The following is a 56,568-nucleotide window of genomic DNA, read 5'->3' as shown; positions in this document are numbered from 1 at the left end:
ACCGCGCCCGCGGTGACGCCGTCCTCGGTCAGATCGCCGCGACGGGGCGACGGGAAGTGCGCGACCGGATCCTTCAGCCACTCCAGGATGTCCAGCCGTCGCTCGCTGACGGGAGTCCTCAGCATTGTCGTCCCCCTCCGGTCGGCCTCCTCGTACCGCGTGTTCCCACTGTCCCGCAGTTGAGGCCGGCGTGTACGGACTTCGCATGGCTTGTCCGACACCGAACGGACCTGCGGGGAACGCCCGTGTGCTTCTGCAGGCGATCCCACATGACCGGCCGCACAGGGCCCGGCCGCACGATCGCGGCCGGGCCCCTCTCCCCGGACGGGACTACCGGTGGCTGAACCACGCCGTCGCCGGCAGCGCCCTGTCGTCGTAGCCGAACAGGGCCTGGTTCTCCCAGCCGTTGCCGGAGGAGGCGTCGGCCGGGTCCCAGCCGTTGCCGGTGACCGCGGTCCAGGTCGACTCCCAGTAGAAGACGCCGAGACCACGGCCGTTCGGCACGGCCTCCACGATGCTCGCGATGTCGTTCATCCACCGGGTCTGACCGGCCGTGGTGGCGGGATAGCCGGAGACCAGTTCGCTGGTGAGGTCGATGATGTTCTCGAACGAGTCGTCGCTGTCGAGACGGAAGGGGTACGCCGTCTCGGCGACGAACACCGGCTTGCCGTAGCGGGCGGCCGCGTCGTCCAGGGTCGTCTGGAAGTCGGCGAGCGAACCGTGCCAGTAGCCGTAGTAGGACAGGCCGATGACGTCGAACTTCACGCCGCCTGCCACCGCGTTGTCGAACCACCAGCGGGTGCCGGTCAGATCGCCGCCCTTGGCGAGGTGCAGCGCGACCCGGGTGGAGGAGCTGACCGCCTTGACCGCGTCGTATCCGGAGTTGAGCAGACCGGCGAGCTGCGGCCAGTTGTCGGTCGAGCCCGCCGGCCACAGCATGCCGCCGTTGATCTCGTTGCCCACCTGGACCATGTCGGCCGTGGTGCCCTGCGCCTTGAGGGCGTTGAGGACGTCGTAGGTGTGGTTGTAGACGTCCGTCTTCAACTGGCTGTAGCTGTGGCCCGACCACGCGGACGGCACGCTCTGCGCACCCGGGTCGGCCCAGGTGTCGGAGTAGTGGAAGTCGACCAGCAGCTTCATGCCCTGCGCCTTGATGCGCTTGGCCAGCGCCAGGACCTGGGTCTTGCCGTTGTAGCCGTCGGCCGCGTTGACCCAGACCTTCACACGCGCGTAGTTCTGCCCCGCGGACTTCAGGATCGCGAGCGCGTCACCGGTCGTGCCGGAACCGGTCTTGTAGACACCGCCCTTGGCCTCGCTCTTGGCGAGCGACGAGACGTCGGAGCCCTTGATGACCGTACCGCCGGTGCCGGAGGCGAAGGTCAGGTCGTCGACGTTGATCCAGTTGCCCGCGTTCGCATCGCTGTTGATGCTGATCGTGCACTGGTTGTTGGTGACGCTGACCGGTACGACGATACGGACCCACCCGCTCGCGGAGACCGGGATGCCGGTGCGCTGCTCGGTGCCGCCGCAGTTCTTCAGGGCTATGTAGGCGGAGTTCTGGCCGCCGCCGGAACGGACCCAGGCGGTGAGCTTGTAGTTGCCGTTGGTCAGCCCGGACAGGTACTGGTACGTCTCCACCTTGTAGGCGGAGGACGCGTAGTGGCTGAGGCGGTAACTGCCGCCGTGGCCACCGGACTCGGTGTACGAGGCGGCGGTCGTGCCGTACTCGGACCAGCCGGCGGGGGCGGCCACGCCCGCGCCGTCGGACTCGAAGCCGCCGTTGGTCAGTGTGCTCGCCGCCCGGGCGGTCTGCGCGGGCAGGGCGGTGAGGGCGAGCCCCGCGGTGAGCGGGAGGAGCAGGGCTCGCAGGGTGCGTCTGGGATGGAACATCGTCGTCCGTCGTCCCTTCGACAAATGGGGTCGGGGGTGCCCTCGCCGGTGACGGCGAAGGAGGCCCCTCCGCCCGCGGCTCGCGGCTCGCACGGGCGGAGGGGAGTCGTTGCGGCGGGTCGTCCGAGGCGGCCCCACCGGTCGGCCGTCCGGATCCGGCGACCCGAACGGCCCCTGCGCAGGCCTTTGTCCGGCCCGCCGGTTCAGCCGTCGAGTCGTACGACCCTGACGGCACCCGCCGGGACCTCCAGGCGGCCCGCGGCGCGTTCGCCGGTCAGCAGCTCGGTGCCCGCGGCCTCCAGCGGGACCTTCGCGTCGGACGCGGTGTGGTTGACGGCGAAGAGGTACGTGCCCGACTCGCCGGCGCGGCGCACCACCTCCACGTCGCGCGGCAGGTCGACACGCGCAGCGACCTGCGCGTCCTCGATCGCCCAGCCGAGCAGCGCGTCGAGGCCCTCGGCGCCGAGCCGGGTGGAGACGTACCAGGCGGTGCCCTCGCCGAGGCGGTGCCGGGTGACCGCCGGCTGCCCCGCGGTCAGCCCGTCGGCGTAGGTCCAGACGGTCTCGGCGCCGCGCGGGACGACGAACTCGGTCCACACGTCACCGCTGAGCTCGGAGCCGTCGGGGCCGGTGATGCGCACGCTCTCGCCCTGGAGCAGCGGGGAGAACTCCTCGACGGTCAGGCCGAGCACGTCCCGCAGCGCGCCCGGACAGGCGCCCTCGTGCACGGCGTCGTGCTCGTCGACGATCCCGGAGAAGAAGGAGACGACGAGAGTGCCGCCGTTCTCCACGTACTGCTCGAGGTTGTTCCCGGCCTTCTCGGTCATCAGGTACAGCGCGGGCACGACGACAAGGGGATACCTCGACAAGTCGCTTTCGGGGTGGGCGAAGTCGACCGTGAGGTGCCGGTCGTACAGCGCCTCGTAGAAGGCGTCGGCGCGCTCGCGCGGGTCGTGGTCCTCGCTGGGGCGCCAGGCGAGGTTCTGCGCCCACCAGGAGTGCCAGTCCCACAGGACGGCCACGTCGGCCTCGGTGCGGGTGCCGCGCAGGGCGCTCAACGAGTCGAGCGACGCGCCCAGTTCGACGACCTCGTGCCACACCCGCGTGTCCGTGCCGCCGTGCGGGACCATCGCCGAGTGGAACTTCTCGGCACCGCGCCGGGACTGCCGCCACTGGAAGAACATGGCGCCCTCCGAGCCGCGCGCCACATGGGAGAGGGAGTTCCGCGCCATCTGCCCGGGGGCCTTGGCGGGGTTGCGGGCCTGCCAGTTGACGCCCGAGGTGGAGTGCTCCAGGAGGATCCAGGGCGCTCCCCCGGCGACCGAGCGGGTGAGGTCGGCGGCCATCGCGAGGTTCACATGGGTGCGGCGGCCGTCGGTGATCAGGTAGTGGTCGTTGGTGACGATGTCGACCTCACGGCCCCAGGCCCAGTAGTCGACGGAGTCGCACTGACTGAGGGCGGTCATGAAGTTGGTCGTCACCGGAACGCCGGGCGCGAGGCGGTGCAGGATGTCCCGCTCCATACGGAAGTTCTCGCGCATGGTGGCGTCGGCGAACCGCTTGTAGTCCAGCGCCTGGGCCGGGTTGCCGACCGTCGGGGCCAGGCGCGGCGGGTTGATGTCCTCGAAGTCCGCGTACCGCTGGCCCCAGAAGGCCGTGCCCCAGGCCTCGTTGACGGCTTCGACCGTCTCGTACGCCGACTCCAGCCAGCGGCGGAAGTGGGCGGCGCAGCTGTCGCAGTAGCAGGCGGAGACGGGGACGCCGTACTCGTTGTGCACGTGCCACATCGCGAGCGCCGGGTGGTCGGCGTAGCGCTCGGCGAGCTTGGTGGTGATGTCGGCGGCGGCCGCGCGGTAGTCGGCGTTGCTGTGGCAGATCGCGCCGCGGGAGCCGAACTCGTAGCGCACGCCCTCCGCCGTCACCGGCAGGGCCTCGGGGTGGGCCCGGTAGAACCAGACCGGCGGCACCACGGTGGGGGTGCCGAGGTCGACGCGGATGCCGTTGTCGTGGAGCAGATCGAGCAGACGGTCCAGCCAGCCGAAGTCGTGGACCCCGCGTGCGGGCTCCAGGAGCGCCCAGGAGAAGATTCCGACACTCACCATGGTGACGCCGGCCTCGCGCATCAGCCGGACGTCTTCGTGCCAGACGCTTTCCGGCCACTGCTCGGGGTTGTAGTCCCCGCCGAAGGCGAGCCTGGTGAGGCCCCTGGGGGTGGCTTCCGGCATGGATTTCTCCCGTTGAGTCGATCATTTGGGAACGTTCACACACTCGATCAGCGGTGCGAGCCCAACATAACCGCACAGCCACAACCATTGACAAGTGTCCGTGATGTTTCTCTACTGTGAACGCTCACAGACGCATGGCAGGCCTTCCGCAGCAGGCGGGGGCCCAGGTCAGGGGAGAGATCCATGCCCATCACGAAGCGCAGCCGCCTCGTGGCTTCCACTATCGCCGTCGCCCTCGGCGCCACCGCCCTCGCCGCCTGCGGCTCGTCCGACAGCGACAGCGAGGCCGATTCCGGTCCCGTCTCGCTCACGTACTGGACCTGGACGCCGGGCATGGACAAGGTCGTCGACCTCTGGAACAAGGGCCAGGGCAAGAAGGACCGGATCACGGTCACGGTGAAGAAGCAGGCCTCCGGCGACACGCTGATCACCAAGATCCTCACCGCGCACAAGGCCGGCAAGGCGCCCGACCTGGTCCAGGCCGAGTACCAGGCGCTGCCGACGCTGGTCAGCAATGACGCCCTCGCCGACATCGCGGGCAGGGTCGGCGACGCGAAGAGCAGGTTCGCCGAGGGCGTCTGGCAGCAGACCACGCTCGGCACGGACGCCGTATACGCGGTGCCGCAGGACATCGGCCCGATGATGTTCTACTACCGCGAGGACCTCTTCAAGAAGTACGGCCTGACCGTCCCCACCACCTGGGACGAGTTCGCCGAGACGGCCCGCGCGCTGAAGAAGAAGTCCCCCGGCACGGACCTGACGACCTTCTCCGCCAACGACTCCGGCCTCTTCGCGGGCCTGGCCCAGCAGGCCGGCGCGAAGTGGTGGACCACCGAGGGCGACAAGTGGAAGGTCGGCATCGACGACGCGGCCACCAAGAAGGTCGCCGACTTCTGGGGCGGCCTCGTCAAGGAGGGCGCCGTCGACAACCAGCCGATGTACACCCCGGCCTGGAACAAGGCGCTGAACACCGGCAAGCAGATCGCCTGGGTCTCCGCCGTGTGGGCGCCGGGCACGCTGACCACCGCCGCACCCGACACCAAGGGCAAGTGGGCCATGGCTCCGCTCCCCCAGTGGACCGCGGGCGAGAACAGGACCGGCAGCTGGGGCGGCTCCTCCACCGCCGTCACCACGGACTCCGAGCACCAGGAGGCCGCCGCCAAGTTCGCCGCCTGGCTGAACACCGACGACGCCGCCCTGACGGCCCTCGCGAAGGAGAGCGGCATCTACCCGGCCGCCACCAACGCCCAGACGTCCGGCGCCTTCGCCCAGTCGCCGGAGTACTTCTCGAACCAGGCCGACTTCTACACCAAGGCCGCGGAGATCGCGAAGACCACGGCTCCCTCCGCCTGGGGCCCGAACGTGAACGTCGCCTACACCTCCTTCAAGGACGCGTTCGGGGCCGCCGCGAAGAGCAAGTCGGACTTCGGCGCCGCCCTGGACAAGATGCAGGACGACACCGTCGCCGACCTCAAGAAGCAGGGCTTCGGGGTCTCCGAGTGACGAGCGCACGCCGGAAGCCGTACGGGGTCAAGGGGGCCCCGTATGCCTTCCTCATCCCCGCCACGGCCCTCTTCGCGCTGTTCTTCGCGCTGCCCATCGGGTACGCGGTCTGGCTCAGCTTCCGCAAGGTGCACGTCTCCGGGCTCGGCCTGGGGAAGGGTGCTCGTGAGGAGGTCTGGGCGGGTCTTGAGAACTACACCGACGCCCTCACCGACAGCGAGCTGATCCACGGTGCGCTGCGTGTCCTCGGGTACGGCTGCATCGTCGTCCCGGTGATGCTGGGGCTCGCCCTGCTGTTCGCGCTGATGCTCGACTCGGACAAGGTGCGGTTCACCTCGTTCACCCGGCTCGCGATCTTCCTGCCGTACGCCATCCCCGGCGTCGTGGCGGCCATGCTGTGGGGCTTCCTGTACCTGCCGGACGTCAGCCCGTTCTACTTCGTGCTGGAGAAGCTGGGCCTGCCGCAGCCGGATCTGCTGGACGGCGGTCCGCTGTATCTCGCCCTGTCGAACATCGCGATCTGGGGCGGCACCGGCTTCAACATGATCGTCATCTATACCTCGCTGCAGGCCATCCCGGTCGAGGTGTACGAGGCGGCGAAGCTGGACGGCGCGACCCCGACGCAGATCGCACTGAGGATCAAGATCCCGATGGTGGGGCCCTCGCTGGTGCTGACCTTCTTCTTCTCGATCATCGCCACGCTCCAGGTGTACAACGAGCCGACCACCCTCAAGCCCCTCACCAACTCGGTGTCCACGACCTGGAGCCCGTTGATGAAGGTGTACCGGGACGCGTTCGGTACCAACGACATCTACGCGGCGGCCGCCCAGGCCGTGATCATCGCGCTCGCCACACTGCTGCTGTCCTTCGGGTTCCTGCGGGCCGCGAACCGTCGCCAGAAGCAGGAGGCAGCACGATGAGCGCTCTTGCCGTTCGCAAGACCGGCCCGTCCGCGGGCACCACGCCCGGCACGGCCCAGGGTCCGCCGCGGCGCCGCCGCTTCGGTCTCGTCCCGACGGTGACGCTGCTGATCGGCGCCCTGTACACGCTGCTGCCGGTGGCGTGGGTGGTGATCGCGTCCACCAAGTCCGGCACCGAACTGTTCTCCACCTTCACGTTCCTGCCGGGCACGGGTTTCACCGAGAACCTGGGGGACCTCAACGCCTACCGTGACGGCGTCTACTGGGAGTGGATGGGCAACTCGGCCTTCTACGCCGGTGTCGGCGCCCTGCTGTCGACGATCGTCTCGGCGTTCAGCGGATACGCGCTGGCGGTCTACCGCTTCCGCGGCCGCGAGACGATGTTCAACGTCCTGCTCGCGGGCGTGCTGATGCCGCCGGTCATCCTCGCCGTCCCGCAGTACCTGCTGCTGGCCCAGGCGGACCTCACCGACTCCTATCTGTCGGTGCTGCTGCCGCAGATCCTCTCGCCGTACGGTGTCTACCTCGCCCGTGTCTACGCCCAGGCCGCGGTGCCCGCCGACGTGGTCGAGGCCGGGCGGATGGACGGCGCGAGCGAGTGGCGGATCTTCAGCCGGGTCGCGCTGCCGATGATGATGCCCGGCATGGTGACGGTGTTCCTCTTCCAGTTCGTGGCGATCTGGAACAACTTCCTGTTGCCGTACATCATGTTGAGCGACGACGAGAAGTTCCCGATCACGCTCGGTCTGTACACGCTCCTCGAGCAGGGCGCCAACACCCCGGCCCTGTACACCCTGGTGATCACCGGCGCCTTCCTCGCGGTGTTTCCGCTGATCGCGCTCTTCCTGGTCATCCAGCGGTTCTGGAGCCTCGATCTGCTCTCCGGGGCCGTAAAGTCATGACCATGAGCAACACGGGGGCCCGGCGCAGACCGCCGACGATCCACGACGTGGCCCGCGAGGCCGGGGTCTCACGGGGGACGGTCTCGCGCGTCCTCAACGGCGGGCACTACGTCAGCCCGGCCGCCCAGGACGCGGTCAACGCCGCGATCAAGAAGACGGGTTACGTCGTCAACCGGCACGCCCGTTCGCTGATCACCGGGCGCTCGGACTCCATCGGCTTCCTGCTGACGGAGCCTCAGGAGCGGTTCTTCGAGGACCCCAACTTCAACGTCCTGCTGCGGGGCTGCACCCAGGCGCTGGCCGCGCACGACATCCCGCTGCTGCTGATGCTGGCGGGCACCAAGGACGAACGCCGGCGCATAACGCGGTACATCACCGCCGGTCATGTCGACGGGGTGCTGCTGGTCTCCAGCCACTCCGCCGACCCGGTCGCCAAGGAACTGCACGAGGCGGGCGTGCCGCTCGTCCAGTGCGGCAAGCCCATGGGGCCCGGCACCAAGGTGAGTTACGTGGCCGCGGACGACCGGGACGGCGCCCGTGACATGGTGCGCCATCTGCTGTCGCTGGGCCGTCGCCGGATCGGCGTCGTGACCGGTCCGCTGGACTCCCCGGGCGGCGTGGACCGTCTCGCCGGCTACAAGGAGGTGCTCACGGAGGCGGGCTTCGAGATCGACGAGCGGCTCATCGTCTCCGGCGACTACAGCCGGGCCAGTGGTCAGGCGGGCGCCGAGCAACTGCTCGCCCAGGCCCCGGACATGGACGCGGTGTTCGTCGCGTCCGACCTGATGGCGCAAGGTGTGCTGGCGGCGCTGGAGCAGGCCGGGCGGCGGGTGCCGCAGGACATCGCCGTCGGCGGCTTCGACGACTCGGCGGCCGCTCTCGCCGCCCGTCCCCAGCTGACCACCGTCCGGCAGCCCTACGACCGCATCAGCGCCGAGATGGTCCGCGTCCTCCTGGCCCAGATCGGGGGCGAGGACCCGGCCGCGGTGATCCTCCCGACGGAACTGGTCAAGCGCGACTCGACCTGACGGGGGCGGTCGGCGGCCCGGCAAGCGGTCAGGATCGGAGAAGCCGGGGCCCACTCCCCCGTCCTACGGTGAAACCACCGACACAGGAACTCATGGAGGAGACCGGAGATGACCGCCGGACTGAACACCATCATCTACCCCGTCAAGGACATCGCCCGGGCGAAGGTCCTGTTCAGCGCGCTGCTGGAGACCGAGCCCTACGCGGACGAGCCCTACTACGTCGGCTTCAAGGACGCCGGCCAGGACGTGGGCCTCGACCCCAACGGGCACTCCCGGGGCATGACCGGCCCGGTCCCCTACTGGCACGTCACCGACATCCGGGCCCGCCTCGCCGCGCTGCTCGACGCGGGTGCCGAGCTGCTCCAGGACGTCACGGACGTCGGCGGCGGCAAGCTGATCGCCTCCGTGAAGGACGCGGACGGCAATCTCGTCGGGATCACCCAGGACAGCTGAGCCTCACCGCCCGCCGACCGGTGTCGATGCACGCGCATTAACATTCAGGTATGGCAGTGAACGCGGCCGGCGCCCGGCTCGAAGAACAGTGGCGGGACATCCTGGCGGTGCATGCGCGCACGATGTGCGAGATCGACCGGGTGCTGCACCCGCACGGGCTCGGGGCGAGCGACTTCGAGGTGCTCGACATCCTCGCCGCCGAGGCGCCCGCGGAGGGCGATCTGTGCCGGGTGCAGAACCTGGTCGGCCGGGTCCATCTCAGTCAGAGCGCGCTGTCCCGGCTCATCGGCCGGCTGGAGAAGGACGGCCTGGTGGAGCGCTCGGTGTGCATGGAGGACCGGCGCGGGGTGTGGGTGGCGCTGACCCGCAAGGGGCGCGATCTGCACGCCGAGGTGCTGCCGATCCAGCGGGACGCGCTGGAGCGCATGCTCAACGGCTGAGTGCCGTCATCTCCCCCTGGGCTCCCGCTGCGCCCTCCCACCTCTTGCCTGGCGCCCTCAGTTCCTGGCGTGGATCCGGAAGACGGGATGGTCGGCGGGGTCCGGGAGTGCGGTGAACACCTCGGAGACCGTCGGCATCCCGCCGTGCTTCTCCCGGTAGGCCGCCATCAGCTCCGGACGCTCCTCCTCGGTCACCTCTTCGGCCGCGATCTCCTCGGTCCGGCCACGACGGTTCGCCGCCCCTCGGGGGCTGCGCGCAGATTGAGCGCCCGGTCGCTGAGGCCGCGGTAGGAGACGAGGTAGCGCTCCCCCTCGTGCTCCAGTACCGCGACGGGCACTGTCGGACGCGCGCAGAATGCGAACGTAGCCCCGGGAAGCCGGATCCGGGACCACCGCGTCACGGCCGCAGCAGCTCCCGTACGGCGCTGAAGGCGGCCTCCGCCGTCGCCGGGTCCGCGCCCGGGCGGGCCAGGGCGCTCATCGGGATCGGGGTGACCGAGGGCAGGTCCTCGTAGGGGGTCAGTCCGTCGGGGGCGGGGCCTACCGCGGCGAGGAGGGCGACGCCCTGGCCGGTGCGGGCGATGTCGAGGACGCCCGCGAGGTAGCCGGCGTCGCCGACGACCGTGGCGGGGACGCCGTGTTCGGCGAGCGTGGCGATGGCCCGGCGGCGTATCGCGCACGGGTCCTCGATGGCGACCAGCGGTACGGGAGAGGGCGCGACGGGCCGCTCCCAGCCGGGGACCGCGTGCCAGGTGAGCGGGAGTCCGCCGACGGGTGTGCCCTCGGTGGCGGCCGCCTCGGTGACGTACACCGCGACGTCGACGCTGCCGCGCTCGACGGCCTCGACGAGCCGGGCGGAGCGGTCGATGCGGAAGCGGACCCGGCAGCCGGGGCGCACGGCCTGGACGGCAGCGGTCAGCCGGGGCAGGAACTGGTCGGCGGCGTGCTCGGTGGAGCCCACGGTGACGGTGTCGCCGTCCGGGCCGAGCAGGGTGCGTACGGCCTCGTCGTGGACGGCCAGGACCCGCCGGGCCTGTTCCAGCAGCAGCCGTCCCTCGGGGGTGAACCGGGTGCCGCGTCCCTCCCGCTCGACCACCGGGCGTCCCAGCGTCTTCTCCAGCTTGCGGACGTGCTGGCTGACCGCGGACTGGCTGAGGGAGAGCGCCTGCGCGGCCCGGTGGAAGCCGCCGCAGTCGGCCACCGCGGTCAGACTGCGCAGGGCCACGATGTCGAGCACGGGTCGGGACATGCCGAGACAGTAACCGCTCGGCACGATCGATCGCGATCCCTGATCGGTTTCGATGCGGAATCATCGTTGGACGTGGTCGGTCACCGGCGGTCATGATGGGCGCATGTTGCACGCGACCGCTTCCGCTGCCCTTCTGACGCAGCGCCGAGTCATCGACTTCGGCGTGGCGTGCAGCGCGCGTTGTCGCTGATCCTCCCCGCGGTGCCAGGCCACTGTTCCGGCTGAGCACGCATTCCCCGGCTGACACGTGACAGCCCCGTCCCTGTGCCCTTTCGGGCTGCCTTTCCCCTGCCCTTTTCTCTGCCCTGATACGGGAGTTGCCCCCTCATGTCCTCTTCCTTCTCCTGGGACGAACCCGAAGGTCTCGCCGCGCGCGGCACGCTGATCGTGCTGGCCGGGCGGGGCGAACACGGGGGCGTGTACGAGCGGTTCGGCCGCCGGCTCGGCTTCGACGCCTACCGGGTGCGCGCCCTCGGCGACCCCACGGCCGATCCGGCCGTGCTCGACGAGGCGGCCAAGCTGCTCGCCGACGAGTCCCTGCCCGGCCCGAAGGTACTGATCGGCTCGGACACCGGCGCCCGCTACGCGGCCCACCTGGCCGAGGAAGCCGACGCGCTGATCCTCGTCGGTCTCCCCACTTCGCCCTGGGCGTCCGGGAGTTGGGAGGAGGAGATCGAGGCCCGCACCGCCTGCCCCACCCACCAGGGCCGCCTCGCCGCCGACCCGGACTTCCGGCGCGGCGCACTGGACTCGGCCCCGGCTCTGCCCGCCCTGCGCCTCGACCAGGTGAACGTCCCGGTGCTGGCCCTGCACGGCTCCGACGACACGGTGAGCCCGCTGGAGACGGTGCGCGAGGTCTACGCCGGCTCGGACGTACGGCTCGTGACCTTCGACGGCGGCCGCCACGACGTGCTCAACGACGCCCTGCACCGCACGGCCGCCGCCACGGTCGTGCTCTTCCTGGAGCGGCTGCGGCTGTCCCCGTCGCTGCCGGTGATCGCGGAGGAGTCGGCATGAGCGTCACGACCACGGTGAGCGAACTGCGCGACCTGCTGGACTCCGACGAACCCCCGGTCGTCCTCGACGTCCGCTGGGCGCTGGGCGATCCGCACGGCCACGAGCACTATGCCGAGGGGCACATCCCCGGCGCGGTCTACGTCGATCTGGACCGTGAGCTGGCGGCACCGCCGAGTGCGGCGGGCGGTCGGCATCCGCTGCCGTCGCTCGACGATGTGCAGGCCGCGGCCCGCAGGTGGGGTGTGCGTGCGGGCCGACCGGTCGTCGTCCACGACGACTTGGGCAACACCGCCGCCGCCCGGGCCTGGTGGCTGCTGCGCCGTGCCGGTGTCTCCGGGGTGACGCTGCTCGACGGGGCGCTCGGTGCCTGGCGTGCGGCCGGATTGCCGCTGGAGTCGGGGCTGCCTCCCGAGCCGGAGCCCGGGGACATCGTCCTGGCGGACGGCGGACTCGGGGTCACGGACGCCGACGGCGCCGCCGAACTGGCCGCCTCCGGACTGCTGCTGGACGCGCGGGCCGCCGAGCGGTACCGGGGCGAGGTGGAGCCCGTCGATCCCCGGGCGGGCCACATCCCGGGGGCGGTGTCCGCGCCGACCGGCGAGAACCTCGCGGCGGACGGGACGTTCCTTCCGGCCGATGCGCTGCGCAAACGGTTCGAGGAGAAGGGCGCCGGACCGGCCACGCGGATCGGCGTGTACTGCGGCTCCGGCGTCACCGCCGCCCATCAGATCGCCGCGCTGGAGATCGCCGGTTTTGACGCCGTTCTCTTCCCGGGCTCCTGGTCCGCCTGGTCCTCGGATCCGTCCCGCCCGGCCGCGAGGGGAGATCAGCCATGACGGCCTCGCCGGCCGCGGCGGTCCTGGCCGAACAGGCGCCCACCCGTGTCACCATCCGCGGCACCGCGGCCAGGAAGAGCCGTGGCTTCTCCGTCCCGCGTTCCGTACGCCGGGCCGCGGGCCCTGTGGGCCTTGTGCTCCTGTGGTTCCTGACCTCGGCCACCGGGCTCCTGCCCGAGTCCGTCCTGGCCTCCCCCGTCGACGTGCTCAAGCAGGCCGTCGAGCTCACCAAGAACGGTGAACTCCCCAGCGCCGTCGCCGCGTCGGGCCGCCGTGCCGCCACCGGGTTCCTGATCGGCGCGACCGTCGCCCTCACCCTGTCCCTGCTGGCCGGCCTCTTCCGGCTCGGCGAGGACGTCATCGACTCCTCGATGGGCATGTTCCGCGCGATCCCGTGGGTGGGTCTGATCCCGCTGTTCATCGTCTGGTTCGGCATCGAGGAGACGCCGAAGATCGCGCTGGTCGCGCTCGGTGTGACGTACCCGCTCTACTTCAACATCTACGGCGGTATCCGCTCGACGGACGCCCAACTCGTCGAGGCCGCACGGATGATGGGGCTGGGCCGGCTCGGACTCATCAAGTACGTGATCCTGCCGAGCGCGCTGCCCGGGGCACTCGTGGGGCTCCGGTACGCGCTGTCCACCGCCTGGCTCGCTCTGGTCTTCGCCGAGCAGATCAACGCGGACGCGGGGCTCGGCTATCTGATGAGCAACGCCCAGCAGTACTTCCGCACGGACGTCATCGTGCTCTGCCTCGTCGTGTACGCGCTCCTCGGCCTGGCCTGCGACTTCGCCGTACGGATCCTGTCACGCCGCCTGCTGACGTGGCGGGCCAACTTCGAGGGCGAGGCCTAGAGATGCCCAACAGTGTGGAGATACGGGGGCTTTCGCGGGCCTTCGACGGCAACACCGTCCTGCACGAGCTCGATCTCGACATCCGGGAGGGCGAGTTCGTGGCTCTGCTCGGGCACAGCGGCTGCGGCAAGTCGACACTGCTGCGCATCCTCGCCGGGCTCGACGAGGAGATCGGCGGCGAGGTGACCGTACCCGCCCGGCGCAGTGCCGCGTTCCAGTCGCCGCGGCTGCTGCCCTGGCTGAAGGTGTGGCGCAATGTCGTCCTCGGGCTGCCCGGCCGCCCCGACAGGGCGCTGGCGCTCAAGGCGCTCGACGAGGTCGGCATCCAGGACCGGGCGGCCGTCTGGCCCAAGACGCTCTCCGGGGGTCAGGCCCAGCGCGTCTCGCTCGCCCGCGCCCTGGTCCGCGAGCCCGAACTGCTGCTTCTGGACGAGCCGTTCGGCGCTCTCGACGCCCTGACCCGGGGCAGGGTGCAGCAGCTGGTCGCCGAGCTGTGGCGGCGGCACGGCTGCGCGATCCTCCTGGTCACCCATGACGTGGAGGAGGCACTGCTGCTCGCCGACCGGGTGCTGGTGATGGACGAGGGCCGTATCGCCCATGAGCTGACCGTCGAGCTGCCCCGCCCCCGCGATCTGACCGCCTCCGAGTTCGTGACCCTGCGCGCCCGCCTCCTGGACTGGCTCGGCGTGACCCACACCCACGCCCCCGCCGACACCCAGGCCCCCGCTCTGGAAGGAATCCCCTCGTGATCCGCAGAATCGCAGCCGCCGCACTGAGCCTGACCTCCCTGCTGGCGCTGACCGCCTGCGGCGCGGACTCCTCCGCGGAGAGCTCCTCCTCGGGGCAGGTCACGCTCACCGTCGGCGACCAGGCCAAGACCCTCCAGACGATCGTCGCCGCCTCGGACGCCCTGAAGGGCGCGAAGTACAAGGTGAAGTGGGCCGAGTTCGAGGGTGCGGCCCCGCTCTACCAGGCCGTCCAGGCGGGCGCCGCCGACACCGGCTACTCCGCCGATCTGCCGGCGCTCCAGGCGCTCAGCGGCGGCGTGAAGATCAAGAACGTGGCCGCGCTGAAGAACGACGGCACCCATGTGGGCATCGTCGTCCGCAAGGACTCCGGCATCGACGGCGTGCAGGACCTCAAGGGCCGGAAGGTCGTGGTGTCCTCGGCCAAGGGCAGTGTCTCGGAGTATCTGCTGGCCAACGCGCTGAAGCAGAACGGGCTCAGCTACAAGGACGTCCAGGTCCAGTACCTGCTGCCGACCGACGCCCAGGCCGCGTTCGCCTCCGGGAAGATCCAGGCCTGGGCGATCTTCGGGGTCTACCAGGCGGTGGCACTGGAGCAGGGCGGCAAGCTCCTCGTCGACGGTGCCGACGGCCGGGTCAGCGGCATCGGATTCATCAACGCCTCCGAGAAGGCCCTAGCCGACTCCGGGAAGAAGGCCGCGCTCTCGGACTTCCTCAAGCGTCTCGGCACGGCCCTGAAGTGGACCAGCACCCACCAGGACGCCTATGCCGACGCCATCCAGGAGCGCAGCGGCGCCGACGCCTCCGTGGCGAAGACGCTCGCCTCGGCGGCGTACAGCCAGGTCCTGCCCATCACCGACGACGTCAACACGACCGTCCAGGGCGTCGCCGACCTCATGAACGGCATCGGTGTCCTGGACCCGAACGTCGACGTGGCGAAGTCGGCCGACACGTCCCTGCTCAAGTGACCTTCTTTCAGAGGGAGTTGCTCATGCCCGTCGAATTCATCAGCGCCGTCCACACCGACGCCGGAGCCTCGGGGCCCGCCGCCGGCCGGACCGGCCTCGACACCGACCATCTGCGCAAATACGCCCGCGCTCTGGACGACGGCGGCTTCGACCACACGCTGGTCGCCTATCACTCGGCGTCCCCGGACGCCTTCCAGATCGCCCAGTTCGTCGCCACGCACACCGAGCGGATCCGCCCGATCCTCGCCCACCGGCCGGGAGTCATCTTCCCGACCCACGCGGCCCGCGCGCTGGCCACCCTCGACCAGATCAGCAAGGGCCGGCTGACCCTGCACATCATCTCCGGGGGCAGCGACGAGGAGCAGCGCCGGGAGGGCGACTACCTCGACAAGGCGGAGCGCTACGAGCGTTCGGACGAGTACATCCAGATCCTCAGGAAGGTGTGGCAGGCCGACGGGCCGGTCTCGCACGAGGGCACGTACTTCAGGTTCGAGGGCTATTACTCGGACGTGAAGCCCGTGAACGGGCTGGTGCCGATCTCCGTCGGCGGCTCCTCGCGGGACGCCTACCGGGTCGGCGGCCGGCAGGGCGACATCTTCGGTCTCTGGGGCGAGCCGCTGAAGGAGACCGCCGAGCAGATCGCCGCCGTGAACGCCGTCGCCGATGCCGCCGGGCGCCCCCGTCCCCGTATCTGGGTGTCGTTCCGGCCGATCATCGCGCCCACCGAGGAACTGGCCTGGGAGAAGGCGCACCGCACCCTGGGCGTCCTCAAGGACCAGGCGAGGAACACCGAGTTGCTCCGCCACTACCGCACCACCGGCCGGCCGGCCAACGTCGGCTCCCAGCGGCTCCTCGACATCGCCGAGCGCGGCGAGGTCCACGACCGCTGCCTGTGGACCGCGCCCGCGGTCGCCACCAACGCCGCCGGTGCCTCGACCGCGCTGGTCGGCACCCCCGAGACGGTCGCGAAGGCGCTGCTCGACTACGTCGACATCGGCTGTGACCTGCTGTCGATCCGCGGCTACGACCCGCTGAACGACGCGATCGACTACGCCCGTCACATCCTGCCCCTGGTCCGGCAGGAACTCGCCCACCGCGCCACCACCACCCACGCAGCCTGATGGAGTCCCCGTGTTGTTCCGCCGTACCCTGCGCTCGTCCGCCGCCCTGATCGCCCTGTTCCTGCCGTTCGCCACGGCCTGCGGGGGCGACGCCGAGGCCGACTCCCCTGCCGACGTCACCCTCAGGGTCGGTTCCACCGGCTGGAAGTCGGAGGAAGCCGTACTGAAGTACGCGGGCCTCGACGACACCCCCTACAAGGTGAAGTGGAGCCTCTTCCAGGGCGGTGACCAGCAGCTTCAGGCCATCCGCGCCGGGGCCCTGGACCTCGCGTCCTCCAGCGAGATCCCGCCGGTCTTCGCCGCCGCCGACGGCGCCCCGAACTTCAAGGTGGTCGCCGTGCAGCGCGGCGCCACGCTCAACCAGGAGGTCGTCGTCCCCAAGGGTTCGAAGGTGACCGACATCGCCGGGCTGAAGGGCAGGAAGGTCGGTTACGTCCAGAACACCACCGCCCACTACTTCCTCTACGAGCTGCTGAAGCGGGCGGGCCTGAAGTGGTCCGACATCGATGCCAAGCCGCTGCTCCCCAACGACGGTCTGGCCGCCCTCAACGGCGGCAGCATCGACGCCTTCGCCTCCTACGGCACCTCGATCATCACCGCCCACCAACAGGGAGCGACGACCATCGGCTCGGGCAAGGACATCCTGTCGGGCAACTTCCTCTGGTCGGCCCGCGACAGCGTGCTGGGGAGCCCCGAGGAGAAGGCGGCGGCAGCCGATCTGATCGCCCGGATCACCAAGGCGTACGCCTACGTCCGTGACGGGCACCTGGACGGCTTCGCCAAGGTCACCGCCGACGCCACCCACCAGCCGCTCGCCCAGGCGAAGAAGGACCTGGCAGCCGCCCAGGCCCAGCGCCCGACCCGGGCCAGGACCGTCGGCGACGACACCATCGCCTCCCAGCAGAAGGTGGCCGACGTGTTCACCGAACTCGGCGCGCTGAAGTCGGAGTTGGACGTGAAGTCGTTCTGGAGCACCGCACTCGACGCCGACCTGGAAAAGGCCCTGTGAGCCGCCCCGGAGAAGGTCCCGTGACCGACCGCATCGCCGAACTCGCCGCCCGCCACGACCGGTCGGGGACCTTCCCCGCCGAGTCCCTGCGGCTCGCACACGAGGCCGGACTGCTCACCGCGACCATCGGGGAGCGGTACGGCGGTCAGGGCGCCGGTGTCGAGGAGACCGCGCGCATCCTGCACCGGCTCGGACAGGGCGACCCCTCCGTCGCCCTGATCGCGGCGATGACGCTGACCAGCCACGCCCGGCAGGCGGCGCAACCGCACTGGCCCGAGGAGTTGTACGCGCGCGTGGTCAAGGAGTCCTTCGCACGCCCCGTACTCATCAACCACGCGCGCGTGGAGCCCGACCTCGGCTCCCCCGCGCGAGGGGGACTGCCCGCCACCCGGGCCCGGCGCACCGCCGACGGCTGGGCGGTCAGCGGCACCAAGCGGTTCGTGACCGGCGCGGAGGGGCTCGACTGGTTCCTGGTGTGGGCGACGACCGACGAACCGGAGCCACGCGTGGGCACGTTCCTCGTCCCCGGCGGCTCGCCCGGCATCGAGATCGCCGGCAACTGGGACCAGTTGGGACTGCGGGCGAGCGGCAGCCACGACGTGACCTTCGACGAGGTGCGGATCCCGTACGAGCAGGTCATCGGCCTCGGTCCGTACGGTCCTGCCTCCGAGCAGGACAACCGGGCGGGCGCGGCGCTCCATCTCCCGCTGGCCGCGCTCTACCTGGGGGTGGCACGGGCCGCGCAGTCCTCCTTCCACACCTTCGCCCACACGCGCGTGCCCGCCAATCTCGGGCATCCGGTGGCTCGTACGGAACGTTTCCGGCGGACCGCCGGGGAGATCGAGGTGCTGCTCGCCGCGGCCGAGCAGCTGGTGTTCGACGGGGCCGCCAGGCTCGACGCGGGCGACACGTCGTACCCGCCGGAGCAGGCGCTCGGCGCGCGGGTGCTGGCCGACCGGCACGGGGTACGGGCCGTCGAGCTGGCCGTGCGGCTGCTGGGGAACCCGGGGCTGGCCCGGGGCAATCCGCTGGAGCGGCACTTCCGGGACATCCAGTGCGCGCCCGTGCACGCGCCCCAGGAGGACATCTCGCTGCTCGCCATCGGCACGACAGCACTCGCCCGGTCCACCCCGTCCGACGCACCGAAGGCACTCGCCCCATGACCGCGGCCCCGGAGACCACCGTCTCCGCCCAGCTCCTCGGGCTCCTCGCCCGCGACCTCCCGCCGGACCGGCTCACCACCGACCCGGCCGTGCTCCTCGCCCATGCGACCGACCGCTCCGGTGCCGCACCCGACGGCGAGCCCCTCGTCGTCGTCCACGCCCGCCGGACGGAGGACGTGACCGTGACCCTCCGGCACGCGCATGCGCTCGGTGTCCCCGTGGTACCGCGCGGGGCGGGCACCGGGCTGTCCGGCGGGGCGACCGCGGGCGACGGCTCCCTCGTCCTGGACCTCTCCGGGATGAACCGCATCCTGGAACTCTCGGCCGACGACCAGCTCGCCGTCGTCGAACCCGGGGTGATCACCGCCGAGCTGGACCGTGCGGCCGGTGCGCACGGCCTGCGCTACGCGCCCGACCCCGCGAGTGCCGCCCTCTCCACGATCGGCGGGAACATCGCGACCAACGCGGGCGGGCTGCGGTGCGCCAAGTACGGGGTGACCCGGGACAGTGTGCTCGGGCTGGAGGCGGTGCTGGCCGACGGGACGGTGGTGCGCACGGGCCGCCGTACGGTCAAAGGCGTCACGGGATACGACCTCACGGCCCTGCTCACCGGTTCGGAGGGCACGCTCGCGGTCATCACCTCGGCCACACTGCGGCTGCGGCCCGTTCCGGTGGCGACCGCCACGCTCGCCGCGTACTTCGCCACGTTCGAGGCGGCGGCGGAGGCGTCGCAGGCCATCGGCCGGGCCGGTGTCGAGCCCGCGCTGGCGGAGCTGGTCGACGGGCCCGTGCTGCACGCCGTCGATCCGGCGCTGCGGGAGCGGGGCGCGGCGCTGCTGGTGGTGCAGTGCGACGGAGCGGGGGCGGCGGTCGAGGCGGAGGCGGTCGCGCGGCTCCTCGAACCCCTGGCCGTCACCGTCGAGACGACCCAGGACCCGGCCGAGGCCGAGGCCCTGCTGGCGGCCCGGCGTGGCGCCCTGCCCGCACTGGAGCGACTGGGCCGGCCGTTGATCGAGGACATCGCGGTCCCGCGCTCCCGGCTGGCCGAAGCCGTGCGGGAGATTCGCGGGATCTCCGCCCGCCATGACGTGCCGGTCTTCACCATCGCCCACGCGGCGGACGGCAATCTGCACCCGATCATCGTGGTGGACCCGTCCCTCGACCGGCTGCCGGACGCGGCCTGGGAGGCGGCCGGGGAGATCTTCGCACTGGCGCTGCGGCTGGGCGGGACGCTGACCGGCGAGCACGGGGTGGGGACGCTGAAGCGGCAGTGGGTGGCCGATGAACTCGGCCCCGCCGCGCACGGGTTGCAACGGCGGCTGAAGGACGTGTTCGATCCCCGCGGGATCCTCAATCCCGGGAAGAGCCTGTGAGAACCCGTCGGAGGGGGAGACGGGAGCGGTTTCGGGAGACTCCGTCGCAGACACTGCGGGCCGCGTGAGGGAATCCGCCACGACCCGCCGCGATCTGCCGTGAGCCGCCACGTTCCGCCGCGTTTTGCGGACAGACTCCGCGCATCCCGGAGCGACAGACCGGCCACGGGGCCCTATCTTCGGGGCACGGCGATCGTGGACGTCCGGGACGAGCGGAGTCGGCGCCGCTCGACCCGGACGTCGGCGTGAACCCTGGGTACGGGAGCGGCAGTCCGCCTGTGCCCTCGGGGCCCGGTCGCTCCCCCTCCGTGAGATCACGGTGACCGGGCCCCGACCCTGTTCAGCCGTGCGGCCGGCCCAGCAGCGTCCGCACCCCCTCCGAGGTGAGCGTCAGCGGATGCTCGGACGCGGCGTCTATCGTCAGCGCCAGTTCGTCCGTCGGCCACTCCGAGGCGAGCGCGCCCAGCGGCACCAGCCGGTAGCGGGAGACATAGGGCAGCAGTCCGGCCAGCTCGGACTCCGAGGTGAACACGGGCACCACCGGAGCGCCGCCGGGCTGCTCGATCACGGGCAGCGCGACCGCGGTGGGGTCGGCGGCGTCCGCGTCGCTGGCGTCGTCGGGCACGGGCACGAGCACGTCGCTGCTGGCGAGCGTGTCCAGCGCCGCCATGTCCTCGGTGTTCTCGGCGAGTGCGTCGAGCGCCCGCCTGGCCGGGGTGGCGGAGTTGTCGTTCGCGGGTGTCTGCATGGCAATCCCCTGATAGCGGCGGTCGTGCGGGGCTCGCTGGGCCCCGGTGCGGCCCTGAGCGCGTACCCGATCGGGACGGGAGCATTCCCGCGGGTGCTCAGGGAATGAGCGGGATGTGCTCCGAGGGCAGGCCCAGCCGGTCGCAGCCGACCCGCCGGAACAGCGGCTCGGCCATGCCGGGCCCGACGTGCGTCCAGTACGTGGCCGCGTCCCGGAAGTAGCGCTGCATCCGCTCGCCGTCGCGGGCGTGCCGGGAGCCGGCCGTTCGGAACAGGATGTTCTGGAAGGCGTCCCAGGCCATCCGCCCGGCGTTCAGGAACATCAGCGCCAGCCGGTTGTCCTCCGCGACGGTGAACGGCGCCTCCCCGGCGGCATTGCGCCGGCAGGTCTCCATCCAGTCGGCGGCGGTGTGCTGCAGGGCGGCCTCGGCGGTACGGATCAGGCCGAGCGCCTCGCCCAGGTGCCGTTGGTAGTCGTACAGGTCGGCACGGGTGCGGTCGGGCTCCAGGAGGAGGGGGCGGTTCGCCACGATGCGGGCGTACTCGTCGGCGGCGGCGTATCCGATGCCGACGATGACGGCCGCCAGTTCCGCGTGGTAGAAGCTCGGCGCGCGATGGGCGTACATCGGGTTGCCGTGCAGCTTGGAGCCGACGCTGCCGCCCTCGCAGGGCAGGTCGATGAGGCTGGCCTCGCAGGTGAGGTACGCCGGTATGCGGGCGTTGTCCATATGGACGCTGTTGGAGCCGCTGCCGCGCAGTCCGAGCACGCCGTGCCAGTCGTCGAGGACCGTCCACACCGGACGCGGGGCGACGAACAGCACCGGGGGCCCGGGCGGATCCCCGGCGGTCAGGGTCTGGCCGACGTAGTGCGTGGAGTAGGGGGCGCCCGAGGAGTACGGCCAGGTGCCGTCGAGGACGACATGGCCGTCGCCGTCGGGCTGCGCGACGCCCACGGGCGCGACGGTGGACGCCGCCCGGAAGTCGCCGTCGGCGCCGAAGATCTCGTCCTGGGCCTGTTCCCCGAAGTACCCCGCGACCTGCAGGACATGGGCCGAGGTCAGGGAGAGGGCCCAGCCCGTGGAGGGGCAGCCGCGGGCGATCTCGGTGACCACGCGACAGAAGACGGGCAGACCGAACTCGTAGCCGCCGTACCGGCGTGGCTGGAGCATCCGGTAGAAGCCGGCCCGCAGGAAGTCGTCGTGGGTGGACTTCGGATAATGCGTCAGTCGCTCGGTCTCCGCCTGGCGTTCGAGCAGGACGGGCCGCAGTCGCACGGCCCGTTCGATGACGTCTTCCTCGGTGAGCCCGAGTTCGGGAGCGGCGATCACGGTGCCTCCTGACGTGTGGGGAACGTCCGTACGTGTCACGTGTCGCGATACGAGTGATTGAACACGGCAACCGCCGCCCCTGTACCCACCGGATAGCGCCAACTACTTCAGACTCGGGGCCCTGTCTCACCTCACCGTGTCGAGGAGCTCCGCGACCGTGGTGACCCTGATCAGCGGCTGGTAGAGGTCCATGATGTGCAGCGCCTTGGCGTGGGAGTCGTCGTCCGCGCCCGCGCAGGCGTCGGCGACGACCAGCACCTCGACCCCGGCATCGGCTGCGGCGAGGGCCGTGGACAGGACGCAGCAGTCCGTGCTGACGCCGGCGAGGACCAGGCGGCCCTCCGGGCCTGCCAGGGAGGCGAGTTCGGGGGTCCACTTGCCGAAGGTCGGGGCGTCCAGGACGTGGTGCGCCGTGGTGGCGAAGTCGTCCGCCAGCTGCCACAGGGGTGCGTCCGGGGGCTGCAGGGCGAAGGGCCACTGCGCGTAGTACGCCGTCCAGGCGCCGGTGGGTTCGGCGGGGGCCAGGAAGCGGGTGAAGGTGACCCGGTCGTCGAAGGCCGGCAGCAGACGTCGTACGCCTGCCGCCGCCTCGGCGAACCGGGGTGTGGCCCAGGGGCTGTCCGGGTCGGCGAAGACGCGCTGCATGTCGATGACGGTCAGACGGCCGGTCGTCATACGGCGGGGACCTCCGTCGGGCTCGGGGCCTGCGACTCCTGTTCCCGGACCCGGCCGCGGCGCAGGAGCAGCGTGCCCAGGAAGCCGAGTGCCAGCGCCGCGAGCACGCCGAGGTTGGCGTAGGCCCAGGCGCCGGACTTGCCGCCGAGGCCCAGGGGGTCGAGGAGGTAGCCCTGCCACTCCAGCCAGCTCGCGGCCGAGTTGGTGACCAGGCCCCAGCCGAGCGCGGTGGCGGCGAGGGTGAGGAGGAGCGGGGTGAGGGGGACGTCGCCGTAGCGGCCGGCCGGGCGGTAGAGGTCGCCCTCGTCGTAGTCGCGGCGGCGCAGCAGGAGGTCGGCGAGCATGACGCCGCACCACGCGGCGATGGGGACGCCGAGGGTGGTGAGGAAGCCCATGAACTGGCCGAGGAAGTCGTCGGCGAAGAAGACGATGTAGACGGCGCCCGCGATCATCAGGACGCCGTCGACGAGGGCGGCCAGATAGCGCGGGATCCTGATACCCGCCGAGAGCAGCGCCAGGCCGGAGGAGTAGATGTCGAGCACCGCTCCCCCGACCAGGCCCAGCACCGCCACGACCGCGAAGGGGACCAGGAACCAGGTGGGGAGAATCGTGGTGAGTGCTCCGATGGGGTCGGCCGCGACCGCCTCGTTGAGGCTCTCGGAGGAGCCCGCGAGCAGCAGTCCGAAGACCAGCAGGAAGAGCGGGGCGAGGGAGGCGCCGAAGGCGGTCCAGCCGATCACGCCCCGGCTCGACGAGGTGCGCGGCAGATAGCGGGAGTAGTCCGCGGCGGCGTTGACCCAGCCGAGGCCGAAGCCGGTCATCATGAAGACGAGCGCGCCGATGAACTCCTGTGCGGAGCCCGCCGGGACGTCGCTGACGGTGCTCCAGTGGATGTGGTCGGCGACGAGCGCGATGTAGACGACGGTGAGCACGCCGGTGACCACGGTGATGACCGTCTGGAGCCGCATGATCAGGTCGAAGCCCATGACTCCGCCGACGACGGTGAGCCCGGCGACCACGATCAGGGCCACGACCTCCGTCCCGGTGCCGCCGCCCCAGCCGAGCCGGTCGAACACGGTCGCGGTGGCCATCGTGGCGAGGGCGCACAGCACGGTCTCCCAGCCGACGGTGAGCACCCAGGAGATCACCGAGGGGAGACGGTTGCCCCGTACGCCGTAGGCGGCCCGGCTGAGAACCATCGTCGGCGCCGAGCCGCGCTTGCCGGCCACGGACACGAAGCCGCACAGCAGGAAGGAGAACACGATCCCGACGACACCGGCGACCAGCGCCTGCCAGAAGGAGATCCCGAAGCCGAGCACGAAGGCGCCGTAACTCAGCCCCAGCACGGAGACGTTGGCGCCGAACCACGGCCAGAACAGGGTGCGTGGCGTGCCCTTGCGTTCGGCGTCGCCGATGACATCGAGGCCGTGCGTCTCCAGCTGGAGCTGCCCGGCTCTGTCGTCGAGGGAGTCCCTGGCGTCCGTCATCGTCGACCTCCCCGCGCGTACGTGTCGAGGTGACGCTAAGTGGGTCGCACCGGAGCGTCAAGCACCCCGGGGCGCGTCCGCGGCCTTCTTGATCGCCTCGCGGATTCGGGGGTACGTGCCGCACCGGCAGACGTTCTCGATGGCGTCGATGTCGGCGTCCGTGGGCTGCCGCGTCTTCTTCAGCAGCGCGGCCGCGGCCATGATCTGCCCCGGCTGGCAGAAGCCGCACTGGGCTACGTCGCACTCCAGCCAGGCCTGTTGCACAGGGTGCAGGGTGTCGCCGTCGGCGAGGCCCTCGATGGTGGTGACCTCCCGCCGGGCGCAGTCCGCGACGGGCACCACGCAGGGCTGTATCTCGTCGCCGTCGAGGTGGCTGGTGCAGGCGCGGCAGACACCGACGCCGCAGCCGTACTTGGGGCCGGTGACATGCAGCAGGTCGCGCAGCACCCACAGCAGCGGCATGTCGGCGGGGGCCTCGACGGTGACGGGCTTGCCGTTGAGGACGAAGGAGTAGGACGGCATCTGCACCTTCTCGGAGGTCTCAGTGGTTCGAGGGGGCCCAGGAGTTCCAGGGATTTTGGGGATCTCAGAAAGCGATCGGGAAGCGGCGGGGCCTGGTTCCGGTCGCGCGGGCGTAGGCGTTCGCCACGGCACCGGCCGCCGCCGGGACACCGAGTTCGCCCGCGCCGCCGGGTTCCCCTCCGGTCGGCAGGATGTGGGCCTCGAACCGGAGCGGGGCGTCGCGCTGTCGGGCGTACCGGAAGTCGGCGTAACTGCTTTCCCGTACGGCCCCCTTGTCGATGTGCAGCCCGGCCTGCAGGACCGTCGAGATGCCGTCGGTCGCCGCGCCCATCAACTGGGCCTCCAGGCCACGCGGGTTGACGGCCGTGCCGACGTCGGCCGCCATCACCACCTTCGTCACCCGCGGGTGCTTCGGATCGGCGGCGTCGATCTCCACCAGACAGGCCACGCACGACCCGTACTCCTCGTGCACGGCCACCCCTTGGCCCTGCCCGGCGGGCATGGCCCGGCCCCAGTGCCCGGCGGCGGCGACCTTGTCCAGTACGGCTCTGACGGGCTTGCTCCTGAGTGTCGTACGGCGGAACGCGACCGGGTCCCGGCCGAGGCTCCGCGCGATCTCGTCCACGACGATCTCCTCCGCGGTCCGCACGGTCCCGGAGTCCACGGACCGCCACGCCCCGAGGGGTATGGCCAGTTCGACGGAGCCCGAATCGCCGGACAGGCGGCCGAAGTTGTAGAGGCCGCTGTCGCTGGGCAGGGGCGAGGCCGCGCGGAAGGACGCGGTCCTGATCCCGCTGTACGACTCGCTCACCGAGGCCGTCGCGTGGGCGAAGGCCACGACCCTGCCCTGGGCGTGGCTGGCCCGTATGCGGTGGTGGGAGGCCGGTCGCATACGACCGTGGCGGATGTCGTCGGCGCGGCTCCACATCAACTTCACCGGGCGGCCCGCCTTCTTGGAGACGATCGCCGCCTCGACCGCCGCGTCATGATTCAGGCGGCGTCCGAACGAGCCGCCGCCACGCACCACATGGACCTTGACCGCGGAACCCGGCAGCCCGACCGCGGCGGCGATGCTCTCCCGGGCGTCCATGGGCGTCTGGGAGGAGAACCAGATCTCGGCACGGCGGTCCTGTACGTCCGCGACGGCCGTCAGCACCTCCATCGGGGCATGGCTGACGAAGGCGAACTCGAACCGGGCCTCGATCTGCGTCGAGCCGCGCGGCGGAGCCTCCAGCGCCGGGACGGCCGTCTTCAGCCGGGACCGGATCTCGGCGTCGGAGACCCCGGCGAGCGGTCCCGGCCTCCAGGTGATCTTCAGGGCGTCCCTGGCTTCGAAGGCGTGGTGGAAGGACTCGGCGACCACGGCGACTCCCCCGGGAATCCCGACCACTTCGAGGACTCCGGGCAGCGCGCGGGCCGCGCGGTCGTCGAGGGAGGCGACCTTGCCGCCGAGTGTGGGCGGCCGCGCCACCACGGTCGGCTTCGCTCCGGCCGAGCTGAGGTCACCGGCGTACTGCGCCCGTCCGGTGACGATGTCGCGGGCGTCGATCCGGGTGGTGGGCTTGCCTATCAGCCGGTGCCGGGACGCCGGTTTGGGCTTGCTGGACACGCGCGGCCGGCGGATGTGCGCGGCGGTCTCGGTGAGCGAGCCGAAGGTGGCCGTGCGTCCGTCCGGTGCGACGACCATGGTGTCCCGGGTGCGCAGGACCCGCGCGGGCAGGCGCCAGCGGTTGGCGGCCGCGGTGACCAGCCGGGCGCGTGCCGTGGCGGCCAGGTTGCGGGCCGGGTCGTAGAGCGAACTGACCGAGCTGGAGCCGCCGGTGAACTGGTTGCCCTCGGTGCGGGCGTCCGCGAGGGGGATGCGGACGTCGTCGAGACGGGCGTCGAGTTCCTCGGCGATCATCATGGCGACCGCGGTGGTGACCCCTTGACCGACCTCGACGCGGGGCAGCCGTACGACGACCTTGTTCTCCCGTGTGACCTCCAGGACCAGCATCTCCTCGTCGGTGCCGGTCACGACGGCGTCGGAGGACCTGCGCACGGCGCCTTCACCCGTGGCCCCTTCGGCGGTCGAGGAGTCGCAGCCGAGGGGCGCGGCGACGGTGAGGGTGGAGGCCGCCAGCGTGTAGACCATGAATCTGCGACGGGACAGCTCTGCCAACGCGCACTCCTCTGTGGGCGGACCGTGTCTGCCTGTTAGGAGTGCGGTGGGCGCTGTGGGGTTGCGTGCGCCCGGCGTTCGTTCCGTGGGCCGCCGCCTCTCACCGGCGGCGCCACGGCAGCACCGCCGCACCCGCCTCCTCCGCCTCCACCCGGTGCAGCGCGTCGCTCACCGCCTCCCCGATCTCCGCGAGCTGCCCCACCTGCTCCGGCGTGAGCGCGTCGAAGACGGCCCGCCGGACCGCCGCCACATGTCCGGGCGCGGCCGCCGAGAGGACCGCGACCCCTTCCTCCGTCAGCACCGCGAGCTGACCTCGCCCGTCCGCGGGGTCCTCGCGCCGGTCGACGAGTCCCGCCTCCCGGAGCCGGTTCACGGCATGGGTGAGTCGGCTGCGGGTGATCTTGAGGCGCTGGGCGAGCTCGGACATGCCGAGGGCGTGGTCGGGCGCCGAGGAGAGGTGCACCAGGAGGCTGTAGTCGGCGTGGGTCATCCCGGCGTCCCGCCGCAGCTGCCGGTTCAGATAGTCGCCGAGCAGGGTGGAGAAGTCGATGTAGGCGAGCCAGGCCCGTTGTTCCTCGTCGTTGAGCCAGCGCGGCGTCGTTTCCATGATCACATGCTATCCAGCGGTCGTTTGAGGCTTCAAACAGCGCAAGGCTCCCCCGCGAGGGGCCCACCCCGAGGTGTGGGCCCCTCGCGGGTCACCGAATCCGAGCCCTCACTCCGATGTCTCCGGCCGCCCGGGCGCCGCCCAGTGGGTGTGGAAGGCGCCGGGCCGGTCGGTCCGCCGGTAGGTGTGGGCGCCGAAGTAGTCGCGCTGGCCCTGCAGGAGCGCGGCGGGGAGGCGTTCGGCGCGCAGGGTGTCGTAGTGGGCGAGGGCGGCGGAGATGGCGGGCACCGGGATGCCGCGGCGGGCCGCCGAGGCGACCGTCTCCCGCCATGGCACCTGTGCGTCCGTGATCTCCATCGCGAACTCCATCTCGCCGAGCAGGCTCACCAGCTCCCGGTCGGTGGCGTACGCGGCGCGGATGCGGTCGAGGAAGGCGGCGCGGATGATGCACCCGCCGCGCCAGATCCGGGCGACCGAGCCGAGGTCGATCTTCCAGCCGTACTCGGCGGCCGCGTCCTGGATCATCGTCCAGCCCTGGTCGTAGGCGACGACCTTCGAGGCGTAGAGCGCGTGTTCCACCTGTGAGGTGAACCGCTCGGCCTCGGTGCGGCTGAGCGGGGGTGTGGTGCCGCCGGGCAGGCCGCGGTAGGCGGCGCGCAGTTCCGTCTGGCCGGAGGCGGCGCGGGCGAAGGTGGCCTGGGCGACGGCGGTGACGGGCGAGGCCAGGTCCAGCGCGGTCTGCACGGTCCAACGGCCGGTGCCCTTCTGCCCGGCGGCGTCCGCAACGATGTCGACGAAGGGCACGCCGGTGGCCCGGTCGGTGTGGGCGAGGACCTCGGCGGTGATCTCGACCAGGTAGGAGCCCAGCCGGCCCTCGTTCCAGCGGCGGAAGACACCCGCGATCTCGGCGGGCGAGTATCCGGCGACCTGGCGCAGCAGGTCGTACGCCTCCGCGATGAGCTGCATGTCGGCGTACTCGATGCCGTTGTGCACCATCTTCACGAAGTGCCCGGCGCCGTCGGTGCCGATGTGGGCGGCGCACGGCTCGCCGCCGACCTTGGCGCTGATGCGCTCGAACAGCGGGCCGAGCACGGCGTACGACTCCTCCGAGCCGCCCACCATGATGGACGGGCCGTGCAGCGCGCCCTCCTCGCCGCCGGAGATGCCGGTGCCGACGAAGTGGATGCCGCGGGCGCGCAGGCCGGCCTCGCGGCGGCGGGTGTCGGCGAAGTGGGCGTTGCCGCCGTCGACGATCATGTCGCCGGGTTCCAGGAGCGGGGCGAACTCCTCGACGACCGCGTCGGTGGCCGCGCCCGCCTGGACCATGACGATCAGCCGGCGGGGGCGTTCGAGCGCGGCCACGAACTCCTCGGGCGACTCGGCCGCGACGAACGTGCCCTCATGGCCGTACTCCTCCACGAGCGCGCGGGTGCGCAGGGCGGACCGGTTGTGCACGGCGACGGCGACCCCGTTGCGGGCGAGGTTCCGCGCCAGGTTGCGGCCCATCACGCCCAGTCCGGTGACGCCGATGGCTGCGCTTGCGTTCATGAGGTCCGTCCCTTGGATCGATGGCGTGGTCCCGGAGCGCGCGGCCCCGTGCCCGCTGATACGCGTGTGAGGCCCGGTCTTCTCGATGACGGCTTCCCGGACGTGCGCCGGTGAGGACCGAAACGTAAGTTCCTGCTCACTTTGGCGCGTGTTGCGATCACTTCGCATGAGGCGCCCGGCCAGGGCGAGATAGTGGCGACGTCCGTGGCCCGAGGTCCTGATGGGGAGCCGTACATGAACGCCCTCCGCACCGTGGGACGCCGACCGCCGTCCCGCCGCCTGCTGCTGTCCCCGTTGCCTCCCCTGGGCCTGTGTCTGCTGATCACGGCGCTGGACCTGCTCTTCGACATGCTCGGCCAGCTGGTCGCGCTGCTGCTCATCGGCCCGGTCCTGGCGGGCACCCGCCTGGGCGTCCGGTCCACCGCCGTGGTCTGCGGCGTCGCTCTGCTGCTCGGCCTGCTCCTCGGTGCGACGACGGGCAATCTCCTCGCGCCCGACTTCGCCGTACGGGGGTCAGGGCTGCTTCTGGGCTGTGTGCTCGCCGTCCAGGCCGCCCGGCGGCACACTCTGCTGCGCACGACCCTGAAGCGCTCCCGGCAGGTGACCCGGGCCACCCAGGAAGCCCTGTTGCGCCCCGTCTCCGCGACCCTCGACGGCACGCAGGTGTGCACTCGCTACCATTCCGCGACCCAGGAGTCCCACCTCAGCGGCGATGTGTACGACGTGGTCGTGACGCCGTACGGACTGCGGCTCCTGGTCGGCGATGTCCGCGGCCACGACCTGGACTCGCTGCGGCTCGCCGCGGCCACGCTCGCCGCCTTCCGTGACCTCGCCCCCGTCGCGCCGCATCTGCCCGCACTGGCCACGGATCTGGACGCCCGGCTCGCGCCCGAGTTCGGCCCCGAGGACTTCGTCACCGCCGTGCTGGCCGAGTTTGCGCCCGGCGAGGTCCGGCTCGTCAACTGCGGGCACCCGGCACCGCTGCGGGTGGGGGCCCGCCTCGACCTGCTGGAGCCCGGCGAGTCGGCGCCCCCGCTGGGCCTCGGACCTCAACCGTCGCAGTACCGGCACCGGTTGGACGGCAGCGACCGGGTCCTCTTCTACACCGACGGCCTCACCGAGGCCCGCGACCGCGACGGCACACCCTTCCCCCTCCTCGACGAGGCTGCCGCCACCCTGCGCGACCCGCTGCCCGAGCAGGCCGTCGACGCCCTGCATGCCCGGCTGACCGCCCACATCGGACGGCCGCCCACCGACGACCTGACGCTCGTCCTGTGCCAGCCGGAACTCACCGCGGCGCCCCTGGCGGTCTCCGACGGTGTGCTGCGCCGTTCATAGCGGCGGGGTGGGAGTCAGCCGGCCGTCGCCCGCCTGCGGAAGCTCCCACCCCGTTCGAAGGGCCGCATGAGCATGGGGTTAGCATATGAGCGCCACCCAGCTCGATCGAGAGATAGATCTGTGACTGTCAATGAGGACTCGTTCACCAATTGGAAGACCCGTGAGGAGATCGCGGAGTCGATGATCCCGATCATCGGGAAGCTGCACCGCGAGCGGGACGTGACCGTTCTGCTGCACAGCCGCTCCCTGGTGAACAAGTCGGTGGTCAGCATCCTCAAGACCCACCGCTTCGCCCGGCAGATCGCCGGCGAGGAGCTGTCGGTCGTCGAGACGCTGCCCTTCCTGCAGGCGCTCACCGACCTCGACCTGGGCCCGTCCCAGATCGACATCGGCATGCTCGCCGCGACCTACCGCGCCGACGACCGGGGCCTGTCCGTCGAGGCGTTCACCGCCGAGGCCGTCGCCGGCGCCACCGGCGCCAACAAGATCGAGCGTGGCGAGGGCCGTGACGTCGTCCTCTACGGCTTCGGCCGCATCGGCCGGCTCGTCGCCCGCCTGCTGATCGAGAAGTCCGGCTCCGGCAACGGGCTGCGCCTGCGCGCGATCGTCGTCCGTGGCGGCGGCCGTGCCGCCGAGGATCTCGTCAAGCGCGCCTCGCTGCTGCGCCGCGACTCGATCCACGGCCAGTTCCAGGGCACGATCACCGTCGACGAGGCGAGCGACACGATCATCGCCAACGGCAACGCCATCAAGGTGATCTACGCCAACGACCCGTCGGAGATCGACTACACGGCGTACGGCATCAAGAACGCCATCCTCATCGACAACACCGGCAAGTGGCGCGACCGCGAGGGCCTGTCCCAGCATCTGCGCCCCGGCGTCGACAAGGTCGTGCTGACCGCGCCCGGCAAGGGCGACGTCCCGAACATCGTGCACGGCGTCAACCACGACACCGTGAAGCCGGACGAGCAGATCCTGTCCTGCGCGTCCTGCACCACCAACGCGATCGTGCCGCCGCTGAAGGCGATGGACGACGAGTACGGCGTGCTGCGCGGCCATGTGGAGACGGTCCACTCGTTCACCAACGACCAGAACCTGCTGGACAACTACCACAAGGCCGACCGCCGTGGCCGTTCGGCGCCGCTCAACATGGTGATCACCGAGACGGGTGCCGCCTCGGCCGTCGCCAAGGCGCTGCCCGACCTCAAGGCGCCGATCACCGGCAGCTCGATCCGGGTGCCCGTGCCGGACGTCTCCATCGCGATCCTCAGCCTGCGCCTCGGCCGTGAGACGTCCCGCGAGGAGGTGCTCGACCACCTCCGCGAGGTGTCGCTGACCTCGCCGCTCAAGCGCCAGATCGACTTCACGACGGCGCCCGACGCGGTCTCCAGCGACTTCATCGGCTCCCGCCACGCGTCGATCGTCGACGCCGGCGCGACCAAGGTCGACGGCGACAACGCGATCCTCTACCTCTGGTACGACAACGAGTTCGGCTACTCGTGCCAGGTCATCCGGGTCGTGCAGCATGTCTCCGGGGTGGAGTACCCGACGTTCCCGGCGACGGCGGTCTGATCCCGGCGCACCCGTCGGCAGCGCCCTCGCGGTGCTCCCGGCGGGTGCGGGCGGCCCCCTCCGGCCACACCACGTCGACGGGGACACCCGCCGCCCGGGCCTCGAGGACCGTGTCGGCGGTTCCGCCACCCCTGCCGGTGGGCGGAGTGCCGTCCCATACGGCCACGAGCCGGTCGGCGCGTTCGACCAGGACACTGTTCGCCGCCTCGTACGCGTGCCGTCCCGCGGTCTCGATCGGCAGGACGACGACCTCGGCGGCCGCCTCGACGAGCCGGTCGAACAGGGCCGCGTGGTCCGGCCCCCGGGTGCGGCGGTAGTCCCGCGAGGGGACGACGACGGTCAGCCGTCCGCCCACGGCGAGCACGGACTCCGCGAACACGCAGTCGGCGCCCCTGGCGAGACAGGAGACACCGACGAGTTCGCCGTCGAGGGCATGGCGCCGCAGGAGTTCGTCCAGGGCGGCGCGCACCAGGACGGCGGTCTGCGCCGTGAGGTCGATGTGTCCGGTCACCGAGATGGTCGTCACGGAACACCCCTTTCAGTGGCCGGCGGGCTCCTGGAGCGTATAGCCGTGGCGGAGGATCGCGTAGACCGTCCCCATGGCGACCGCACGGTCCGTCTCCTGCTCTTCCCAGGTACCGATCGGCTTCACCGCGGGCTTCACCTTCGGCCTCGTCTTCGAGCGTCTCCGGTCGGGTGCGGCAGGCCCGCCGTCCGCCCCGCGGACAACGACGGCTCCCGAGGCTGACCTCCCAACTGCTCCACGTTCCCCAGCCGTTGACCCGGACCTGAGGCGACAGCAGAATGAGCGCGCACTCCTGAGAGCGCTCTCAAAGGCGCCCGCCCCCTTCGATTCGAGGAGACCCATGACCGGCAGCCCGGACCGACCCGCGTTCAACCGCCGCGCACTCATCGGGACCGGACTCGGTGCCGCGGTCGCCCTCGCGGCCGGTTCGGGCGCCGCCCGCGCGGCGGACGGTGCCGGCGGTTCCGCCGCCTCCGCCCCGGGCCGGGCGCGGGCCTTCCTCGCCGCCGCCATGGACGCCTACCCGGACCACGGCACGATCCGGCTCACCCAGAGCTACACCGACCAGGCGGGCCTGTTCAGCACGGCCTTCACCTACGACAACGCCCTCGCGATCCTCGCGCACTTGGCCTGCGGCTCGGCAGAAGGCAGAACCCGGGCGACGACCTTGGGGGACGCGCTGCTCTTCGCGCAGGCCAACGACCCCGAGCACGACGACGGCCGCGTCCGCCAGGCCTACAACGTCGGGCCGTACACGTTCTACGACGGCACCGTCCAGCCGGACGGGTTCGTGCGGGCGGACGGAAAGGCCAACGTCGGATGGCAGTTCGGCTTCACCGGTACGGCGGTCGGTGACATGGCCTGGGCCGGGATCGCACTCGCCGCCCTCGCCCGGCGGACCGGGCAGCGGCGGTTCCTTGCCGGTGCCGTACGGATCGGTGAGTGGATCGACCGGACCGGGCGGACCGACGAGCCGCTGGGCGGCTTCAAGTTCGGGGTGAACGGCGCGAACGAGAAGCTGCCGTTCACCTCCACCGAGCACAACACCGACCTGATCGGACTGTTCGGGCAGCTGGCGCGGCTCACCGGGGACCGGGTGTGGCGCGAACGGCGTTCTGTCGCCGCGGAGTTCGTCAGGAGGATGTGGGAGCCGGACGGGGGCTTCTTCTACACCGGCACCAACGACGGCGTGACGATCAACAGGTCCCCGGTCCCCGAGGACACCCAGACCTGGACACACCTGGCCCTCGGCTCCCCCGCTTACGAGCGCTCATTGGACTGGTGCGCGACCGAGCTCGCGGTGCTGGATGCGGCCGACCGCCCCAACAGCACGGTCCCCGCGGGCCAGTCGTACGCGGGCGTGACCTTCAGCTCGGCGAGCCTGCTGGCCGACGAGGACGCTCCCATCGCCGACGGCCAGCCCAAGCCGGACCGCAACGGCGTGTGGTTCGAGGGAACGGCCCACCTGGCGCTGGCCCTGCGTCACCGGCGGGCCTCCGGGGACGAGAAGCGGGCCCGGCGTCTGATCGCCTCCGTCGAGCGCGCGCAGGACCTGCTCGGCGCCGACCAGACCCTCGGCGGTGCGGCCGCGCCCGCCCGGTCCGGGGTGGTCTCGGCGAGCAGCCCGCTCGACACGGGCTTCGGATTCGGCTACTACCCCTACCGGCACACCGGCGCCACCGCCTGGTACCTGATGGCGGCGGCGCGCTTCAACCCGCTGCGGGCCTGAGCGCTCCGCCGGCTGTGTCGATGTGCGGCTCCGCCGCGGGGCGGCGAGGGGTTGTCGGTCGGCTGCGGCGCCGTCGTGGCTGGTCGCGCACCGCAGCGGAGCTGCTGACATATACAGCCCCGCGCCCCTTCAGGGCGCTGCCGAACCGCAGCCGACTTCACCAGGACCGCTCAGGGCCCTCGGCCGTCACGAGTCCGGCGATGTGCGAGGTGACGGTGTCGAGGATGTCGGTCCAGGCCTCCTCGTCGCCGAGCACCAGGTAGTTGAGGGTGAGCCCGTCCGTCATGGCCGCCAGATAGCGGGCCAACGACGAGACGGGCACCCGGAGTTCGAAGTCGATGTCCTGGCGCAGCTGCTCGATGAGCTCGGCGTACAGCGTGCCGTAGAGCTCGTACTGCCGCCGCGCCAGATGCTCGAACCCCGGCTCGCGCAGGGCGTACTGGGTGAGTTCGTAGGTGAGCATGTGCTCGTCGGGGTGGGCGCACACATGGTCCCAGTACGCCTGGAAGCCGGCCCGGACGGTCTCCTCCAGGCTGTCCCGGGGTTTGAGCGCCTCCTTCACGATCGTCACGTAGTGGTCGGTGATGGTGGTAATGACGGACTCGATCAGCTCCTGCTTGGAGTCGAAGCAGTAGTGGAAGACGCTCAGGGAGACGTCCGCCTCGGCGGCGATGGACCGGGTCGTGGTCTTGGCCACGCCGTCCCGGGCCATCGCCCTGATCGCCGCTTCCGTCAGTTGCCGACGCCGTTCGGCCGACGGCATCCGTGCCATGGGTGCGCCTCTCGTGCTCGGCCTCAGGCGCTGTTCACGCCGACCTCGTAGAGCGAGTATCCCCAGTCCGTGCCTCGGTCGAGACCGTGGACGCGGATGTAACGGGCCGGTGTGCCGGTGAACTTGGCCGTGTCGAGGCCGCCGTCGCCGGAGGTGGTGGACCAGACGGTCTGCCAGGTGCCGCCGTCCGGGGAGAGTTCGATCCGGTACGACTTGCCGTACGCGCGCTCCCAGTCGAGCGTGACCCGGCCGACCAGGTGGGTGGAGCCGAGGTCGACCTGCCAGTACTGGTCGTCGCTCCAGTCGCTGGCCCAGCGGGTGCCGCCGTCGCCGTCCACGGCCCGTCCCGGCTGGTAGCTGGTGAACGGGTTGGACTCGGACGAACTGGCCGTCGCGGTACGTCCCTTGGCGAGGTTGACGCCCGCCTGGTGCTGCTCGGAGGAGCCCCAGGTGTCGAGGTAGGACTCGGCGCCGCGGAAGAGGTCGTCGACGACGTTCTGCCCGCCGACCTGGCGGATGTCCTCGACCCAGTCCGGGATCATGCCGACATGGGCGGCGCCGTCGGTGTTGTAGTCGAAGGTGCGCTGACCGGTCGTCTGCCTGTCGATGACCGAACCGCCGTCGACGCTCTTGAACGGGTACTTCACCGGGTTGGAGGTGTTCGCGCCGCGCGGCCCGGGATGGTCGCCGACGCCGTTGAAGTCGGTGCCGAAGCCGTAGCCGACGCCGTACTTCTCGCGCAGCGCGTCGGTGCGCGCCGCCTCGGCGACGAAGCCCTCGGAGCCGTGCATGTACTGGGCGACGAAACCGCCGAGGGAGTAGACCCGCTCGGTCCAGTTCAGGTCCATCCAGCTGTGCGAGGAGAGCACGCCCGGGTAGTCGGCGGCCTCGAAGATGTCGAGGACCTGGCCGGTGGCCTTGACGCTCATGTGGTCGATCTCGAGCATCATCTTGCGCTTCATCATGCCCTCGACGGCGTACTCGCCGAGGTCGGTGAGCCCGCGCACGTTGCACTGCGCGTCCGTGTCGTACTCCGGGACGTCGGTACCGGCGGGCAGGTCGGCCTCGGCCGCGGAGGCGGCGGTGCCGATGGGGTTGTCGTGCTGCGGGCCGGTGCACTTCTCGGTCTGCCAGAAGGTGCCGGTCGACAGGAACTGCCCGACGTTGATGGCCGTTCCGAGCCCGCCCTCGTCGAAGCGGACCCCGCACAGCGCGTTGTCGAACTTGTGGCACAGGAACATGCTGCGCACGCCGAGGTCGTACAGCTCGTCGAGCCCCTTGTCGATGTCCTCCTTGCTGCACTGCGCGATGTCGAGGATCTGCTTGCAGCCGAAGGGCTCGGAGGTCTCGACGCCCAGGATGACGGCCAGCTTGCCCTGCTGGATGACCTGCCGGGCCTGCGCGCTGTCGGTGACGATCCGGAACCAGCCCTTGCCGGTGCCGCCGTACATGGCGTCGATGTAGTCCTGGAGCTCGTAGGTCAGCTTCGCCTGCAGCCGGATCGACGTCATCTCGTCACAACTGCGGTCCTTGAAGGGGTAGACGGAGCAGATCACCCCGTTGGTGACGAGGTCGTTGACGAGCACCCGCTGTCCGCCGCGCCAGGCCCGCTCGACCCAGGCGTAGTAGTTCGCCTGGTGCGTCATCGAGTCGTGGGCCGGCCAGTCCTTGAAGGTCGGCCAGCCGACCGGGTCGTGCCTTCCGTCGCCGCCGTGGGTGATGTAGTCGAAGATCGCGAGCGTGCCGTCGGGGTAGTGCTCGGGGCAGTCCTTGAGCGCGTCGGCGACTCCGGCGGTGGAGAACACCTTGCCGCAGATCAGCCGGCCGCCGAAGGCCTCGTTGGAGAAGAGGTGGTTGTGCGCGTCGACGAACCCCCGCACCTCGCCCGCGGAGTCGGTGCCGGTGAAGGGCGCTCCGGTCACATTGATCTGGGCGTCCGGAGCGGGGCGCGAGGTGGGGTTCCACCAGTCGCTCGCGGCCGCCGAACTGGGGGTGGGGCCCAGGGCGATGGCCAGGACGAAGAGGAGCAGCGATACGACGGTGACGTCTTTTCGTCTGCGATTCGGACATCGAGTCATGGTCGGCACCACGCCCCTCGGTCGGCGGCCATGGGTCTTGTCATGACCGGCGCAAGATGTGTGACGAGGATCGCTACTGACGGGTTATGAGTCAAGGGTCCGGGACGCTTGACCTGATGAGCGTTCGCCTGGCGCACTTTCGGCACGCCGGTGGCGCTGGGCGTGTCCCGCTGACCGAGCCGCACCGTCCGGGGAGTAGCTTGTCGCCCTCCGACGACAAGCCGAGGAAGTGACTGGAACATGCCTGAGCCCACAGTGGTCGTCACCGGCGCCACCGGACGCCTCGGCGGGCGTGTCGCCCGCCGTCTGGCCGCGCGGGACACGCCTCAACGGCTCCTGGTACGCAGCCCCGAGCGGGCCCCGCAGCTCCCGGGCGCCACACCTGTGCAGGGCAGTTACGACGATCACGGGGCCGTCGTGCGCGGCCTCACCGGCACGGAGACGGTCCTCATGGTCTCCGCGTCGGAGAGCGCCGACCGGCTCTCCCAGCACCGGCGCTTCGTGGACGCCGCCGTCGAGGCCGGAGTACGGCACCTGGTGTACGTCTCCTTCTTCGGCGCGGCGCCCGACGCGACGTTCACCCTCGCCCGCGACCACTTCCACACCGAGGAGCACATCCGGGGCACCGGGCTGGCGTACACGTTCCTGCGGGACAACCTCTACGCCGAGTTCGTGCCCGAAATCGCCGGTGCGGACGGGGTCATCCGTGGTCCCGCCGGGAAGGGGCGGGCCGCGTTCGTGTCCCACGACGACATCGCGGATGCCGCGGCCGCCGTCCTGACCCGGCCGGGCGAACACGCCGGTGCCACGTACGACCTCACCGGCCCGGAGTCGCTGTCGCTGGAGGAGGCCGCGGCCGTCCTCTCACAGGTGCAGGGCCGTGGCGTCACGTATCACCCCGAGACGGTCGAGGAGGCGTACGCCTCCCGTGCCCCCTACGACGCCCCGCCGTGGCAGCTCGACGCCTGGGTGTCCACGTACACGGCCATCGCGGCGGGCGAGCTCGACGGTGTCAGCGACGCCGTGCCCCGTCTCACCGGTCATCCCGCCACGCCGCTGGCCGAGGTGGTCCGCACCCTGCGCGGCTGAGCGCTTCGGCTGGTTCGACTATTCGACTAGGAGGTCGCGGGCGGGCAGAACTCGGCCGAGACGACGGTCTTCCCGCCGCCGACCCAGTCGCCGTTGAAGTTCAGGGTGATCATGTGGCGGCCGTCCTTGGTGCCGAAGGACTGCGTCGAGGAGCCGTGGATGCCTCCGGAGTGCCCCCACACCTTGACCCCGCAGGTCGTCTCGTACTCGATGAGGCCCAGGCCGTAGCGCTGGCGGGCCAGGTTCCCCAGGGTGTCGACCGTGGTCGTCATCTGCTCCAGCTGGGCCGGGCGCAGCAGCCGGCCGCCGAGAAGGGCGGCATAGAGACGGTTGAGGTCGGCGGCATTGGTGACCATCTCGCCCGCCGCCCAGGCCCAGGAGGGATTGAGCTCGGTCACGTCGTAGATCTTCCCGGGGTCCTCCGTGAAGGTGGAGTAGTGCCGGGTGGGAGCGGGGACGTGCGGGTCGGTGCCGGGGAAGTACGTGGCCTGCATGCCGAGCGGCCCGGTGATGCGCCGTTCGATCTCCTGGGCGTAGGGCCTGCCGGTCAGCTTCTCGATGATCAGGCCCAGCAGCAGGTAGTTGGTGTTGGAGTACTTCCAGGAGGTGCCGGGCTCGAACTGCGGCGGGTTCTGCAGGGCGAGGGCGATGACCTGCTGCGGGGTCCAGTCGTCGTAGCGGGTCCGGAGGAAGTCGATGCCGAGGACCTGCTGCACGAAGGTGGCGTCCTCGGTGAAGTTGAAGATGCCGCTGGTGTGGTTCATCAGCTGACGGACGGTGATCCTCGTGCCGTCGTGGCCGTTGCCCTGCACCAGGCCCGGCAGATAGTGGTCGACCGTGGCGTCCAGGTCGATCCTCCCCTCCGCCTGGAGCTGGAGCAGGACGGTCGCCACCAGCGTCTTGGTGACGCTCCCCGCGCGGAACCGGTCGCCGTTGCCGCGGGGCTGCTTGGTGGTGAGGTCGGCGACGCCCGAGGTGCCCTTCCATCCCCCGTGGCCGTCGCGCACCTCGGCCACGACACCGGGGACGCCCGCCGCCACGGCGGCGTCCATGGCGGCCTGCGTCGCGGTGTGCCGGGACCCGGCCGGCTCGGCGGCGTGCGCCGGGGCGGCCGACAGGACCGAACCTGCCGCCGCGATCGCTGTCAGGCCCACCAGCGCCGTCCGTACCAGGCGTGTCGACATGTGCACCCATCCTCTTCTCGGCTCACGGGGACACGCATCGTGCCGACCGCCGCCAACCGGACTCCAACAGGCCGCCAACAACCGTGCTGTGACGCTCCTTTGAACCTCGCCCGACGCAGGACGAAGATGATGTTCTTCGACACGGGGTCAGGAGACTCGGGGTCAGGGGATACGGAGGCAGGAGCGCTGGTGAGGTTCGCGGTGCTGGGGTCGCTGACGGCCGTCGACGACGACGGCGTGGCCGTCGTGCTCGGCGGGCCGAAGCCACGCACGCTGCTCGCCGCGCTGCTGCTGGAGCCGAACCGTGCCGTGCCGGTGGAGACGGTGATGACGGTGTTGTGGGGCGAGGAGCCACCGCCGACCGCCACCGCCTCGCTGCACAACCACATCGCCCGGCTGCGCAGAAGCCTCCGTGACGTCGGTGGCACGCGGCTGCGGACCCGGTCGCACGGGCTCGAACTGCTCGTCGGCGAGGGCGAGTCGGACCGGCCCGAGTTCGAGGCGGGGGTGCGCAGGGCACAGGAGGCCGGCCACCGGGAGGACTGGGCGGCGGCGGAGCGGTTCGCCGGGGCGGCTCTGGCGCTGTGGCGGGGTACGCCGTTCGCCGATGTGCCTGCCCTGGCCGGACACCCGGTGGTGACCTTCCTCCAGGAGCAGCGGCTGCAGGCACTCGAATGCCGGTACGAGGCGCTTCTGCGACTCGGCCGCCTCGACGGGCTCGCCGCCGAACTCGGCGTGCTGGTCAAGGAGCATCCGTTCCGGGAGGCGCTGCACCGCCAGTTGATGCTCGTCCTCGGCCGGACGGACCGGAGGGCCGAAGCGCTGGCCCTCTTCCGGTCGCTGCGCCGGACCCTGGTCGAGGAGCTCGGGGTGGAACCCGGACCGGCCGTGCAGGAGGCCCACCAGGAGGTGCTCCGCAGCGGGGCCGAGACGCCGCCCTCCCCGCAGCGGCCCGCGCAACTCCCCTCCTCCCCAGGTGACTTCGTGGGCCGCGACGCGCACATCGCCGAGATCCGCGGGGAGTTGGAGTCCGCTGCCGCGCGTACCGCGGTCGCCGTGATCAGCGGGATGCCCGGCGTGGGCAAGACGGGCCTCGCCCTGCATGTCGCCGAGCAGCTGCGGCCCGCCTTCCCGGACGGCCAGCTCTATCTCAATCTCCACGGCGCGACCCCCGGCGTACGACCTCTCTCACCGGCCGACGCCCTCTCCGTGCTCCTGCACGGCCTCGGCGTGGACACCCGGCGGATCCCGTGCGACGTGGGAGCCGCCTCCGCCCTGCTGCGCTCCACGCTCGCCGCCACCCGGACGCTGCTCGTCCTCGACGACGCGGCCTCGGTGACCCAGGTACGTCCACTGCTGCCGGCCGGCGCCGGCTGCGCCGTACTCCTCACCAGCAGACGGCCACTGGCCACGCTGGGCGCCTCCGTGCATGTCCGGCTGGAGCCGCTCTCGCCGCAGGACGGCGCCCTACTGCTGGAGCGCGCCTCGGGCCGGTCCTGGACCGCGTCCGACGCCGAACCGGTCGCGCGGCTCGTGGCCCTGTGCGGCCGCCTGCCGCTGGCGCTGCGCGTCTCGGCCGCCCGCCTGCGGAGCCGCCGCAACCTGCCGGTGGCGAAGCTGGTGGAACGCCTCGCCCGGCCGGAGGACCGCCTCGACCATCTGGAACTGGAGGACCTGAGCGTGCGCCGCCCCCTCCTGGCGGCCCACGAGGCGCTGCTCGGCTCGGGCGACCCGTGCGACGCCGACGCCGCGGCGGCGCTGGTCCTTGTCGGTGCCCTGGACCTGCCCGAGTACGGGACACACCTCATGGCCACGGCCCTGAACCGCACGGAACGTGCCGCCGAGCGGGCGCTGGTCCGCCTGGCGGAGGTGGCGCTGCTCCAGGAGGTGGGCTGGGACCGGTACACACCGCACGACCTCGTCCGCGACTTCGCCAGGGAACTCGCGAGCCGCCCCGGAGAACAGGACCGGACCGCAGCGGCGACCGAACGCGCGCTGCGCTGGTACGAGGAGCGGCTCGCGCAGTGCGCGACGGCATTGCGGCCGGATCCCGGCCGGACGGCCGGGCTAGGGGCCGGTCTTGAGCGGGGGCGAGGGGCCGGGAGCGGGACAGGGACGAAGGGCGGGCGAGGCGTTGAGCACGGACTGGGCCGGGAACTCGGGCGAGACCTTGACCACGGGCGAAGCCTTGAGCAGGGCCGAGACCTTGGCCCCGTGCAAGATGCCGGGCTCGGGCGAGGTCCTGAGCATGGACGCAGCATGGAACTCGGGCAAGGCCATGACGACAGGCGCAGCCCGGAGTTCGGGCGAGACCCTCAGCACGGCCGGGCCCTTGGAGCCGGGCAAGTTTCCGAGCCCGGCCGAAACCTCGTGCATGGACGCAGCCCGGAGTTCGGGCAAGGTCACGAGGGCAAGCGCAGCCCGGAGTTCGGGCGAGGCCCTGAGCACAGCCAGGCCCTTGGGCCCGGCCAGGGTCCCGAGCCCGGCCGAGACCTTCGGCACGCCCAGGGCCCTGCCCCCAGGCCAGGTCCCGAGCTCGGTCGAGTCCTCCGGTCCGGTCAGAACCCCGGGGGCGAGCAGCAGTTCCCGCGTCCCCGGGGCCCGAAGCAGGCCCATCACGGCGAGCGCCCCGCCGACCGTCCCGGTACGGTCTTCGCCGGCACAGCGGCAGCGCTCGCCTGGGGCGATGAGGAAGTGGCGAATCTGCTGCATCTGGCCGGTTCGGGGGCGGACGGGCGGCTGGGCCCCGCTCGCACGCTGGCCCTGATCGGCTCCCTGTTCCCCTATCTCCACGACCGCGGCCGGGCCCGGGATCTCGAACGGCTCACCCGGCACGCCATCGCCCTCGCCAGGTCCAGCGGCAACACCGCGGCCGAAGGGCGGGCGCTGGGGCACCTCGCCTCCGCCCACTACTCGGCCGGCCACCTCCGCCGGGCCCTGCTCCTCCTCGACGAGGCCGTGGAGCTGAGCGAGGCCCTCTCCGACGACACCGCCCGTATGCGTCACCTCGGCAACCGGGCCGCGCTGCTGCGGGAACTCGGCCGGGGCGACGACGCGCGTACGACCTTGGCGCGGTGTCTCGCCCTGCGTCCCGAGCGCCTCACTCCCGTCGAGGAGGCCGAGCTGCTCGGTCACCAGGGACACGTGGCCGAACTGACCGACCCGCGCTCGGCGTTGGCGTATCACCGCCGCAGCAGGGACCTCGCCCGCGAGTTCGGCAGTGCCGTGATCGAGCAGGTCGCCCTGTGCAACGCCGGCCGCGTCCACCTGCGTCTCGGCGAGCCCGCGCGGGCCCTGCACAGTTTTGACGAGGCGCTGCAGGTCATGACGGCCTGCGGCGCGCACTGGAACGCCGAGCGGGAGACACGGCTGGGCCGGGCGCAGGCGCTGCGAGCGCTGGGCCGTCTCGAAGAGGCCGAGGACGTGTGCGCGGTGCTGATCCGGGAAGCGGCCGCACGCGGCGACACCTACGGCCGGGGGCTCGCGGAGTACGAGTGCGGGCACGTCCGACAGGCGCTCGGGGACGAACGGTCCGCCCTGCGCAGGTGGCACGGCGCGCTGTCCGCCCTGGAGGGGACGGACGCGCAGGTCCTCGGCGATCTGCGCGCCCTGGCGGCTGCCGCCGGGTAGGCCCCGGCCCGGGCTGGGAAGCAGGCCAAATGCCATGCAACCCGCGGAAACACCGCGCGATTGTGTCGTTGTGCGGTCACATCCTGGGCACATCTGCGCAGGGGTGTCACACAGACTGCACATGTGCTTTCGAAAGCCTCGCTACCTTTGGCCGCGGCTCGCTCCCCCCGTGCGTAAGTGAACACAGGAAGACCGCAGATGGACTACTGCTCCACGTGCCGTCGGCATCTCAACGGCGCCCTGGTGTGCCCCGGTTGCGGTGCGTACGCGCCGGACATCGCTCCCCTCGCCGTCGCGAGGCCCGAACCGGCCGCCGAGACGGCCCCGGCACCCTGGCAGTCCCCGGCGCATCTGTGGCACGACAAGGACTCCGGTGCCGAGGAGAGCGGCGAGGCGCCGCAGGAACACCCGTACGACGGTCCTGACGCCCCCGCGACCCCCGCGCCGGTGGGCCGAGCCGCACGGCGGCGCCAGCGGGAACGCTGGAAGAAGACCCAGCGCCGGGCCCTGGTGGCCACCGCGGTCGCCCTGGTCGGCGGTGGCCTGAGCGCCGTCTCGATGGACCGTCAGTCCACGGACCGCACCCAGGCGGCCTCCGCGCCCGACAACAGGGAAGCCATGGGGATCGCCGAGGAGCAGGCCACGGACGGCACCGCGACCTCGACGACACCCGCGGTGGCGGAGCGTACCGAGCGCACCTCGTCCGCCCACGCGTCCTCGACGAACGCACCGCACGAGCAGTCCGCCACCGAGCCGCAGGCCACACCGTCGACCGGGGCGGCTCAGCGGGACAGCGTCACGACCGAGCTGAACACGGTCGTGTCCTCCGCCGGGTCCAAGGCCACCTCCACGGTGTCCGACACGACGGAGGCGGTCACGGAGACGGCCTCGCCGACGCCCTCCGCTGGCGCGGACACCGGCAGCGGCAACGGCTCCGACACCAGCGCATCGGGCTCGTCGGGCTCCTCCGGCTCGTCCGGTTCGGACACGCCGGCGACGCCCGCTCCGGCCGGGTCCGCCTCGTCGTCCGACTCCTCGGGCCTGTGCCTGCTCGGGATCGTCTGCATCAGCTGATCCCGCGCCCCAGGGGGTCAGTGCCCGGGCACGTCCCGGCGGCAGTGCACGAAGAGGTGGGGCTCGGGTCCGGCGCCGGGGTGGTCCGGGGTGAACACGGGGCTGCTCCGGGAGAGCACCGTCAGCCCCGCCGCCTCCACCATGCCGACGACGTCCTCCTCGGCGAAGCTTGTCGCACGGACCGGCTGCCCCATGAAGACCACCTCGACGTCCTCCACGTCCGCCGGCACGGTGGCCAGCACCAGATGGCCCCCGGGCCGCAGGGCGGAACTCAGTCGCCCCAGCAGCGCGGTCTGTTCCGTGCGGGTCATCTGGAGCAGTGAGAAGAACACGCACACTCCGTCGAACGCCCCCTCCTCCAGGGGGAGTTCACGGATGTCGGCGCAGCGGAACTCGGCCTCGGGGACCTGACGGGCCGCGAGTTCGACCATGACCGGGGAGATGTCGACACCCAGCACCGAGTGCCCGGCCTCGACGAGCGCGGCCGCGGTGGGGCGCCCGGTGCCGCTGCCCACGTCCAGTGTCCGGGCGGCGGGCGGCAGCCGCTCGATCAGCCACTCCAGCGCGGCCCGGTGCGCGGGGGCATGGGCGAACGCCTTCTCGTAGTCGGCGCCCAGCACGTCGAACAGCTCGGCGGCGGGCGGCCGTCGGTCCTCGCGGCTCATGTCGGTGTCCCTTCCCGTCGGTCCTCGTGACACACGTCGATACACACGTCGATGTACCTGCGCTCGCTGATCCGCATCCTGACATCCGCCGTTCGCGGGCCACAACGCCCGCCCGGTGCGCGTCCCGGCGCGGCGGACAGGGGAGAATGAGCGCCGTACTCAACGGTCGACCCTTGCGGAGGAGCGGGAAATGCAGAACGCGCGAGCGGGGCAGGTCGCCGGGCCCGAGGACCTCATCGACGTGGCCCGCCTGGTGACGGCGTACTACGCGCTGCACCCGGACCCGGCGGAGCCCGGGCAGCGGGTGGCGTTCGGCACCTCGGGGCACCGCGGCTCGTCGCTCACGGCGGCGTTCAACGAGGACCACATCGCCGCCACCAGCCAGGCCATCTGCGAGTACCGCACCGCCCAGGGCACCGACGGCCCCCTCTTCCTCGGCGCCGACACGCACGCCCTGTCCGAGCCCGCGCGGATCACGGCGCTGGAGGTGTTCGCCGCCAACGACGTGACGGTCCTCATCGACCAGGCCGACGGCTACACGCCCACCCCTGCGCTCTCGCACGCGATCCTCACCCACAACCGGGGCCGTACCTCCGCTCTCGCGGACGGCGTGGTGGTCACCCCCTCGCACAACCCGCCCGCCGACGGCGGCTTCAAGTACAACCCGCCGAGCGGCGGCCCGGCCGGTTCCGAGGCGACCTCCTGGATCCAGGACCGCGCCAACGAGATCATCACGGGCGGCCTGAAGGACGTACGACGCATCCCGTACGCCCGTGCGCTGGCCGCCCCCGGCACCGGGCGCCACGACTTCCTCGGTGCCTACGTGTCCGACCTGCCGAGCGTGCTGGACCTGGACGCGATCCGGTCCGCCGGGGTGCGGATCGGCGCCGATCCGCTCGGCGGGGCCTCGGTCGCGTACTGGGGCCGGATCGCCGAACAGCACGGCCTGGACCTGACGGTGGTGAACCCGCTCGCCGACCCCACCTGGCGCTTCATGACCCTGGACTGGGACGGCAAGATCCGTATGGACTGCTCCTCGCCGTACGCCATGGCCTCGCTCATCGAGCAGCGGGACCGGTTCGACATCTCGACCGGCAACGACGCCGACGCCGACCGGCACGGCATCGTCACGCCCGACGGGGGTCTGATGAACCCCAACCACTACCTGGCCGTGGCGATCTCGTACCTCTTCTCGCACCGGGAGCAGTGGCCGACGGGGGCCGGGATCGGCAAGACCCTGGTGTCGTCCAGCATGATCGACCGGGTCGCGGCGGACGTCGGCCGGCCGCTGGTCGAAGTCCCGGTCGGATTCAAGTGGTTCGTGGACGGGCTGTCCGACGGTTCCCTCGGCTTCGGCGGCGAGGAGTCGGCGGGCGCGTCCTTCCTGCGCCGCGACGGCTCGGTGTGGACCACCGACAAGGACGGCATCATTCTGGCGCTGCTGGCCTCGGAGATCACGGCGGTCACGGGCAGGACCCCGTCGCAGCACTACGCCGGGCTCACCGAGCGCTTCGGCGCCCCCGCCTACGCGCGCGTGGACGCCCCGGCCTCCCGCGAGGAGAAGGCGCTCCTCGCCAAGCTGTCCCCGAGTCAGGTCACCGCCGACACCCTCGCCGGCGACCCCGTCACCACGGTCCTCACCGAGGCCCCCGGCAACGGCGCCGCCCTCGGCGGCATCAAGGTCGGCACCGCCAACGCCTGGTTCGCGGCTCGTCCTTCGGGCACGGAGGACGTGTACAAGATCTACGGCGAGTCCTTCCTCGGCCCGGACCACCTGCGTCAGGTGCAGGAGGAGGCCAGGTCGGTCGTGCTGGCGGCGCTGGGCGGCTGACGCGGAGCGGCCTTGCCGTCCCGCGCCGGGAAGGTGGCGCCTCGTCCACCCGTGTGCCACCCTGATGGCCGTGATCATCAGGGTGAGTGAGGCACGCGTACGTCCTGAACGCTTCGACGCGTTCCACGAGATGATCGTCTCCGCCGTCCGCGAGTTCCCCGGCCACTACCCGGGGCTGATGGACCACGAGGTGCTCCTCGCGCCGCCGGACTCGCTGCTGTACGTCAGCCGCTGGCGCAGCGAGGAGGATCTGGCCGGCTACGCCGGCGAGAACTGGCGTGACCAGCCGGTGGTGCTGCCGGGCGAGGAGGAGTACCTCCTCGGGCCGCTCCAGGTACGGCACTTCACCTCGGCACCACTGGGCTGAGCCCGGCGGGGCGCCCGGAACGGGTCGAGCGGCACGGTGCTTCCCGGCAGGTGAGACGGCCAGGCCTTCTCGGACGGGGTGCCCCATCCCGCCATGGACGTACAACAAGAGCGCTCCATCACCCCGGTCTGGAGGAGAGACCCCCGGCCTCTTCGAGTACGGCGAACGGCTCGGCGGCGGTGTTCCTCGCGGCGGCCGGCCGGCGCACCGAGCGGATCGAGCTCGGCACCGCGGTCATCCCGATCGGCTTCAGCACCGGGATGCCGCACGCGCACCTGCTCGGCGACGTGCTGCGCTGCGACCACCTCTGCGGCCCGGACACGGTTATCCACTCCCCCGGCAACGTCCAGCGCCCGCGTCTCCAGCCGCACAACCCCGGCCTGGCGCAACGGATCTGGTACGGCGCCGACGCCGCCACCCGGGCCCGTCACCGCGCCTGTGCGGCGAGCCGCCACGAACGGACCCTCGCACCCTGGGGCCCCGGACGCACCCTGTTCGCCCCGGACGTCGTGGGAGGCGCTGCGATGAGCGGCTTGCCCTGACAACACCAAGACAACGCCGAGACAACACATTTCGCCTGTACGCGCCGATTTCCGTGATCACCCGACGCTACGATTTGGCGATGTATTTGCTGCATCGAGGGACAGAGATAGCCTCTGTCACCCCCCACAAGCGCAGACGTGTCCCCTTCGGCCGTCTGCTCACCCTGGTCGCGACCCTCACGGCCGCCGCCCTGCTGATCAGTGGCATCAACCCACCGCCGGCGCGCGCCGCGACAGCTGCCGAGGACCGGTCCATCAGCTATGACTTCGAGGACCCGGCACTGGCCGAGCCCTTCCGCGAGAAGCTCGCCGCGATCGACGACTCGGGCAAGCAGCTCAACGAGGTGGTGCAGGAACAGACCAAGGGCCAGCTGCACGACGTCATGCCCGATCTGAGCGGCGTCGACTTCGACCACACCTGGTCGGTCGAGGGCACTGTCGTGACCATCACCATCACGGCCCCCGAGGTCGAGGTGGATGTGAACTGGTATCAGGCCGCCGCCATCGTCACGCTCGCCTTCGTGGTCGGTGGCGCCGCGACCCTCCTCTGCGAGGCGGCGGCCATGCCGCCCCCACTGTGCGCCGGCGTCGGAGGGTTCCTGGGCGAGTTCACGAACAGCGCGGTCACCCAGCTCGCCGACGGCAAGGGGGGTGACGCCACCGAATGGGGCGTCACCATGGCGAAGTCCGTCGCCTACGGCCTGCTCGGCGCCTTCGCCGGCTGGCTGGCGCCGCAGCAGGCCAGCGAGTTCTTCCAGAAGGCCACGGACAAGCTCGTGCTGACCTTCCGGAAGATTCAGGCCTGGTTCGGCGGCGGTACCTCCAGCGGCGACTGGCTGGCTCAAGCCATGACCTCCTTGATGAACAACCTGCCGCGCTACATGAACTCCGGCTCCGCGGCCACCGGCACCTGCCGTGAACCGGCCGGTGACGGCTCGGCGAGCGAGTGGACCTCGCTCGGCCAGATCGTGGACAGCGCGGACAGCGCCCAGACCCGGTTCACGGATCTCGACGCCGACGGTGACGGCGACCGCGTCGTCAGCGAGAACGGCAAGCTCTACACCTGGATGAACGCCGGTTGCGGCACCGAGGGTGAGCGGGTCTGGCTGCCCGAGGGCGACACCGCTCCGGCCACCGCCACCGCGACGCCCAAGGACGCGTACTTCGGCGACCTCGACCGCGACGGCCGCGACGACCTGATCAACTTCCTCAGCGCCACCGAGTCCGGCACCGGCTTCGCCGCCATGCGCGTCTGGCGCAACGAGTCCACCGGCACCGACATCAAGTGGGCCGCCCCGGTCATCGTCGCGAACGACCTGGGCGTCGGGACACCGCAGTTCGCCGACCTCGACGGCGACAAGGACGACGACCTCCTCCTCGTGGACCGGAACAACTTCGTCACCGCCTGGGAGAACAAGGCGACCGGAATGCCGAGCCCCGGCGACTGGGACGAGCTTGAGCGCTTCACGCACCCGGCCGAGGGCCCGGTCGGACAGCTCTACTTCACCGACATCACCGGCGACGGCCGCGCCGACACGGTCGTCGTCCAGTACATGACCGGTGACGTGCTCGCGTGGCAGAACACCGGCGACGGCACCTGGGGCGCCACGTCCTCGGTCTCGACCCAGCTCGTCCGTACGGCCGCGGCCGCCGAGGCCGCCGACGCCTCGGGCTGGAAGTCGCTCGGCACTGTCCGCTCCGGCGGCGCCTTCGCCGGCTCCATCGGCGCCTTCTCCGACCTCGACGTCGACCGGGTCTCGGACTTCCTGCTGTTCAACAGCACCAGCAAGGGCGTCGACGCCTGGCGGCTGCCCGGCGACAGCGCCGTCGAGGACCTCAAGTGGAACGAGTCGGGCGCCGAGGCCGGTGTACCCGGTGAGCGGGTGGCGTACTTCACCTCCTGGTCGATCTACGCCAACCAGTACTACCTGAAGACCCTGGACCAGAACGGCACTGCCGCCAAGCTGACCAAGCTCAACTACGCCTTCCAGAACATCGATCCGATCAACCTGACCTGCATGGCGGCGAACAAGTCCGGTTCGAGCGACGAGAGCGACCCGACCGGCAACGACGGCGCGAGCGACGCCTGGGCCGACTACCAGAAGGGCTTCACCGCCGCGGAGAGCGTCGACGGTGTCGCCGACCAGTGGGGCCAGTCACTGAAGGGCAACTTCAACCAGATCAAGAAGCTCAAGGCGAAGCACCCGAACCTCAAGGTGCTGGTCACGCTCGGTGGTTGGACGTTCTCGAAGTACTTCTCGGACGCCGCCGCGACCGACGCCTCCCGCAAGAAGTTCGTCAAGTCCTGTGTCGACATGTTCATCAAGGGCAACCTGCCGAAGATCGGTGACGACCCGGCCGGTGGCGACGGCGCCGCTGCGGGCGTGTTCGACGGCATCGACATCGACTGGGAGTTCCCGGGCAGCCCCGACGGCCACACCGGCAACCACTACAGTGCGCAGGACGCGGCCAACTTCACCGCGCTGCTCGCCGAGTTCCGCGCGCAGCTGGGCTCCGGCAAGCTGCTGACCGCCGCGCTGCCGGCCGGCCCGAAGAAGATCAGCCACATCGAGATCGGGAAGATCGCGTCGTACCTGGATCTCGGCAACATCATGACCTACGACATGCACGGCGCCTGGGAGGGCACCGGACCGACCAACTTCAACGCCCCGCTGTACCGTTCCGCGGCGGACCCGGCCGACGGGACCGGCATGACCGCGGACGACGCCATCACCACGTACATCGGCAAGGGCTTCCCGGCGAACAAGATCACCCTCGGCGTGCCCTTCTACGCCCGCGGGTGGACCGGGGTGGCGAGCGGCGGCAAGAACGGCCTCTACCAGCCGGCGACCGGCGCCCCGGCGGCGTACCCGTACTCGCAGGCCCCGGGTGTCGCCTTCTACAAGGAGCTCAAGACGGCGAACAAGCTGACCGACCAGACGATCTTCTGGGACAGCCGGACGCAGACCACCTGGATGTACGACGGCAGCACGTTCTTCGGCGTCGAGACGCCCAAGTCGATGACGGCCAAGCGGCAGTACATCAAGAACAAGGGTCTGGCCGGAGTGATGATCTATTCCCTGGAGGGAGACGACGCGGACGCCACTCTGCTCAAGGCGTCGACCGGTCTGAAGTGATCCGGTGTGGGTGCTCCCGCAGCCGGTGTTCTACAGCTGCGGGAGCACCTCGCCGGCGATGAGTTCCAGGTGGTCGAGGTCCTGGAAGTCGATCAGCCGCAGATGGACACGGCTGGCTCCGACCGCGGCGAACTCGCCGAGCCGCTCCACCAGCCGGGCCGGGGATCCGATCACCGGGTCCTCCGGCGGCAGCGCGCTTTTGACGTGCAGCGGGGCGGCCCGCCTCCGCACCTCCGCGTCCGTACGGCCGATGGCCGCCACGACACCGGCCGAGAGCACCAGGGGCGGCCGGCCGGCGACGGCCCGCCCGGTCCGGTCGCACGCCTCGGCCACCCGCCGGTACGCCCGGGCGGTCTCCGCGACCGACTTGAACGGCATGTTGAACTCGTCCGCGTAGCGGGCTGCCAGCTCCGGGGTGCGCTTGGGGCCGCGCCCTCCGACGATGATCGGCGGCGCCGGGCTCTGCACGGGCTTCGGGAGGGCGGGCGCGTCGACGAGCCGGTAGTGGTCGCCCCGGTGACTGAAGCGCTCGCCGACCGGTGTCCGCCACAGGCCGGTGATCACCGCCAGCTGCTCCTCCAGCCGGTCGAAGCGCTCCGCGACGGGCGGGAACGGAATGCCGTACGAGGTGTGCTCCCGTGCGTACCAGCCGGCGCCGAGGCCCAGTTCGACCCGGCCTCCGCTCATCCGGTCGACCTGCGCCACCGTCACGGCGAGCGGTCCCGGCAGCCGGAAGGTGGTCGAGGTGACCAAGGTGCCCAGCCGGATCCGGGAGGTCTCCCGGGCGAGCGCGCCGAGTGTCACCCAGGCGTCGGTGGGTCCCGGCAGGCCGGGATCGGCGCCCATCGCCTGATAGTGATCGGCCCGGAAGAAGCCCTCGAACCCGCAGTCCTCGACGTGTTGCGCGAAGCGCCGCTGGTCCTCGTAGTCGGCGCCGCGGTGGGGCTCGGTGAAGATGCAGATCCGCAGGCTCATCGCCCCTCCGTCTCGGCCGCCGGGGACATGTCCCGTTCCATCAGCAGCTCGTGCAGGTCGGCGCTGCAGCGGGCCGCTTCGTCCAGGTGCTCGGTGCGGCCCAGCGTCCTCGGCCGGGGTATGGCGATGTCGACGATCCCGCGGATCCGGCCCGGGCGCGGGGTGAGGACCACCACCCGGTCGGCGAGCAGCACGGCCTCGTCCGTCGAGTGGGTGACGAAGACGACGGTGGACGCGTTCGCGAGATGGATGCGCTGCAGCTCCACCGCGAGGTCCGCGCGGGTCAGCGCGTCGAGTGCGGAGAAGGGCTCGTCCATGAGCAGCACCCGCGGCTCGCCCATCAGCGACCGGCACAGCGCGACCCGCTGCTGCATGCCGCCGGAGAGCTCGTGCGGCCGGTGCCTCTCGAAACCGCTCAGCCCGGCCGTCCCCAGCAGCCGGTACGCCCGTTCGCGATGCTGCGCCCTGTTCCAGCCGAAGATCTCCACGGGCAGCAGGACGTTGTCCAGGACGGACCGCCAGGGCAGCAGCGCCGGCCGCTGGAACAGCATGGCGACATCCCGCCGGGCTCCGGTGACCTGCTCGCCGCCGATGGTGATCACGCCCTCGGTGACCGGCAGCAGTCCGGCGATCAGCCTGAGCAGTGTGGACTTGCCGCACCCGGACCGGCCCACGACCGCCACGAACTCGCCCTCGGCGATGTGCAGGCCGATGTCCTGGAGCGCCGTCGTCGCACCGGACCGGCCGGTGAAGCTCTTGGACACACCGGTGAGTCTGATCATCCGGCGGTCTCCCCCATCCACGGGCCATCGCTGCCGGCCGGGTCCTGACGCCCGGTCAGGCTACCCGCGGCAGGCCGGTCGACGGTACCCGTCGTCGGCTCGGCGCATGCCCCCTTGCCCTGCATCTGGCCCACAACTGCTCATCGCTCGTAGGCTGTTGACCGCACCAAGTGTCATGCCCTCGGCGGTTCCGTCACACCGTTCCGAAAGGACAACACCGTGCGCATGATCAGGTTCGCCCGTACGGTCGCCGCGGTATCCCTGGCCACAGCGCTGGCGCTGGCGGCGGGGTGCGGAGACTCGGATTCCGACACGGACACCGGTACCGATGGCGGGGCCCTGAAGAAGGTGACCTATCTGACCTCCTTCGGCAACTTCGGCCGGGACGCGTACGCCTGGGTCGCCAAGGACAAGGGGTACTTCGAAGAGGCCGGCTTCGATGTGACGATCAGGCCGGGCCAGGGCACCGGCGGGGTGATCCCGGCCGTCGTGAGCGGACAGGCGCAGTTCGGCCCCATCGACCTGACGGGCGGTCTGCTCAACATGGGCAACGGTCAGGCGAAGGACTTCGTCGCGGTGGCCGCCATCCAGCAGCACACCATGGCCGCGATCGCCACCACCGAGGGCAACGGCATCGCGAAACCGAAGGACCTGGAGGGCAAACGGCTCGCCGACACGCCCGGCTCCGTCGTGCGCAACCTCTTCCCGACGTACGCCCGGCTGGCCGGCGTGGACGCCGCCAAGGTGACCTGGGTCAACGGCGAGGCACAGACCCTGATGGGCACGCTTGCCGGCGGATCGGTGGACGGCATCGGCCAGTTCGTGGTGGGCAAGCCGACCGTCGAGGCGGTGACGAAGAAGAAGGCCGTGCTGCTGCCGTACAGCGATGTGATACCCGACCTGTACGGGAACGTACTGATCACGTCGAGGAAGACCGCCGAGCAGGATCCGGAGGGGGTGCGGCGGTTCACCGGGGCACTGCTCAAAGGCCTGGAGTACAGCCTCGCCCACACCGAGGAAGCCTCCTCGATCCTGAAACGGCACGTGGACACCACCAATCCGGCCGCCGCGGCAGCCGAGTTGGAGTTGATGGCCGCGTACGTCACGCCGAAGGACGGTTCCGGCGCGGCGATCGGGACGGTGGACTCCGGCCGGGTGGCGAAGAGCATCGGGATCCTGGAGGACGCGGGCACGTTGCCGAAGGGAATGACTCCTGAGCAGATCATCGACTTCGACCTGGTACCGAAGGGCTGAGCGCGCCGCGCCGGTGAAGGGCCGTGCCAGGAGTGCGAGGGGCTTCGGCATCGTCCTGTCGCCCGTCGCCGGGCTGCTGGTCGCGCTCGGCGTGTGGTGGCTGCTGACCTCGGCGCTGAAGGTGATCCACCCGGCGGTACTGCCACCGCCGGGCGCGGTGTTCTCGGCCTTCACCGCGGCCCCGGGCCGGTTCCTGGAACACACCGGCGACACCACGGTGGAGACGGTCGTCGGCTTCGTCCTGTCCACCGTCTGCGGAGTCGCGATCGGACTGTCGCTGGCCGCCTCGCGGGTACTGGAGCGCATGTTCACGCCACTGCTGGTCGCCGTGAACGCGGTGCCGAAGATCGCGCTCGGACCTCTGCTGGTGGGGGCGCTCGGCTGGGGTCAGAAGCCGGTCCTCACCATGGTCTTCCTGCTCTGCTTCTTCCCGATCGTGCTCTCCACGGCGACCGGCCTCACCTCGACCCCGTCGGACCTGGCCGAGCTGGCACGCTCGCTCGATGCCTCCCGCTGGCAGGCATTCCGCAAGATACGGCTGCCCGCCGCCCTGCCGCAGATCTTCGTCGGCTTGAAGGTCGCCATGCCGCTCGCCGCGATCGGTGCGGTCATCGGCGAGTTCCAGGCCGGTGAGGCCGGCTTGGGCTACCTGATCGTGCAGGCCGGCGGCGTGGGCGACACCGCCACCGCCTGGGCCGCAATCATCCTGATCGGCCTGATGAGCATCCTCCTCTACTTCGCCCTGGTGCTGCTGGAACGCTGGGCACTCCCCTGGGTCAGGGACACCACCGAACACGGCTGACGTCTGAAGCCCCGCTCAGTGCGGGTGCCGCCGGGCGTTGTGCTCAGCGGCGGACCAGCAGAGCGTGCGTGACGGTCGGCGAGCCGACCAGTTCGGACACCCGGTAGCCGTCGATCCCCTCACCCAGGTTCTCGAACAGCCGCTCCCCGCGTCCGATGAGCATCGGCGCGATCACCAGGTGGAGCTCGTCGATCAGCCCGGCGCGCAGATACTGCTGGATGACCGCCGCGCCGCCGCCGATCCGGACGTCCTTGCCGTCCGCGGCGTCGAAGGCACGCTGCAGCACCGTCTCCGGCGGCTCGTCGGTGAAGTGGAAGACCGTGCCGCCGGCCATCTCCAGCGTGGGGCGCAGATGGTGGGTGTGCACGAAGACGTCGTGGTGGTAGGGCGGGTTGTCGCCCCACCAGCCCTTCCAGGACTCGTCCTCCCACGGACCGCGCTGCGGCCCGAACATGTTCCGCCCCATGATCGTCGCGCCGACGTTCCGATCGGCGCGGTCGAAGTAGTCGACGTCGATCCCGGACTTGCCGGCGGCGGAGTCCTCCGACGCGGAGACGAACCAGCTGTGCAGCTCGTCGCCCCAGCCGACGCCGTCGCCGAAGGGCGCGTCCAGTCGCTGGTTCGGACCGGCCAGGAAGCCGTCGAGGGAGATCGTCACGTTGTGAACCCGGACCTTGGGCATGGCCTTCACCTCTCGTGTTGGTGGCCTTCTCTCACCTCTGCGTCGAACTGAGCGTGCCTGGATCGACATCTCCGCGCACCTTTTTTCGACGGACCCGTACCAGCGGCTGGTGGGAATCAGCGGCTGATGTCGTCCAGCTCGGTCAGGTCCTCATCCGAGAGGGAGAGTCCCGCGCCGGCGATGTTCTCGCGCAGGTGCGCCGTCGATGACGTGCCGGGGATGAGCAGGATGTTCGGGGAACGCTGCAGCAGCCAGGCCAGGGCGACCGACATCGGTGTCGCCTCCAGTCGCGCGGCGACCGCCGAGAGAGCCGAGGACTGCAGCGGGGTGAAGCCCCCGAGGGGGAAGAAGGGCACGTACGCGACGCCGTCGGTGGCGAGCCGGTCGATGAGCTTGTCGTCGTGGCGGTGGGCGAGGTTGTACATGTTCTGCACACACACGATCGGCGCGATGCCCTGTGCCTCGGCGACCTGCTCCTCGGTGGCGTTGCTGACCCCGAGGTGGCGGATCAGGCCCTGCGTCCGAAGTTCGACGAGTGTCTCGAAGGCCTCGGCGAGCGAGCCGGGCTGGGGACCTTCGGCGTTGCCGAGTCGGAGGTTGACCAGGTCGAGTACGTCGAGCCGGAGAGAGGTGAGGTTGTCGTGGACCTGGCGGCGCAGATCTTCGGGTCGCCGGGCCGTGGGCCAGCCACCCTGTTCGTCGCGGGTCGCACCCACCTTGGTCACGATGTGCAGCGACTCGGGATAAGGGTGCAGCGCCTCGCGGATCAACTCATTGGTGACGCGCGGCCCGTAGGCGTCGCTGGTGTCGATGTGGGTGACACCGAGGCCGACCGCTTCCCGCAGAACGGCCAGGGCGTCCTCCCGATCGGCGGGCGGCCCCATGACCCACGGTCCGGCCAGTTGCATGGCACCGTAGCCGAACCGGGTGACGGTCAGGTCACCCAGAGTCCAGGTGCCGCCGGGAAGAGAGGGGGCGGGTGTGCTCATCCTGCTGCCTTTCGTCGTGCACTTGGGGGGTGGCGTCTGCTGCCTCCCTGCATCAGCATTGGAGAGAAACTTCCTGTCGGGAAGTAGGCACTTGGGAGTGCGTAACCCACCCATCCGTGAGAGGTGCGATCAGTGGCGACGATGAAGGCGGCCGAGAAGAGGGCTCAGGCCAAGGTGGAGTACAACGCGTTCCTGGCAGGGTGCCCCAGCCGGCAGCTGATCGACCGGATCTCGGACAAGTGGGTCGTCCTGATCCTGTGTGCGCTGGGCGGCGACAGCGGCCCTGGCCGGCCCGGTGCAGCAGACGCGGACGCTCCGCAGGCGATGCGCTACTCCGAGATCGCTCGTCTTCTGGCCGGGGTCAGCCAGAAGATGCTGACCCAGACGCTACGGTCGCTGGAGCGCGACGGTCTGCTCACGCGGACCGTGACGCCGACCGTCCCTGTCACCGTCACCTACGAGCTGACCGACCTCGGTCTCTCGCTCCACCAGATGACGCGCGGGATCAGAGCGTGGGCGCAGACGCACATGGACGAGGTCTTCGCACACCGCGAGGACTACGACTCCGGCACCCTCTGACGGCTCACATCCAGCCGTCCGACACGTCCCGGACGCGGGCGAAACCACAGCTCTCGCGTGCCCGACGTAGAGGCCGCGCTCACACTCCACGGCCGAACTATGTTGTCCCACCACATGTGCGCCTGACCTGTGGATTTCTACGGTGTGCCACACGTACCCGTCCCCACCGCACACGAGGAAGTGGCGCTCATGGCCTCCG

The 56,568-nt window shown here is 71.0% G+C and carries 50 protein-coding genes and 1 pseudogene (2 of these 51 cut by a window edge); 29 read left to right on the top strand and 22 right to left on the bottom strand.

Annotation, left to right across the window (positions count from 1 at the left end; all coding sequences use genetic code 11):
* From PH203_RS20185 to PH203_RS20175, 3 genes are all read right to left on the bottom strand, one after another.
* Positions 1–125, bottom strand: partial view of a helix-turn-helix domain-containing protein gene (locus tag PH203_RS20185; RefSeq protein ID WP_289921564.1) — the 5' portion only. Its footprint begins 166 nt before the window's first position; 125 of the gene's 291 nt are visible here — the first part of the coding sequence; the start codon lies at positions 123–125; its stop codon lies off the left edge, out of view.
* A 205-nt stretch (positions 126–330) separates the two neighbouring features.
* On the bottom strand, positions 331–1,890 hold the full coding sequence (locus tag PH203_RS20180) for a glycosyl hydrolase 53 family protein (RefSeq protein WP_289921563.1): 1,560 nt from the start codon (positions 1,888–1,890) through the stop codon (positions 331–333).
* A gap of 203 nt (positions 1,891–2,093) precedes the next feature.
* Positions 2,094–4,115 carry a beta-galactosidase gene (locus PH203_RS20175; protein ID WP_289921561.1) on the bottom strand — a complete coding sequence of 674 codons (2,022 nt, stop codon included), beginning with the start codon at positions 4,113–4,115 and terminating at the stop codon, positions 2,094–2,096.
* 183 nt (positions 4,116–4,298) lie between these two features.
* Here PH203_RS20175 and PH203_RS20170 point away from each other — a divergent pair, with 183 nt between their 5' ends.
* The 6 genes from PH203_RS20170 (at position 4,299) to PH203_RS20145 (ending at position 9,361) form a co-directional block, all read left to right on the top strand.
* Positions 4,299–5,618 (top strand): extracellular solute-binding protein, encoded by a 1,320-nt coding sequence (locus PH203_RS20170; RefSeq protein ID WP_289921560.1) that lies wholly within the window; start codon positions 4,299–4,301, stop codon positions 5,616–5,618.
* Positions 5,615–6,538 (top strand): sugar ABC transporter permease, encoded by a 924-nt coding sequence (locus tag PH203_RS20165; RefSeq protein WP_289921559.1) that lies wholly within the window; start codon positions 5,615–5,617, stop codon positions 6,536–6,538. Before PH203_RS20170 ends, PH203_RS20165 begins: the two co-directional genes overlap by 4 nt.
* Positions 6,535–7,440 (top strand): carbohydrate ABC transporter permease, encoded by a 906-nt coding sequence (locus tag PH203_RS20160; RefSeq protein ID WP_289921558.1) that lies wholly within the window; start codon positions 6,535–6,537, stop codon positions 7,438–7,440. The genes PH203_RS20165 and PH203_RS20160 overlap by 4 nt, the downstream gene beginning before the upstream one ends.
* Positions 7,437–8,468 (top strand): LacI family DNA-binding transcriptional regulator, encoded by a 1,032-nt coding sequence (locus PH203_RS20155; protein WP_289921556.1) that lies wholly within the window; start codon positions 7,437–7,439, stop codon positions 8,466–8,468. Before PH203_RS20160 ends, PH203_RS20155 begins: the two co-directional genes overlap by 4 nt.
* Positions 8,469–8,576: 108 nt before the next feature.
* Complete coding sequence (locus PH203_RS20150) at positions 8,577–8,921, top strand: glyoxalase (protein WP_289921555.1); 345 nt, start codon at positions 8,577–8,579, stop codon at positions 8,919–8,921.
* A gap of 50 nt (positions 8,922–8,971) precedes the next feature.
* Positions 8,972–9,361 (top strand): MarR family transcriptional regulator, encoded by a 390-nt coding sequence (locus PH203_RS20145; RefSeq protein ID WP_289921554.1) that lies wholly within the window; start codon positions 8,972–8,974, stop codon positions 9,359–9,361.
* Between the two features lie 57 nt (positions 9,362–9,418).
* Here PH203_RS20145 and PH203_RS20140 read toward each other — a convergent pair whose 3' ends face one another.
* Together PH203_RS20140 and PH203_RS20135 are read right to left on the bottom strand one after the other, a co-directional pair.
* Complete coding sequence (locus tag PH203_RS20140; RefSeq protein WP_289921553.1) at positions 9,419–9,556, bottom strand: hypothetical protein; 138 nt, start codon at positions 9,554–9,556, stop codon at positions 9,419–9,421.
* Between the two features lie 202 nt (positions 9,557–9,758).
* Positions 9,759–10,610, bottom strand: coding sequence for a LysR family transcriptional regulator (locus PH203_RS20135; RefSeq protein ID WP_289921552.1), 852 nt, complete (start codon positions 10,608–10,610; stop codon positions 9,759–9,761).
* 327 nt (positions 10,611–10,937) lie between these two features.
* On the opposite strand from PH203_RS20135, the gene PH203_RS20130 reads away from it, so the two are divergent.
* Genes PH203_RS20130 through PH203_RS20090 form a run of 9 tightly spaced genes read left to right on the top strand, consistent with a single transcriptional unit; the run spans position 10,938 to position 19,697 of the window.
* Complete coding sequence (locus tag PH203_RS20130) at positions 10,938–11,627, top strand: lysophospholipase (protein ID WP_289921550.1); 690 nt, start codon at positions 10,938–10,940, stop codon at positions 11,625–11,627.
* Entirely contained in the window at positions 11,624–12,463 is an 840-nt protein-coding gene (locus PH203_RS20125; RefSeq protein ID WP_289921549.1) for a sulfurtransferase, read from the top strand. The genes PH203_RS20130 and PH203_RS20125 overlap by 4 nt, the downstream gene beginning before the upstream one ends.
* Positions 12,460–13,317 carry an ABC transporter permease gene (locus PH203_RS20120; RefSeq protein WP_289921548.1) on the top strand — a complete coding sequence of 286 codons (858 nt, stop codon included), beginning with the start codon at positions 12,460–12,462 and terminating at the stop codon, positions 13,315–13,317. The genes PH203_RS20125 and PH203_RS20120 overlap by 4 nt, the downstream gene beginning before the upstream one ends.
* 2 nt (positions 13,318–13,319) lie before the next feature.
* On the top strand, positions 13,320–14,066 hold the full coding sequence (locus PH203_RS20115) for an ABC transporter ATP-binding protein (protein ID WP_289921547.1): 747 nt from the start codon (positions 13,320–13,322) through the stop codon (positions 14,064–14,066).
* On the top strand, positions 14,063–15,031 hold the full coding sequence (locus tag PH203_RS20110; RefSeq protein ID WP_289921546.1) for an ABC transporter substrate-binding protein: 969 nt from the start codon (positions 14,063–14,065) through the stop codon (positions 15,029–15,031). The genes PH203_RS20115 and PH203_RS20110 overlap by 4 nt, the downstream gene beginning before the upstream one ends.
* Positions 15,032–15,054: 23 nt before the next feature.
* On the top strand, positions 15,055–16,152 hold the full coding sequence (locus PH203_RS20105; protein WP_289921545.1) for an LLM class flavin-dependent oxidoreductase: 1,098 nt from the start codon (positions 15,055–15,057) through the stop codon (positions 16,150–16,152).
* 10 nt (positions 16,153–16,162) lie between these two features.
* Positions 16,163–17,161, top strand: coding sequence for an ABC transporter substrate-binding protein (locus PH203_RS20100; RefSeq protein WP_289921544.1), 999 nt, complete (start codon positions 16,163–16,165; stop codon positions 17,159–17,161).
* A 20-nt stretch (positions 17,162–17,181) separates the two neighbouring features.
* Entirely contained in the window at positions 17,182–18,324 is a 1,143-nt protein-coding gene (locus tag PH203_RS20095; RefSeq protein ID WP_289921543.1) for an acyl-CoA dehydrogenase family protein, read from the top strand.
* Positions 18,321–19,697 carry an FAD-linked oxidase C-terminal domain-containing protein gene (locus tag PH203_RS20090; RefSeq protein WP_289921542.1) on the top strand — a complete coding sequence of 459 codons (1,377 nt, stop codon included), beginning with the start codon at positions 18,321–18,323 and terminating at the stop codon, positions 19,695–19,697. Before PH203_RS20095 ends, PH203_RS20090 begins: the two co-directional genes overlap by 4 nt.
* 340 nt (positions 19,698–20,037) lie before the next feature.
* Here the strand turns inward: PH203_RS20090 and PH203_RS20085 are convergent, their stop codons facing one another.
* The 8 genes from PH203_RS20085 to gndA form a co-directional block, all read right to left on the bottom strand.
* Complete coding sequence (locus PH203_RS20085; RefSeq protein WP_289921541.1) at positions 20,038–20,445, bottom strand: SseB family protein; 408 nt, start codon at positions 20,443–20,445, stop codon at positions 20,038–20,040.
* Positions 20,446–20,542: 97 nt separating this feature from the next.
* Positions 20,543–21,772: an acyl-CoA dehydrogenase family protein gene (locus PH203_RS20080; RefSeq protein ID WP_289921540.1), complete on the bottom strand. Its 1,230-nt coding sequence runs from the start codon at positions 21,770–21,772 to the stop codon at positions 20,543–20,545.
* A 126-nt stretch (positions 21,773–21,898) separates the two neighbouring features.
* Positions 21,899–22,447 carry an isochorismatase family protein gene (locus PH203_RS20075; RefSeq protein ID WP_289921539.1) on the bottom strand — a complete coding sequence of 183 codons (549 nt, stop codon included), beginning with the start codon at positions 22,445–22,447 and terminating at the stop codon, positions 21,899–21,901.
* Positions 22,444–23,934, bottom strand: a complete 1,491-nt coding sequence (locus PH203_RS20070) for a cytosine permease (protein WP_289921538.1) — start codon at positions 23,932–23,934, stop codon at positions 22,444–22,446. The genes PH203_RS20075 and PH203_RS20070 overlap by 4 nt, the downstream gene beginning before the upstream one ends.
* A gap of 57 nt (positions 23,935–23,991) precedes the next feature.
* Positions 23,992–24,456: a (2Fe-2S)-binding protein gene (locus PH203_RS20065; protein WP_289921537.1), complete on the bottom strand. Its 465-nt coding sequence runs from the start codon at positions 24,454–24,456 to the stop codon at positions 23,992–23,994.
* Positions 24,457–24,520: 64 nt separating this feature from the next.
* The gene (locus PH203_RS20060; protein WP_289921890.1) at positions 24,521–26,590 is read right to left on the bottom strand and encodes a molybdopterin cofactor-binding domain-containing protein; all 2,070 of its coding nucleotides are present in this window, start codon (positions 26,588–26,590) and stop codon (positions 24,521–24,523) included.
* Positions 26,591–26,717: 127 nt separating this feature from the next.
* The gene (locus tag PH203_RS20055; protein WP_289921536.1) at positions 26,718–27,224 is read right to left on the bottom strand and encodes a MarR family transcriptional regulator; all 507 of its coding nucleotides are present in this window, start codon (positions 27,222–27,224) and stop codon (positions 26,718–26,720) included.
* Positions 27,225–27,332: 108 nt separating this feature from the next.
* Positions 27,333–28,772, bottom strand: coding sequence for an NADP-dependent phosphogluconate dehydrogenase (gene gndA, locus PH203_RS20050; protein WP_289921535.1), 1,440 nt, complete (start codon positions 28,770–28,772; stop codon positions 27,333–27,335).
* A 234-nt stretch (positions 28,773–29,006) separates the two neighbouring features.
* On the opposite strand from gndA, the gene PH203_RS20045 reads away from it, so the two are divergent.
* Positions 29,007–30,110, top strand: coding sequence for a PP2C family protein-serine/threonine phosphatase (locus PH203_RS20045; protein WP_289921534.1), 1,104 nt, complete (start codon positions 29,007–29,009; stop codon positions 30,108–30,110).
* 120 nt (positions 30,111–30,230) lie between these two features.
* Positions 30,231–31,682, top strand: coding sequence for a glyceraldehyde-3-phosphate dehydrogenase (locus PH203_RS20040; RefSeq protein WP_289921533.1), 1,452 nt, complete (start codon positions 30,231–30,233; stop codon positions 31,680–31,682).
* Between the two features lie 46 nt (positions 31,683–31,728).
* On the opposite strand, the pseudogene PH203_RS20035 reads toward PH203_RS20040, so the two are convergent.
* Positions 31,729–32,208, bottom strand: a pseudogene (locus tag PH203_RS20035) (hypothetical protein); the annotation flags it as partial.
* A 340-nt stretch (positions 32,209–32,548) separates the two neighbouring features.
* On the opposite strand from PH203_RS20035, the gene PH203_RS20030 reads away from it, so the two are divergent.
* Entirely contained in the window at positions 32,549–33,937 is a 1,389-nt protein-coding gene (locus PH203_RS20030; RefSeq protein WP_289921532.1) for a Tat pathway signal sequence domain protein, read from the top strand.
* A gap of 157 nt (positions 33,938–34,094) precedes the next feature.
* Here PH203_RS20030 and PH203_RS20025 read toward each other — a convergent pair whose 3' ends face one another.
* Together PH203_RS20025 and PH203_RS20020 are read right to left on the bottom strand one after the other, a co-directional pair.
* On the bottom strand, positions 34,095–34,709 hold the full coding sequence (locus tag PH203_RS20025) for a TetR/AcrR family transcriptional regulator (protein WP_289921531.1): 615 nt from the start codon (positions 34,707–34,709) through the stop codon (positions 34,095–34,097).
* 23 nt (positions 34,710–34,732) lie between these two features.
* A complete protein-coding gene (locus PH203_RS20020) occupies positions 34,733–36,787 on the bottom strand; it encodes a discoidin domain-containing protein (RefSeq protein WP_289921530.1) in 2,055 nt (684 codons plus the stop codon).
* A 240-nt stretch (positions 36,788–37,027) separates the two neighbouring features.
* Between PH203_RS20020 and PH203_RS20015 the strand changes: the two genes are divergently transcribed.
* Positions 37,028–37,876: an SDR family oxidoreductase gene (locus PH203_RS20015; protein WP_289921528.1), complete on the top strand. Its 849-nt coding sequence runs from the start codon at positions 37,028–37,030 to the stop codon at positions 37,874–37,876.
* Positions 37,877–37,902: 26 nt separating this feature from the next.
* Here PH203_RS20015 and PH203_RS20010 read toward each other — a convergent pair whose 3' ends face one another.
* Entirely contained in the window at positions 37,903–39,060 is a 1,158-nt protein-coding gene (locus PH203_RS20010) for a serine hydrolase domain-containing protein (RefSeq protein WP_289921527.1), read from the bottom strand.
* 189 nt (positions 39,061–39,249) lie between these two features.
* Here PH203_RS20010 and PH203_RS20005 point away from each other — a divergent pair, with 189 nt between their 5' ends.
* Positions 39,250–42,690 carry a BTAD domain-containing putative transcriptional regulator gene (locus PH203_RS20005; protein WP_289921526.1) on the top strand — a complete coding sequence of 1,147 codons (3,441 nt, stop codon included), beginning with the start codon at positions 39,250–39,252 and terminating at the stop codon, positions 42,688–42,690.
* A gap of 177 nt (positions 42,691–42,867) precedes the next feature.
* Positions 42,868–43,764: a hypothetical protein gene (locus tag PH203_RS20000; RefSeq protein ID WP_289921525.1), complete on the top strand. Its 897-nt coding sequence runs from the start codon at positions 42,868–42,870 to the stop codon at positions 43,762–43,764.
* 17 nt (positions 43,765–43,781) lie between these two features.
* Here PH203_RS20000 and PH203_RS19995 read toward each other — a convergent pair whose 3' ends face one another.
* A complete protein-coding gene (locus PH203_RS19995) occupies positions 43,782–44,429 on the bottom strand; it encodes a class I SAM-dependent methyltransferase (RefSeq protein WP_289921524.1) in 648 nt (215 codons plus the stop codon).
* A 190-nt stretch (positions 44,430–44,619) separates the two neighbouring features.
* Between PH203_RS19995 and pgm the strand changes: the two genes are divergently transcribed.
* The 4 genes from pgm (at position 44,620) to PH203_RS19975 (ending at position 50,306) form a co-directional block, all read left to right on the top strand.
* Complete coding sequence (gene pgm, locus PH203_RS19990) at positions 44,620–46,260, top strand: phosphoglucomutase (alpha-D-glucose-1,6-bisphosphate-dependent) (RefSeq protein WP_289921523.1); 1,641 nt, start codon at positions 44,620–44,622, stop codon at positions 46,258–46,260.
* A gap of 64 nt (positions 46,261–46,324) precedes the next feature.
* On the top strand, positions 46,325–46,627 hold the full coding sequence (locus PH203_RS19985; RefSeq protein ID WP_289921522.1) for an antibiotic biosynthesis monooxygenase: 303 nt from the start codon (positions 46,325–46,327) through the stop codon (positions 46,625–46,627).
* Between the two features lie 179 nt (positions 46,628–46,806).
* Positions 46,807–47,169: a hypothetical protein gene (locus PH203_RS19980; protein ID WP_289921521.1), complete on the top strand. Its 363-nt coding sequence runs from the start codon at positions 46,807–46,809 to the stop codon at positions 47,167–47,169.
* A gap of 80 nt (positions 47,170–47,249) precedes the next feature.
* On the top strand, positions 47,250–50,306 hold the full coding sequence (locus tag PH203_RS19975) for a glycoside hydrolase family 18 protein (protein WP_289921520.1): 3,057 nt from the start codon (positions 47,250–47,252) through the stop codon (positions 50,304–50,306).
* Between the two features lie 30 nt (positions 50,307–50,336).
* Here PH203_RS19975 and PH203_RS19970 read toward each other — a convergent pair whose 3' ends face one another.
* Together PH203_RS19970 and PH203_RS19965 are read right to left on the bottom strand one after the other, a co-directional pair.
* The gene (locus PH203_RS19970) at positions 50,337–51,281 is read right to left on the bottom strand and encodes an LLM class F420-dependent oxidoreductase (protein ID WP_289921519.1); all 945 of its coding nucleotides are present in this window, start codon (positions 51,279–51,281) and stop codon (positions 50,337–50,339) included.
* The gene (locus tag PH203_RS19965; protein ID WP_289921518.1) at positions 51,278–52,063 is read right to left on the bottom strand and encodes an ABC transporter ATP-binding protein; all 786 of its coding nucleotides are present in this window, start codon (positions 52,061–52,063) and stop codon (positions 51,278–51,280) included. The genes PH203_RS19970 and PH203_RS19965 overlap by 4 nt, the downstream gene beginning before the upstream one ends.
* Before the next feature lie 225 nt (positions 52,064–52,288).
* Here PH203_RS19965 and PH203_RS19960 point away from each other — a divergent pair, with 225 nt between their 5' ends.
* Both PH203_RS19960 and PH203_RS19955 read left to right on the top strand, forming a co-directional pair.
* Positions 52,289–53,317 carry an ABC transporter substrate-binding protein gene (locus tag PH203_RS19960; RefSeq protein ID WP_289921888.1) on the top strand — a complete coding sequence of 343 codons (1,029 nt, stop codon included), beginning with the start codon at positions 52,289–52,291 and terminating at the stop codon, positions 53,315–53,317.
* A 13-nt stretch (positions 53,318–53,330) separates the two neighbouring features.
* Positions 53,331–54,119 carry an ABC transporter permease gene (locus PH203_RS19955; RefSeq protein ID WP_289921517.1) on the top strand — a complete coding sequence of 263 codons (789 nt, stop codon included), beginning with the start codon at positions 53,331–53,333 and terminating at the stop codon, positions 54,117–54,119.
* Positions 54,120–54,162: 43 nt separating this feature from the next.
* Here PH203_RS19955 and PH203_RS19950 read toward each other — a convergent pair whose 3' ends face one another.
* Positions 54,163–54,801 carry a dihydrofolate reductase family protein gene (locus PH203_RS19950; RefSeq protein ID WP_289921516.1) on the bottom strand — a complete coding sequence of 213 codons (639 nt, stop codon included), beginning with the start codon at positions 54,799–54,801 and terminating at the stop codon, positions 54,163–54,165.
* Positions 54,802–54,917: 116 nt separating this feature from the next.
* Complete coding sequence (locus PH203_RS19945) at positions 54,918–55,790, bottom strand: aldo/keto reductase family oxidoreductase (protein WP_289921515.1); 873 nt, start codon at positions 55,788–55,790, stop codon at positions 54,918–54,920.
* A gap of 141 nt (positions 55,791–55,931) precedes the next feature.
* Between PH203_RS19945 and PH203_RS19940 the strand changes: the two genes are divergently transcribed.
* Both PH203_RS19940 and PH203_RS19935 read left to right on the top strand, forming a co-directional pair.
* On the top strand, positions 55,932–56,369 hold the full coding sequence (locus tag PH203_RS19940; protein ID WP_289921887.1) for a helix-turn-helix domain-containing protein: 438 nt from the start codon (positions 55,932–55,934) through the stop codon (positions 56,367–56,369).
* A 189-nt stretch (positions 56,370–56,558) separates the two neighbouring features.
* Positions 56,559–56,568: the 5' portion of an MFS transporter gene (locus PH203_RS19935; protein ID WP_289921514.1), read on the top strand. 1,376 nt of this gene lie beyond the right edge of the window; 10 of the gene's 1,386 nt are visible here — the first part of the coding sequence; its start codon is at positions 56,559–56,561; its stop codon lies beyond the right edge, outside the window.

The organism is Streptomyces sp. S.PB5 (assembly GCF_030403745.1).
Classification (GTDB): Bacteria; Actinomycetota; Actinomycetes; order Streptomycetales; family Streptomycetaceae; genus Streptomyces.
The sequence above is the reverse complement of the archived record's forward strand: the minus strand, read 5'-3'. Positions and strand labels throughout refer to the sequence as shown.

What these genes read in the sequence shown, in the direction of transcription:
- PH203_RS20125 (WP_289921549.1), top strand. Translation starts at nt 11,624, where the DNA reads ATGAGCGTCACGACCACGGTGAGCGAACTGCGCGACCTGCTGGACTCC.
- PH203_RS20020 (WP_289921530.1), bottom strand. Translation starts at nt 36,787, where the DNA reads ATGACTCGATGTCCGAATCGCAGACGAAAAGACGTCACCGTCGTATCG.
- PH203_RS20105 (WP_289921545.1), top strand. Translation starts at nt 15,055, where the DNA reads ATGCCCGTCGAATTCATCAGCGCCGTCCACACCGACGCCGGAGCCTCG.
- PH203_RS19995 (WP_289921524.1), bottom strand. Translation starts at nt 44,429, where the DNA reads ATGAGCCGCGAGGACCGACGGCCGCCCGCCGCCGAGCTGTTCGACGTG.
- PH203_RS19945 (WP_289921515.1), bottom strand. Translation starts at nt 55,790, where the DNA reads ATGAGCACACCCGCCCCCTCTCTTCCCGGCGGCACCTGGACTCTGGGT.
- PH203_RS20055 (WP_289921536.1), bottom strand. Translation starts at nt 27,224, where the DNA reads ATGGAAACGACGCCGCGCTGGCTCAACGACGAGGAACAACGGGCCTGG.
- PH203_RS20025 (WP_289921531.1), bottom strand. Translation starts at nt 34,709, where the DNA reads ATGGCACGGATGCCGTCGGCCGAACGGCGTCGGCAACTGACGGAAGCG.
- PH203_RS19965 (WP_289921518.1), bottom strand. Translation starts at nt 52,063, where the DNA reads ATGATCAGACTCACCGGTGTGTCCAAGAGCTTCACCGGCCGGTCCGGT.
- PH203_RS20130 (WP_289921550.1), top strand. Translation starts at nt 10,938, where the DNA reads ATGTCCTCTTCCTTCTCCTGGGACGAACCCGAAGGTCTCGCCGCGCGC.
- PH203_RS19985 (WP_289921522.1), top strand. Translation starts at nt 46,325, where the DNA reads ATGGCCGTGATCATCAGGGTGAGTGAGGCACGCGTACGTCCTGAACGC.
- PH203_RS20045 (WP_289921534.1), top strand. Translation starts at nt 29,007, where the DNA reads ATGAACGCCCTCCGCACCGTGGGACGCCGACCGCCGTCCCGCCGCCTG.
- PH203_RS20030 (WP_289921532.1), top strand. Translation starts at nt 32,549, where the DNA reads ATGACCGGCAGCCCGGACCGACCCGCGTTCAACCGCCGCGCACTCATC.
- PH203_RS20180 (WP_289921563.1), bottom strand. Translation starts at nt 1,890, where the DNA reads ATGTTCCATCCCAGACGCACCCTGCGAGCCCTGCTCCTCCCGCTCACC.
- PH203_RS20085 (WP_289921541.1), bottom strand. Translation starts at nt 20,445, where the DNA reads ATGCAGACACCCGCGAACGACAACTCCGCCACCCCGGCCAGGCGGGCG.
- gndA (WP_289921535.1), bottom strand. Translation starts at nt 28,772, where the DNA reads ATGAACGCAAGCGCAGCCATCGGCGTCACCGGACTGGGCGTGATGGGC.
- PH203_RS20150 (WP_289921555.1), top strand. Translation starts at nt 8,577, where the DNA reads ATGACCGCCGGACTGAACACCATCATCTACCCCGTCAAGGACATCGCC.
- PH203_RS19970 (WP_289921519.1), bottom strand. Translation starts at nt 51,281, where the DNA reads ATGAGCCTGCGGATCTGCATCTTCACCGAGCCCCACCGCGGCGCCGAC.
- PH203_RS20060 (WP_289921890.1), bottom strand. Translation starts at nt 26,590, where the DNA reads ATGGTCTACACGCTGGCGGCCTCCACCCTCACCGTCGCCGCGCCCCTC.
- PH203_RS19940 (WP_289921887.1), top strand. Translation starts at nt 55,932, where the DNA reads ATGAAGGCGGCCGAGAAGAGGGCTCAGGCCAAGGTGGAGTACAACGCG.
- PH203_RS20135 (WP_289921552.1), bottom strand. Translation starts at nt 10,610, where the DNA reads ATGTCCCGACCCGTGCTCGACATCGTGGCCCTGCGCAGTCTGACCGCG.
- PH203_RS20145 (WP_289921554.1), top strand. Translation starts at nt 8,972, where the DNA reads ATGGCAGTGAACGCGGCCGGCGCCCGGCTCGAAGAACAGTGGCGGGAC.
- PH203_RS19975 (WP_289921520.1), top strand. Translation starts at nt 47,250, where the DNA reads ATGTATTTGCTGCATCGAGGGACAGAGATAGCCTCTGTCACCCCCCAC.
- PH203_RS20175 (WP_289921561.1), bottom strand. Translation starts at nt 4,115, where the DNA reads ATGCCGGAAGCCACCCCCAGGGGCCTCACCAGGCTCGCCTTCGGCGGG.
- PH203_RS20120 (WP_289921548.1), top strand. Translation starts at nt 12,460, where the DNA reads ATGACGGCCTCGCCGGCCGCGGCGGTCCTGGCCGAACAGGCGCCCACC.
- PH203_RS20065 (WP_289921537.1), bottom strand. Translation starts at nt 24,456, where the DNA reads ATGCCGTCCTACTCCTTCGTCCTCAACGGCAAGCCCGTCACCGTCGAG.
- PH203_RS20075 (WP_289921539.1), bottom strand. Translation starts at nt 22,447, where the DNA reads ATGACGACCGGCCGTCTGACCGTCATCGACATGCAGCGCGTCTTCGCC.
- PH203_RS20010 (WP_289921527.1), bottom strand. Translation starts at nt 39,060, where the DNA reads ATGTCGACACGCCTGGTACGGACGGCGCTGGTGGGCCTGACAGCGATC.
- PH203_RS20090 (WP_289921542.1), top strand. Translation starts at nt 18,321, where the DNA reads ATGACCGCGGCCCCGGAGACCACCGTCTCCGCCCAGCTCCTCGGGCTC.
- PH203_RS19950 (WP_289921516.1), bottom strand. Translation starts at nt 54,801, where the DNA reads ATGCCCAAGGTCCGGGTTCACAACGTGACGATCTCCCTCGACGGCTTC.
- PH203_RS20155 (WP_289921556.1), top strand. Translation starts at nt 7,437, where the DNA reads ATGACCATGAGCAACACGGGGGCCCGGCGCAGACCGCCGACGATCCAC.
- PH203_RS20015 (WP_289921528.1), top strand. Translation starts at nt 37,028, where the DNA reads ATGCCTGAGCCCACAGTGGTCGTCACCGGCGCCACCGGACGCCTCGGC.
- PH203_RS20170 (WP_289921560.1), top strand. Translation starts at nt 4,299, where the DNA reads ATGCCCATCACGAAGCGCAGCCGCCTCGTGGCTTCCACTATCGCCGTC.
- pgm (WP_289921523.1), top strand. Translation starts at nt 44,620, where the DNA reads ATGCAGAACGCGCGAGCGGGGCAGGTCGCCGGGCCCGAGGACCTCATC.
- PH203_RS19960 (WP_289921888.1), top strand. Translation starts at nt 52,289, where the DNA reads ATGATCAGGTTCGCCCGTACGGTCGCCGCGGTATCCCTGGCCACAGCG.
- PH203_RS20115 (WP_289921547.1), top strand. Translation starts at nt 13,320, where the DNA reads ATGCCCAACAGTGTGGAGATACGGGGGCTTTCGCGGGCCTTCGACGGC.
- PH203_RS20070 (WP_289921538.1), bottom strand. Translation starts at nt 23,934, where the DNA reads ATGACGGACGCCAGGGACTCCCTCGACGACAGAGCCGGGCAGCTCCAG.
- PH203_RS20160 (WP_289921558.1), top strand. Translation starts at nt 6,535, where the DNA reads ATGAGCGCTCTTGCCGTTCGCAAGACCGGCCCGTCCGCGGGCACCACG.